57 protein-coding genes and 1 pseudogene are annotated in these 57671 nt (G+C 42.5%); 24 read left to right on the top strand and 34 right to left on the bottom strand.

Annotation, left to right across the window (positions count from 1 at the left end; genetic code table 11):
• The first annotated feature begins 722 nt into the window (after positions 1-722).
• Entirely contained in the window at positions 723-3335 is a 2613-nt protein-coding gene (gene priA, locus V7K97_RS28160; RefSeq protein ID WP_334804261.1) for a primosomal protein N', read from the top strand.
• A 19-nt stretch (positions 3336-3354) separates the two neighbouring features.
• On the opposite strand, the gene V7K97_RS28155 is transcribed toward priA, so the two are convergent.
• Together V7K97_RS28155 and V7K97_RS28150 are read right to left on the bottom strand one after the other, a co-directional pair.
• Entirely contained in the window at positions 3355-4911 is a 1557-nt protein-coding gene (locus V7K97_RS28155) for an ATP-binding protein (RefSeq protein WP_334804260.1), read from the bottom strand.
• Positions 4908-5612: a response regulator transcription factor gene (locus V7K97_RS28150; protein ID WP_334804269.1), complete on the bottom strand. Its 705-nt coding sequence runs from the start codon at positions 5610-5612 to the stop codon at positions 4908-4910. Before V7K97_RS28150 ends, V7K97_RS28155 begins: the two co-directional genes overlap by 4 nt.
• A 149-nt stretch (positions 5613-5761) precedes the next feature.
• On the opposite strand from V7K97_RS28150, the gene V7K97_RS28145 reads away from it, so the two are divergent.
• Both V7K97_RS28145 and V7K97_RS28140 read left to right on the top strand, forming a co-directional pair.
• Positions 5762-6382 (top strand): hypothetical protein, encoded by a 621-nt coding sequence (locus tag V7K97_RS28145; protein ID WP_334804259.1) that lies wholly within the window; start codon positions 5762-5764, stop codon positions 6380-6382.
• 336 nt (positions 6383-6718) lie between these two features.
• Positions 6719-7069, top strand: a complete 351-nt coding sequence (locus V7K97_RS28140) for a histidine triad nucleotide-binding protein (RefSeq protein WP_334804258.1) — start codon at positions 6719-6721, stop codon at positions 7067-7069.
• Between the two features lie 87 nt (positions 7070-7156).
• On the opposite strand, the gene V7K97_RS28135 is transcribed toward V7K97_RS28140, so the two are convergent.
• Positions 7157-7837: a RibD family protein gene (locus V7K97_RS28135; protein ID WP_334804257.1), complete on the bottom strand. Its 681-nt coding sequence runs from the start codon at positions 7835-7837 to the stop codon at positions 7157-7159.
• Between the two features lie 124 nt (positions 7838-7961).
• On the opposite strand from V7K97_RS28135, the gene V7K97_RS28130 reads away from it, so the two are divergent.
• Positions 7962-8234, top strand: a complete 273-nt coding sequence (locus V7K97_RS28130) for a hypothetical protein (protein WP_334804256.1) — start codon at positions 7962-7964, stop codon at positions 8232-8234.
• On the opposite strand, the gene V7K97_RS28125 is transcribed toward V7K97_RS28130, so the two are convergent.
• The 5 genes from V7K97_RS28125 to V7K97_RS28105 form a co-directional block, all read right to left on the bottom strand.
• Positions 8221-10410 (bottom strand): GumC family protein, encoded by a 2190-nt coding sequence (locus V7K97_RS28125; protein WP_334804255.1) that lies wholly within the window; start codon positions 10408-10410, stop codon positions 8221-8223. The genes V7K97_RS28130 and V7K97_RS28125 overlap by 14 nt on opposite strands.
• A 228-nt stretch (positions 10411-10638) precedes the next feature.
• Positions 10639-11991 carry a polysaccharide biosynthesis/export family protein gene (locus V7K97_RS28120; protein ID WP_334804254.1) on the bottom strand — a complete coding sequence of 451 codons (1353 nt, stop codon included), beginning with the start codon at positions 11989-11991 and terminating at the stop codon, positions 10639-10641.
• Positions 11992-12207: 216 nt separating this feature from the next.
• A complete protein-coding gene (locus tag V7K97_RS28115; RefSeq protein WP_334804253.1) occupies positions 12208-12930 on the bottom strand; it encodes a cyanoexosortase B system-associated protein in 723 nt (240 codons plus the stop codon).
• A gap of 413 nt (positions 12931-13343) precedes the next feature.
• Entirely contained in the window at positions 13344-14237 is an 894-nt protein-coding gene (gene crtB / locus V7K97_RS28110; protein WP_334804268.1) for a cyanoexosortase B, read from the bottom strand.
• 136 nt (positions 14238-14373) lie between these two features.
• Positions 14374-15567, bottom strand: a complete 1194-nt coding sequence (locus V7K97_RS28105) for a DegT/DnrJ/EryC1/StrS family aminotransferase (protein WP_334804252.1) — start codon at positions 15565-15567, stop codon at positions 14374-14376.
• 754 nt (positions 15568-16321) lie between these two features.
• Here V7K97_RS28105 and V7K97_RS28100 point away from each other — a divergent pair.
• A complete protein-coding gene (locus tag V7K97_RS28100; protein WP_334804251.1) occupies positions 16322-17881 on the top strand; it encodes a GAF domain-containing sensor histidine kinase in 1560 nt (519 codons plus the stop codon).
• A gap of 340 nt (positions 17882-18221) precedes the next feature.
• Positions 18222-19640: an IctB family putative bicarbonate transporter gene (locus V7K97_RS28095; protein WP_334804250.1), complete on the top strand. Its 1419-nt coding sequence runs from the start codon at positions 18222-18224 to the stop codon at positions 19638-19640.
• 297 nt (positions 19641-19937) lie between these two features.
• On the opposite strand, the gene smpB is transcribed toward V7K97_RS28095, so the two are convergent.
• Positions 19938-20405 carry an SsrA-binding protein SmpB gene (gene smpB, locus V7K97_RS28090; RefSeq protein ID WP_094349892.1) on the bottom strand — a complete coding sequence of 156 codons (468 nt, stop codon included), beginning with the start codon at positions 20403-20405 and terminating at the stop codon, positions 19938-19940.
• A gap of 748 nt (positions 20406-21153) precedes the next feature.
• On the opposite strand from smpB, the gene V7K97_RS28085 reads away from it, so the two are divergent.
• Positions 21154-21837 carry a response regulator transcription factor gene (locus V7K97_RS28085; protein ID WP_334804249.1) on the top strand — a complete coding sequence of 228 codons (684 nt, stop codon included), beginning with the start codon at positions 21154-21156 and terminating at the stop codon, positions 21835-21837.
• Positions 21838-21910: 73 nt separating this feature from the next.
• Here the strand turns inward: V7K97_RS28085 and V7K97_RS28080 are convergent, their stop codons facing one another.
• From V7K97_RS28080 to murC, 4 genes are all read right to left on the bottom strand, one after another.
• Positions 21911-22390, bottom strand: coding sequence for a low molecular weight protein-tyrosine-phosphatase (locus tag V7K97_RS28080; protein WP_334804267.1), 480 nt, complete (start codon positions 22388-22390; stop codon positions 21911-21913).
• Positions 22391-22473: 83 nt separating this feature from the next.
• Positions 22474-22821, bottom strand: coding sequence for a YbaB/EbfC family nucleoid-associated protein (locus V7K97_RS28075; protein WP_292762183.1), 348 nt, complete (start codon positions 22819-22821; stop codon positions 22474-22476).
• Between the two features lie 202 nt (positions 22822-23023).
• The gene (gene murB / locus V7K97_RS28070) at positions 23024-24025 is read right to left on the bottom strand and encodes a UDP-N-acetylmuramate dehydrogenase (protein WP_334804248.1); all 1002 of its coding nucleotides are present in this window, start codon (positions 24023-24025) and stop codon (positions 23024-23026) included.
• Between the two features lie 124 nt (positions 24026-24149).
• Positions 24150-25613: a UDP-N-acetylmuramate--L-alanine ligase gene (gene murC, locus V7K97_RS28065; protein ID WP_334804247.1), complete on the bottom strand. Its 1464-nt coding sequence runs from the start codon at positions 25611-25613 to the stop codon at positions 24150-24152.
• A gap of 403 nt (positions 25614-26016) precedes the next feature.
• Here murC and nadD point away from each other — a divergent pair, with 403 nt between their 5' ends.
• Both nadD and V7K97_RS28055 read left to right on the top strand, forming a co-directional pair.
• Positions 26017-26643, top strand: a complete 627-nt coding sequence (gene nadD / locus V7K97_RS28060; RefSeq protein ID WP_334804246.1) for a nicotinate (nicotinamide) nucleotide adenylyltransferase — start codon at positions 26017-26019, stop codon at positions 26641-26643.
• A gap of 116 nt (positions 26644-26759) precedes the next feature.
• Positions 26760-27773 carry a type I glyceraldehyde-3-phosphate dehydrogenase gene (locus V7K97_RS28055; RefSeq protein WP_334804245.1) on the top strand — a complete coding sequence of 338 codons (1014 nt, stop codon included), beginning with the start codon at positions 26760-26762 and terminating at the stop codon, positions 27771-27773.
• 85 nt (positions 27774-27858) lie between these two features.
• Here the strand turns inward: V7K97_RS28055 and thiL are convergent, their stop codons facing one another.
• Entirely contained in the window at positions 27859-28923 is a 1065-nt protein-coding gene (gene thiL, locus V7K97_RS28050) for a thiamine-phosphate kinase (RefSeq protein ID WP_334804244.1), read from the bottom strand.
• A gap of 89 nt (positions 28924-29012) precedes the next feature.
• On the opposite strand from thiL, the gene V7K97_RS28045 reads away from it, so the two are divergent.
• Positions 29013-29600: a Uma2 family endonuclease gene (locus V7K97_RS28045; RefSeq protein ID WP_334804243.1), complete on the top strand. Its 588-nt coding sequence runs from the start codon at positions 29013-29015 to the stop codon at positions 29598-29600.
• A 48-nt stretch (positions 29601-29648) separates the two neighbouring features.
• Here V7K97_RS28045 and V7K97_RS28040 read toward each other — a convergent pair whose 3' ends face one another.
• On the bottom strand, positions 29649-30755 hold the full coding sequence (locus V7K97_RS28040; protein ID WP_334804242.1) for a peptidylprolyl isomerase: 1107 nt from the start codon (positions 30753-30755) through the stop codon (positions 29649-29651).
• 285 nt (positions 30756-31040) lie between these two features.
• Between V7K97_RS28040 and efp the strand changes: the two genes are divergently transcribed.
• From efp to V7K97_RS28025, 3 genes are all read left to right on the top strand, one after another.
• Positions 31041-31598 (top strand): elongation factor P, encoded by a 558-nt coding sequence (efp, locus tag V7K97_RS28035; RefSeq protein WP_334804241.1) that lies wholly within the window; start codon positions 31041-31043, stop codon positions 31596-31598.
• A gap of 105 nt (positions 31599-31703) precedes the next feature.
• Positions 31704-32261, top strand: coding sequence for an acetyl-CoA carboxylase biotin carboxyl carrier protein (gene accB / locus V7K97_RS28030; RefSeq protein ID WP_334804240.1), 558 nt, complete (start codon positions 31704-31706; stop codon positions 32259-32261).
• Positions 32262-32320: 59 nt separating this feature from the next.
• Positions 32321-32668: an ArsR/SmtB family transcription factor gene (locus V7K97_RS28025; protein ID WP_334804239.1), complete on the top strand. Its 348-nt coding sequence runs from the start codon at positions 32321-32323 to the stop codon at positions 32666-32668.
• A 111-nt stretch (positions 32669-32779) separates the two neighbouring features.
• On the opposite strand, the gene V7K97_RS28020 is transcribed toward V7K97_RS28025, so the two are convergent.
• Both V7K97_RS28020 and V7K97_RS28015 read right to left on the bottom strand, forming a co-directional pair.
• The gene (locus tag V7K97_RS28020; RefSeq protein WP_334804238.1) at positions 32780-33394 is read right to left on the bottom strand and encodes a GerMN domain-containing protein; all 615 of its coding nucleotides are present in this window, start codon (positions 33392-33394) and stop codon (positions 32780-32782) included.
• A gap of 362 nt (positions 33395-33756) precedes the next feature.
• On the bottom strand, positions 33757-35574 hold the full coding sequence (locus tag V7K97_RS28015; RefSeq protein ID WP_334804237.1) for a proline--tRNA ligase: 1818 nt from the start codon (positions 35572-35574) through the stop codon (positions 33757-33759).
• A gap of 182 nt (positions 35575-35756) precedes the next feature.
• Between V7K97_RS28015 and V7K97_RS28010 the strand changes: the two genes are divergently transcribed.
• The 8 genes and pseudogenes from V7K97_RS28010 to V7K97_RS27975 all read left to right on the top strand — a co-directional run bounded on the left by V7K97_RS28010 (position 35757) and on the right by V7K97_RS27975 (position 39842).
• Positions 35757-36326 carry a Uma2 family endonuclease gene (locus V7K97_RS28010; RefSeq protein ID WP_334804236.1) on the top strand — a complete coding sequence of 190 codons (570 nt, stop codon included), beginning with the start codon at positions 35757-35759 and terminating at the stop codon, positions 36324-36326.
• A 392-nt stretch (positions 36327-36718) separates the two neighbouring features.
• A complete protein-coding gene (locus tag V7K97_RS28005) occupies positions 36719-38101 on the top strand; it encodes a 1-acyl-sn-glycerol-3-phosphate acyltransferase (protein WP_334804266.1) in 1383 nt (460 codons plus the stop codon).
• 249 nt (positions 38102-38350) lie between these two features.
• Positions 38351-38578 carry a type II toxin-antitoxin system Phd/YefM family antitoxin gene (locus V7K97_RS28000; protein WP_334804235.1) on the top strand — a complete coding sequence of 76 codons (228 nt, stop codon included), beginning with the start codon at positions 38351-38353 and terminating at the stop codon, positions 38576-38578.
• Positions 38578-38964, top strand: a complete 387-nt coding sequence (locus V7K97_RS27995; RefSeq protein WP_334804234.1) for a type II toxin-antitoxin system VapC family toxin — start codon at positions 38578-38580, stop codon at positions 38962-38964. The genes V7K97_RS28000 and V7K97_RS27995 overlap by 1 nt, the downstream gene beginning before the upstream one ends.
• An 18-nt stretch (positions 38965-38982) precedes the next feature.
• The gene (locus V7K97_RS27990) at positions 38983-39231 is read left to right on the top strand and encodes a FitA-like ribbon-helix-helix domain-containing protein (RefSeq protein ID WP_334804233.1); all 249 of its coding nucleotides are present in this window, start codon (positions 38983-38985) and stop codon (positions 39229-39231) included.
• Positions 39228-39353 (top strand): annotated as a pseudogene (locus tag V7K97_RS27985) (VapC toxin family PIN domain ribonuclease); the annotation flags it as partial. The gene V7K97_RS27990 and the pseudogene V7K97_RS27985, both read left to right, overlap by 4 nt.
• Positions 39354-39388: 35 nt before the next feature.
• Entirely contained in the window at positions 39389-39592 is a 204-nt protein-coding gene (locus V7K97_RS27980) for a hypothetical protein (protein ID WP_334804232.1), read from the top strand.
• An 82-nt stretch (positions 39593-39674) separates the two neighbouring features.
• Positions 39675-39842: a type II toxin-antitoxin system RelE family toxin gene (locus V7K97_RS27975; protein WP_442936834.1), complete on the top strand. Its 168-nt coding sequence runs from the start codon at positions 39675-39677 to the stop codon at positions 39840-39842.
• Positions 39843-39958: 116 nt separating this feature from the next.
• Here the strand turns inward: V7K97_RS27975 and V7K97_RS27970 are convergent, their stop codons facing one another.
• From V7K97_RS27970 to cysE, 9 genes are all read right to left on the bottom strand, one after another.
• Positions 39959-40534, bottom strand: coding sequence for a Uma2 family endonuclease (locus V7K97_RS27970; protein WP_334804231.1), 576 nt, complete (start codon positions 40532-40534; stop codon positions 39959-39961).
• A 51-nt stretch (positions 40535-40585) separates the two neighbouring features.
• Entirely contained in the window at positions 40586-41767 is a 1182-nt protein-coding gene (locus V7K97_RS27965; protein ID WP_334804230.1) for a PD-(D/E)XK nuclease family protein, read from the bottom strand.
• A gap of 355 nt (positions 41768-42122) precedes the next feature.
• Positions 42123-42665: a (2Fe-2S) ferredoxin domain-containing protein gene (locus V7K97_RS27960; RefSeq protein WP_334804229.1), complete on the bottom strand. Its 543-nt coding sequence runs from the start codon at positions 42663-42665 to the stop codon at positions 42123-42125.
• Positions 42666-42859: 194 nt separating this feature from the next.
• Entirely contained in the window at positions 42860-43063 is a 204-nt protein-coding gene (gene nifT, locus V7K97_RS27955; RefSeq protein ID WP_104909027.1) for a putative nitrogen fixation protein NifT, read from the bottom strand.
• Positions 43038-43325, bottom strand: coding sequence for a nitrogen fixation protein NifZ (locus V7K97_RS27950; RefSeq protein ID WP_094327372.1), 288 nt, complete (start codon positions 43323-43325; stop codon positions 43038-43040). Before V7K97_RS27950 ends, nifT begins: the two co-directional genes overlap by 26 nt.
• On the bottom strand, positions 43312-44445 hold the full coding sequence (gene nifV, locus V7K97_RS27945; RefSeq protein WP_334804228.1) for a homocitrate synthase: 1134 nt from the start codon (positions 44443-44445) through the stop codon (positions 43312-43314). The genes V7K97_RS27950 and nifV overlap by 14 nt, the downstream gene beginning before the upstream one ends.
• A gap of 515 nt (positions 44446-44960) precedes the next feature.
• Positions 44961-45158, bottom strand: a complete 198-nt coding sequence (locus V7K97_RS27940; protein WP_094340663.1) for a DUF2949 domain-containing protein — start codon at positions 45156-45158, stop codon at positions 44961-44963.
• A gap of 310 nt (positions 45159-45468) precedes the next feature.
• Positions 45469-45696 carry an Asr1405/Asl0597 family protein gene (locus V7K97_RS27935; RefSeq protein ID WP_334804227.1) on the bottom strand — a complete coding sequence of 76 codons (228 nt, stop codon included), beginning with the start codon at positions 45694-45696 and terminating at the stop codon, positions 45469-45471.
• Between the two features lie 66 nt (positions 45697-45762).
• Positions 45763-46503, bottom strand: a complete 741-nt coding sequence (cysE, locus tag V7K97_RS27930; RefSeq protein WP_334804226.1) for a serine O-acetyltransferase — start codon at positions 46501-46503, stop codon at positions 45763-45765.
• Positions 46504-47408: 905 nt separating this feature from the next.
• On the opposite strand from cysE, the gene V7K97_RS27925 reads away from it, so the two are divergent.
• Positions 47409-48755, top strand: coding sequence for an NAD(P)/FAD-dependent oxidoreductase (locus V7K97_RS27925; RefSeq protein WP_334804225.1), 1347 nt, complete (start codon positions 47409-47411; stop codon positions 48753-48755).
• 1260 nt (positions 48756-50015) lie between these two features.
• On the opposite strand, the gene V7K97_RS27920 is transcribed toward V7K97_RS27925, so the two are convergent.
• From V7K97_RS27920 to V7K97_RS27910, 3 genes are all read right to left on the bottom strand, one after another.
• Entirely contained in the window at positions 50016-50492 is a 477-nt protein-coding gene (locus V7K97_RS27920) for a hypothetical protein (protein ID WP_334804224.1), read from the bottom strand.
• A gap of 90 nt (positions 50493-50582) precedes the next feature.
• On the bottom strand, positions 50583-51026 hold the full coding sequence (locus V7K97_RS27915) for an HNH endonuclease (protein WP_334804223.1): 444 nt from the start codon (positions 51024-51026) through the stop codon (positions 50583-50585).
• Between the two features lie 9 nt (positions 51027-51035).
• Entirely contained in the window at positions 51036-51290 is a 255-nt protein-coding gene (locus tag V7K97_RS27910) for a hypothetical protein (RefSeq protein WP_334804222.1), read from the bottom strand.
• A gap of 84 nt (positions 51291-51374) precedes the next feature.
• On the opposite strand from V7K97_RS27910, the gene V7K97_RS27905 reads away from it, so the two are divergent.
• Both V7K97_RS27905 and V7K97_RS27900 read left to right on the top strand, forming a co-directional pair.
• Positions 51375-51605, top strand: a complete 231-nt coding sequence (locus tag V7K97_RS27905; RefSeq protein ID WP_334804221.1) for an addiction module protein — start codon at positions 51375-51377, stop codon at positions 51603-51605.
• A gap of 61 nt (positions 51606-51666) precedes the next feature.
• Positions 51667-51879, top strand: coding sequence for a type II toxin-antitoxin system RelE/ParE family toxin (locus tag V7K97_RS27900; RefSeq protein WP_334804220.1), 213 nt, complete (start codon positions 51667-51669; stop codon positions 51877-51879).
• Between the two features lie 246 nt (positions 51880-52125).
• Here the strand turns inward: V7K97_RS27900 and V7K97_RS27895 are convergent, their stop codons facing one another.
• The 5 genes from V7K97_RS27895 to V7K97_RS27875 form a co-directional block, all read right to left on the bottom strand.
• Positions 52126-52371: a DUF6887 family protein gene (locus tag V7K97_RS27895; protein WP_334804219.1), complete on the bottom strand. Its 246-nt coding sequence runs from the start codon at positions 52369-52371 to the stop codon at positions 52126-52128.
• Complete coding sequence (locus tag V7K97_RS27890) at positions 52355-52531, bottom strand: DUF6888 family protein (RefSeq protein WP_334804218.1); 177 nt, start codon at positions 52529-52531, stop codon at positions 52355-52357. Before V7K97_RS27890 ends, V7K97_RS27895 begins: the two co-directional genes overlap by 17 nt.
• Positions 52532-52833: 302 nt before the next feature.
• On the bottom strand, positions 52834-53058 hold the full coding sequence (locus tag V7K97_RS27885) for a type II toxin-antitoxin system HicB family antitoxin (protein WP_334804217.1): 225 nt from the start codon (positions 53056-53058) through the stop codon (positions 52834-52836).
• Complete coding sequence (locus V7K97_RS27880; protein WP_334804216.1) at positions 53055-53282, bottom strand: type II toxin-antitoxin system HicA family toxin; 228 nt, start codon at positions 53280-53282, stop codon at positions 53055-53057. The genes V7K97_RS27885 and V7K97_RS27880 overlap by 4 nt, the downstream gene beginning before the upstream one ends.
• A 15-nt stretch (positions 53283-53297) precedes the next feature.
• Positions 53298-57329: a HEAT repeat domain-containing protein gene (locus V7K97_RS27875; RefSeq protein WP_334804265.1), complete on the bottom strand. Its 4032-nt coding sequence runs from the start codon at positions 57327-57329 to the stop codon at positions 53298-53300.
• Positions 57330-57671: the final 342 nt, after the last annotated feature.

Here is a 57671-nt window from a genome sequence, read left to right as displayed (position 1 = left end):
GCTGATGCTAATTTATCTACAGAAATAAATTGACCTCTACCTAGCTGATGCAGGTTACGGTTATATACAACCTATAACGGAATCGACCTTAGCACCTCAGAGAACTTTCTTCTTAGACTTCCAACAGATATATTCTTCATTTTTTTCCGAATTATCGAATATGTCAAACCCCCTCAAACTTTCTCAACCTTAACAAATATAGAAATCTCAGTTAAATATCCAAATTCCTTAAATTTTCATATATTTTTCTCAACATTTTTAATGTCTTTGGCGTTGTAAGTCACTGGATAAAAATAAAACCTGTTACTGCGGTTATATATTCCCGATTTGATTTAAAGTTACCGACATGATACAAGTTACAAGAGTAGCAGCTTACTTTCGGGATGTTCTTACTTTGTATAAAAGCATCTCATAAGCAGAAAGGCTTGAATATCTATCGATAGGCGGAAAAAGGCTACTCCCTATTTAGTAGAGAAAGTAACTGTTGCAGCAAGAGCCGACATGGTTTTATTTGTATAGTGGGTACCAAATATTTATTGCACGTATAGTTGATACGAATTTGTCTAGTAGATTACATAAGAGGAAACTTATCAAGTATTATGAATAATAACAGTATTGAGAATTACCATTTAAGTCTAAAAAAGCCCAAAATTAGAGTTTAGTTAGCTAGGTTAATTTTAACCAGCTAGTGAGGTAAATATCTAACTATAAAGTCAGTAACTATGTATATTAATGACGTAAAATTATCTTCTTTAGTGGTGGCACAAGCTGGTGAATCATACCAGTCAGGTGCAACTGTTAATCGGTGGGTTGAAGTACTGGTAGACTGTCCAGGAAGTACGGGACTATTTACTTATCGATTACCAGCCCAGTTGGAAATCAAACCAGGGGATATTTTAAGCGTGCCATTTGGGGCACAACAATTAGGAGCGATCGCTATTCGGTTACTGGCACAACCAAATGTTGATTTACCACCAGAAAAAATCCGGGAAGTAGAAGATATAGTCAGCGTTGGGTTTTTCCCAAGTGCTTATTGGGAATTACTCAATCGAGTTGCTGCATATTACTATACGCCCCTGATTCAAGTAATCCGGGTTGCACTGCCGCCAGGGTTGCTGGGGCGATCGCAGCGTCGTATCCGCCTGCTTGGAGGCAGAGGAGCAGGGAGCAGGGGGCTCTTAGCAGGGGGAAGTAGTTATTTATTGGCATCTCCTAATCCTTCAGCTTTTCTGACTCCGACTGCGCGGCAAGTTTGGGAACTTTTGCAAGGGCAGCCGGCAGGGGATTATAGTTTCGCCTACATCCAACAAAAAGTCAAATCTGCTTATCGGGGAATTCGGGAGTTGTTGCGATTTGGTTTAGTAGAAAGCTACTTAGAACCGCCACGACTAACTCGACCAAAGTTGCAAAAAGCAGTGACGCTCACAGGTACAATCGACGATGACTTAACCACTCGTCAACGAGAGATTTTAGAAGTGCTGCGGCGACAGGGTGGGGAGTTGTGGCAAAACGAATTGTTGCAAATTTGCAATGCTAGTTCCTCTATTCTCAAGACGTTGGCACAAAAGGGTTACATCGTTGTTGAAGAACGAGAAGTATTGCGAACAGAACAAGGCCCAGCAATAGTAGGCGATGGCGCTAAATTCTTAACTACTGCTCAAGCTAGTGCCTTAGCGACAATCCAGACATTAGATGGATTTGCTCAAGTTTTATTGCATGGGGTGACAGGTTCAGGAAAAACCGAAGTATATTTGCAAGCGATCGCACCTCTCCTCAACCAAGGCAAATCCGCCCTCGTCTTAGTCCCAGAAATTGGACTCACACCCCAGCTAACCGATCGTTTTCGCGCCCGTTTTGGCAATAAAGTCAGCGTTTATCACAGCGCCCTCTCCGACGGCGAACGTTACGACACTTGGCGGCAAATGCTCACAGGAGAACCCCAAGTTGTTATTGGTACCCGCAGCGCCGTTTTCGCCCCTTTGCCCAACTTGGGTTTAATAGTTTTAGATGAAGAACACGACAGCAGCTTTAAACAAGATTCCCCCATACCCACCTACCACGCCCGCACCGTTGCCCAGTGGCGAGCCGAATTAGAAAATTGCCCCTTGGTGTTAGGTTCCGCTACGCCTTCGTTGGAAAGTTGGGTAAGCGTCGGAACCTCACCCCCTAGCCCCCTCTCCGCAAGCAGAGAGGGGGGACAAGAAGGAAATCTTAACTCTTCACTCCTAAATCAGAAGTCGGGAGGCAGGAGTTATTATTTAAGTTTGCCTGAACGTGTCAACTCCCGCCCTTTACCGCCAGTGGAAATAGTCGATATGCGGCAAGAGTTGCAGCAGGGAAATCGTTCGATATTTAGTAGATCGTTGCAAACAGCTTTACAAGAGTTGCAAGAAAGAAAACAACAGGGAATTTTATTTATCCATCGCCGGGGACATAGTACTTTTGTATCTTGCCGCAGTTGTGGATATGTGCTAGAATGCCCCTACTGTGATGTTTCGCTGGCGTATCACCACACCGAAGAAAAAGCGCCGGAATTATTGCGGTGTCATTACTGTAACTATGGGCGATCGCACCCCAAATTTTGCCCTGATTGTAGTTCCCCTTACCTGAAATTTTTCGGTAGCGGTACTCAACGAGTAACGCAGGAATTAGCGCGACAGTTTCCAGAGTTGCGGTTGATTCGTTTTGATAGCGATACCACCCGCAACAAAGGCTCACACCGAACTCTACTCACCCAGTTTGCCAACGGCGAAGCAGATTTATTAGTTGGTACGCAAATGCTCACCAAAGGTTTGGATTTACCACAGGTGACACTTGTGGGTGTAGTCGCCGCCGATGGATTGCTAAATTTATCAGATTATCGCGCCAGTGAACGGGCATTTCAAACCTTGACTCAAGTCGCCGGACGTGCTGGTAGAGGTGATGATCCGGGTAGGGTAATTGTGCAGACTTATACTACAGAGCATCAGGTAATTGCAGCCGTGCGATCGCACGATTATCAGTCTTTCTCTCAAGCCGAATTAGAACAACGCCAAGCACTCAATTATCCTCCTTATGGGCGGTTAATTTTGTTGCGCTTAAGTAGTCTCGACCCCATTCAAGTGCAAAACACGGCACAAATTATTGCTACAACCTTGAGTACAGAAGAAGAATTGGAGATATTAGGCCCAGCACCAGCGAGTATTTTACGGGTAGCTAATCGTTATCGTTGGCAGATATTGATTAAATTTGCCCCCGATGCATTACCACAGTTGCCAGATTGGGAAGAAGTGCGATCGCTTTGTCCTTCGTCTGTGAGTTTAACTATTGATGTAGACCCGATTAATATTATGTAATATTATTTCAAGCGATCGCTCAATTATGTAACTTCATCGGTAAAGTGAGACTGAATGCTGTTTCACCAAAGGATGTTGATTCAAGGGTGAGATCGCCACCATGTGCCCTCGCAATTTCACGGGATAAGCTCAGTCCTAAACCAATTCCATCTACTTTGCGGGTGCGTGAAGGATCGCCGCGATAAAAGCGGTCAAAAATGCGTAGGCGATCGCTCAGTGGGATATCTTGGGATGCATTGGCAATGGTAACATGGAGAGTTGTGGAAGTTTGATCAGCGCGAATCTGTATCCAGCCGTTGGCAAGATTGTATTTGATGGCATTACTGAACAGATTTTGCAAAACTTGAATCAGAAGATCGCGATCGCCCATTACCCGTAGCCCATCGGTGAAGTCAGTTTGCACAGTCAACTGGGGAGCGAGCATTTCTAAATCTTCTAGCATCTCCATCAGCAACTCAGACATATCAACCTCAACCAGATATAAGCTCATTTTTCCCGCATCTGCTAGAGATAGCAGTAAGAGTTTCCGCATAATTCCACTGAGGCGGCGCACCTCATCTAACAAGTTGCTTAAGCGCTGTTGTACTTCACTTCCGGGATCAACCTGTTGCAGCGTTCGTTCCAGTTCGCCTTGCAAAATAGTCAGTGGGGTTTTCAGTTCATGAGCTGCATCACCACTAAAGCGGGAAGCTTGGGTAAAACTGCGTTCCAAGCGTTCCAGCATTAGATTAAACACCTGAATCAGTTCAACAAATTCAACATCAGTTGTCCCAATGGGAATTCGTTGATCTAGCCCTTTGACAGTCACCTGTTGAATCACACCCGTTAATTGATGGATGGGACGCAAAGCACCACCAGAAACCAACCATGCTCCCACCGCAACCAGCAGGAGCGCTCCCGGAATTGAAACCAGAAAAATATTACGAATAGTAGCCATCTCTTGATTGACGGCTTCCAGACTAACGGCAATGGCAACCTGAACATTGGGAAATTTAGCTGCTCCAATCCGCCAAGCTGTTATTTCCGTTTCCTCAGTGACAAATTGAGGGGGACGGGGACTAATCAGAGGTGGCCGATTTCTCACATCACTGGGAAAATCTAACGCGAAACCGCGTCGGGGAGGTGGAGAATTCAAAGCCTCTCTCTTTTTAGGAGAGAAGTTTTCCAAATCTCGTGAAAAGTCAGGTAAAGGTGGAGGTTCTCTAGGAGGAGGCGGTGGTAAAGGTGTTAACTGAAGACGTTGAACCAGCAGACGATTTACATTGACATCGGCAGGTAGAGAGTTAGATTCATAAAGTGTGTTCCCGTTGGCATCAAGCACCAGCAGAGCAATGGGGGTTTTTATATTTGTTCCGCCGCCGAAGGCATAAGGTAATGAGTCTGGGTAAAGCTGCCATCCTTCGCCATCGGGTGAAGGAGTTGGCCGCATTAGGTGATTTAATAGTTCTGCATCGAGGCGGCTAATCTTAGCATTGTAAATCTGAAACCAGGAAACTGCACCAAATCCGACTAATGTGCTTCCAGCCAGAGCCGCAGACAACAGGGCGATGCGGAGTCGAAACGAAGGGAGTTTCATGAAGAAACTTCTGGCTTGCGAAACCGATATCCAACCCCTCGAATACTTTCAATCCAGACTGCTTCATCAATGGGGTCAATCTTTTTGCGAATTCGCTGGATACAAACATCCACAACGTTAGTGTTGGGGTTAAAGTCATAGCCCCAAACGTGTTCTAGAATTTGGGTGCGAGTAAAAACCCGTCCGGGAGAGCGCATGAGATACTCCAGAAGATTAAACTCGCGGTTGGTGAGTTCTATCACCTGCTGATTGCAAGTGACTTCCCTGGTGATGCGATCGAGCTTGATAGTCCCAACACAAAGCAGATTTTGGCGTAGGTGTAGCCCGTCGTAGACATCGCTAACACTTCGGCGCACAACAGCATGAATTCGAGCTGCTAACTCTTCCACAAAAAACGGTTTAGCGATATAGTCATCCGCTCCCAAATTTAGCCCTTCCAAGCGATCGTCTAATTCATTCCGAGCCGTCAACAAAATCACCGGAGCATTTCGACCTTGCCGCCGCAACAGTTTTAGAATCGATAGTCCATCCTTTCCCGGCACCATAATGTCGAGTACAATCACATCATATTCGTTGGCTAATGCCCGCAGATATCCTTCATCACCGTTATCGCAGTAGTCTACAACAAATCCTTGCTCTTTGAGTCCAGCCCGGACAAAGTTAGCAATTTTCGCTTCATCTTCGACAAACAGAACGTTCACAAGCATTTATTAATTCACATATTGTTCCATTTTAAATTCATTATTTTTGGTTCAAATTACAAAACTGTAATTTAGAAAATAGGCAAGCTGTAATTTTGAGATGGCTCAATTAGAAATATGAACACCCTACTTTTTGAAGGTTGATTTTTATGAATATTCGTCGAGTCTTAGGCGTAGCAGCAATTCCTTTAGTAATTGGCGCATTTGGTTTTATTTCACTCAATCAAGCAAATGCCGCTAATCAATTCGCTCAAATTGCCCAAGCGCCACCACAGCCCAACCAACCATCGAACGAACAGCCGCGTCCACCCCATCCTGATTTTAAAGCAGCTGCGACCAAGTTAGGAGTAACAGAAGCACAATTAAAAGCTGCCTTGGGAGTCCCTGCAAATCCTCCAAATCCAGGCGATAATCAGCGTCCACCCCGACCTGATTTTAAAGCAGCCGCGACCAAGTTAGGAGTAACAGAAGCACAATTAAAGGCTGCCTTGGGAGTCCCTGCAAATCCTCCAAATCCAGGCGATAATCAGCGTCCACCCCGACCTGATTTTAAAGCTGCTGCGACCAAGTTAGGAGTAACAGAAGCACAGTTAAAAGCTGCCTTGGGAGTCCCTGCAAATCCTCCAAATCCAGGCAATAATCAGCGTCCACCCCGACCTGATTTTAAAGCAGCTGCGGCAAAGCTGGGTGTCACTGAACAACAGTTGATCGATGCACTAGGTGTTCCACCTCATCCTCCTGGCGCTGATCGCCCTAATGCACCAAAATAGCTGAACATTATCTCAACCACATCTAGTTTGCATATCTAAAATTTATAGGACTTACGCATTGACAGAGAGAGCCAACTGTGAATGACCATTGCCTCTGCGGTTTAAGAGTAATTAATCTAACCTTATTAGGCGCAGAGAACACAGAGTCAAGAGGGATTCTTTGACCAAAATTTTTACCCGCATTGAAAGGGCTTTTTTTTGTAATTCGACAGACTGGTTGTGATTGATAACTTATTTGTACACCGTAGGTCTAAAGCCGAGGGGATTCTAGTTTCACACACAAGTGATTAGCCAGACTTAATATAAAATCTCTAGCAGATGATTAGGTAAATTGGCATGAGTGAAACTACAGAAACGATTTTCAGCAAAATCATTAGTCGGGAAATTCCGGCTGATATTGTTTATGAGGATGATTTAGCCCTGGCATTCAAAGACATCCATCCCCAAGCGCCCGTTCACATCCTGGTAATTCCCAAAAAACCCATTGCTACACTAGCTGATGCTGAATCTGAAGATCATGCTCTGTTGGGGCATCTTTTGCTAACCGTCAAACGTGTTGCCGAAGATGCTGGACTGAAAAATGGTTATCGAGTTGTCATGAACACTGGTGATGACGGCGGTCAAACAGTCCATCATTTACATTTGCATATTTTGGGAGGACGGCAGTTAGCCTGGCCTCCTGGTTGATAAAACCAGATGAATTGCGTTTCTAGATGCGGTTCGGAAGTAGGGGCAATTCATGAATTGCCCCTACTTCATTCTGGCAGCGCATTTTCACTTGAGGGTGCGGTAGTGTAAAAACAACTCACTTCCAATCTGACGAGTTTCCACGAGTTGGAGATGAGGAATAGCATTGGCAACAAAACCCTCTCCTTCGACTGGGCTAGAGGCATGCTTTCCTCCATAAATGACAGGCCAAATCGTCAACCACCAATCGTCAATTCGTCCTGCCTGCGCTAGAGAAGCTGTTAAAGAGCCGCCTCCCAAAGCAACGATCTTGTGAATACCCCGCTCTGCCATCAAGGTGTAAGCCCGCTCCCAATCCAGGTCTGTATCTCCCAAATCAATTAATTCAGCCAGTTTTTGCAAGGCTGTTGCATCAGAATTGCGCTCTAAACCAGTGTGTGTCGTAAATATCCATCGCTCAATGTCTTGGGTTAAAAAAGGCAAGTCCAGCGATAGGTCGAGGGAACCTGAGACAACGCAGGTAATGGGCTGGGGAGGCTGACCCCGAACCTCACGGGCTGCCAACAGTTCGGGATTGCGAATTGTAAAAGTTACCCCCTCAGTCCGAATCGTCCCTGCTCCTACCAAGACTAGATCAGCAAGGGAGAATTGATACTCCAGATGTGCCTGATCGTCTGCATCAGAATAACCGGGTACATTAGGATCTACAGAGCTAATCTTTCCATCGGCCGTCATGGCAAGAACCACAGTTGTTTGGATAGCTGACATGATTATGTTTTAACGATTCTTTATAATTTTACCTTTTTGAATTCTTGGCGATGAATAGTTGTTGCATTGTGTTTTAAATCACCTTGTAAACTATAGATCGAGGTGCTAAAACAATTGTTGTTGGATGATTGTCTCTACACAAGAGTCTAACAAGAGTGAATTTTTTTACACCGAAGAGACTGTCATGCCCAAACATATATCTGCGATCGCACTTGTCTTAATTTTAATTTTGGGGTTTACATCTCTAGTTAAAGCTGCAACTCCCCGTTCAACTTGGGTGCAAAATGAAATTTACCAATACAATCATCCCTTTGCTTCTCAATTGCCTCAAGAACTGGCAACAAAGATGCAAAAGATGACAACTTTTCCCTATTTAGAAACTATTAGTTTTTGCTAGCACTTACCGAAACTTCTTCAGATTCTTCTACAATTTTCGGTTTTACCTCAGATGTAAATGTTGATGATTGTGAAACTTGTTCAGGTACAGAAACAATGATATCAGCACCATTGATAATTGCTCCTAATAACCCTAGTTCAGATTCAACTAATTGATCAATAGCTTCACCTAGCATATTTTCTTGTGTATAGTGTGGTCGTGCCACTATTACAATCCCATCGCTGTAGGGTTGGACTAATAAGGGATCGTTGGATATGCTGAGTGGACTAGTATCTAAAATAACTAAATCAAAACGTTCTCGGACATCCTCAATCAGCCGTCGCATTTCGCTAGATTCAAGAATAGCAGCAGATTGCCGCACAGGGCCAGGGCTGGGAACAATATATAAATTTTCTACATCAGGAACTAAACGAATACATTCACTCAAATTAGCGTAATAACGTAGGGGTTCAATAGTGGCCTCAGGGTCAGGAATTACTTTCAGGGATGTACAACGGGAAGGCGATCGCAAATCTGTTTCGATAATCAAGGTTCTTTTACCAGCACGGGCAGATGCTACACCCAAGTTATATGCACTTGCGGTCTTACCCTCTAGGCTGCTGGTGCTAGTAATCAACACTACCTTTAAGGTTTTACCACCAATCCGGCGCAGATTACTACGGAATTTCTCATAAAATTCTAAATAAGGAGAATCGGCGGAAAGTACTACCGGCACAGCTTCAAGATCCAAATCATCAACAGGCATTAAAGGCAATTCTCCCAACAGTACCACTTCCCGTTGCTTGAGGCTCTCGCGGATATCCTCCCTGGTTTTGAAAGTCCCTTCCATTGCTCCCAACAAAAATATCACCCCGCCACCAATCACCACACCTAAGAAACCACCCACAGCAAGGGTAATAGGTACACTTTTAGGGGGTTTGATGTCAGGAATAACTGTGGGGCGTCTGGCAATGCTGAGGCTGCTGGTAGTTTCTGCCTCAGCTGTTTTCGCATCGGTTAGCTTCACCTGCATTTGGTCATAGATGGCTTTTTTGAGTGCAACTTCCTGTTCTAAACGCGATCGCTCTAATTGCTTATTGGGTATCAGAGAATACTCTTGCCGTAGTCGCGCTTCTTGTTGGATTTCTTGAGTTAGTTGTTGTTGCAGTGTCTCCCGTTGGGTTTGCAAAGACACCATTTGGTTTGCCAATTGCTGACGGGCTGGATCTAAACTACTTTGGGTGCGAATACCTGCAACGTTACCCTGAAGTGGAGCCGCCGTCCCATCACCACCTAACACCTCAGCAGCACGTTGTTGTAGCAATTCCTCAGCAGCTTGTTTCTGACGTAGCAACTGAACCATCGTTGGGTGTTCTGGTCGCAAATCTTTTCTGAGTACGGCGATTTGCGACTCACTTTGATAAATTTGCGCTCGCAAGTTACCAATAATTGGATCGGCACTCAAAGCAGAAGAAATATAAGCCTGTCCGACTGTTAAGCCTAACTTATTTTGGATACTGCGAACTTGACCATCAACCCCAGAAATAGTTAATTGAATTTGCCGTTGGAGGTTTTGGCTGGCTGTAATGGCGGTTAACAAGCTGCCATTCTCTGCGGCTAATATTGCCGTTCGCTCTACGCGATCGTACTGTTCCAACTTGGTTTCAGCAATTTGCAATTCTCGTTTAGCTTGTGGTGTGCGATCGTTAATCTTTTGAATAATTGCTTGTAATCGCCCAGTATTAATATCACTGCTCAACTTGACCATTGCTTGCATTAATTCCGCCAAGACCTCTATCCCTCGCTTGGCATCAGTATCTACATATTTTAATTCCAAGATATTAGATTCTAATTCTCCACTCCTAACATTTTTTTTAGGTAAAGAAAGGACGACACTGGCACCAAGCTTTGCCGGTTTGACACCGACTTTCTCTGCCACCGCCGCAATTATCTGATTGGATAGTAAAACTTCTTCATTTAGTTCCTTTCCTTGCTGCTGGATTTGATTACCAGTTGTCGAGAAAGAAACTGGTGGTCCACTATAAGTAAGTGCGGCAGATGCTATGTAGCTAGCAGGTGGATCTGGTTGCATAGCCACCACAGTTGACCCTGCTATGACTAAAACAAAACTAGCTAGTCCAATCCACTTGTATTTATCAAAAGCAATAAGATAGCGCTTAACAATTGGTGGGGTCATGGTCGCTTCGCTCCAATTAAAAAATAAAAACTACAAGCTAAAAATTAGGAAGCACCAAATTAAAGATAGTGGCTTTGATCTAAGGATACTATCAACTTACAACTCTATATATCGGTTGATATCTTTAATATTATTTCTATTAATGAATTCAAGAAAAGTTGGGGATGTGGCTTCCTCCACTCCCAACTACGTCCAGCTTGTATCCTTCTTTTATAGTCACTAATTTGGTTAATTGCCACCGAAGTTTTTAAAGAATTGGAGAAACGACTGGACATTGAAGAAAGGTTGGGTAATGGTAGTCAGTAAATTAGTAATTTTACCAATGAGGTTCCGACCAACAACAATAACATCATTATCTTGAAGCGCCACATTTTGAGATGCATCACCGCCTAAAGCTTTTTTAGCATCAAGTTTTTGGGTAACAGCCTTGCCTCGTTCAGGATCAAAGCGAACCAAAGCGATATCCCGGAGGTTAGACGCGTCGAGATTAACTCCTCCTAAAGCATCTACAAATGTACTGCCATTAGGCAAAGCTTGAGTGGAAAGACCTCCCGCAGCATAGTTTAAAACCCGAACTCTAATCTGTGGTGTGGCCAAGGATGAACGTGCTACCAAATTGCGGTCATAACCGTCATCATTACCGACTTCACGACGGGGTACGAGTATTGCATCTCCGTCTTGTAAGCGTAAATTAGGGATTGAACCGCCATTTTGCAGTGCTGCATATAAGTCAATACTTTGTGAAATCACCGAACCATCCGTTAACTTCCGACGTATTTGCACTTGTCGCAGGTCTGCATTGAATGTTGAGCCACCAGATGTTAGCAAGGCATCAGCAACGCGGGGTGTTGGTGAATTAATCGGATAAATTCCTGGTCGAAATATTTCCCCGCTAATGGTAACTTGAACTGGTCGCGTCCCTGCTAAGGATACTACTACAATTGGATCTGGTAAAATGCGACTCAAACTTAAGCGAATTTTTTCTTGAGCTTCTTCCAAGGTTAAACCTTGTAATGACACCGTTCCTACTTGCGGTACTATAATGTTGCCTTCTGGACTAATTACAGCTTGAAAACTGAGGTCTTGACGCTGCGTTGCTAAGGCTAAAACTATTACTGGATCAACCACATAACGATTTAAGCCCAAGCGAATTTTTTCTTGAGCTTGTTGCAAAGTTAAACCTTGTAATGACAGCGTTCCCAATAACGGCACTACAATATTACCTTCTGGGTTGATTAAAGCTTGAAAGCTCAAATCTGGAAAGCGCTGAACCGAAACGCTAATTCCATCTCCTATTCCTAAGCGGTATGGGCCAGGAGGACGCTGAAACACAACGCCAATTGTATCTCCTGGCCCCAAGAGGTAGCGGCTGAATTGGGGCGAAATTTCGTTATTCACACCTAGAGGTGCAACCTCAGTACCTAGCAAAGGCGAGGGGGGCTGCCTTGGTGATTGTCCTTGAAATGGAAAGGGCTGGGCAACAACAAGTTGGATAGGTGTTATTAAGAAAACTCCCACTTGAAGACTGACAAAAGACAGGGCGCTGAATCCACGCATATAATAACTGGGATCTATGAACATCGGTGGAGATAATACTGATAGAGAAATGAGTGGCGCCGAGTGGTTATTTTACTCTAAGAATGTCCTAGATGTCTCTTTTATCTGCAAGTATTTACTAAGAAAATTGCTAAATTTAATTTTTAACTTTGTTAACATCTTTTAGTTGAGTTTCAGTCTGAACGCAATTTATAGAGATCCTATTGATGAATCTCTGCACAAAGGAATCTTTAACAGACTCTACAAAGGGCCTGCCATCAATACAGTTTGCACTGTTTCCCCTATAGACTGAGCTAAAGACCAAGATGTTTCTACCTGCCCTAAAGGTTCCATTGGAATTAGAATGCTCACGGCCACCCAAGGAGTGCGTTGCTTACGCCACTGTGCCAATTGATCCGCCAAGAACCAGTGTAAAGGTGATGGATTTCCCCCGTCTGCCATAGCGTACCATTGCAAAACTGCGAAGGTTTGCTGTGGTGTGGAGGCGCGAAAGAACCTAGCTTCTACTTTGGTTTCGATATTAGATGTCAACTTTGCAGACGGTTTCACAGTAAATTCCGCAGAGCGAAATTGAGCTACATCCCACTTTCCCCAGCGTGACCTTCCCCAGCCGTTAACCTCTGTCCACTCTACCTCTGGTTGATCCCTAGGTCCATTCTGCGGCAGCAACAGCAGGATTGCTTGGGATTCGGAACCTTCTTTTTTAATTACCTGCAAAGACCATTGATGTTCGCCAATTTGCTGTTCTGCTTGTTCAATGGTTTGCCAACCAGGAATGGCTAACCCAGTCTTGCGGATGTGTCTTAACTCGTTGAGGGTAGTAACAGGTGGCAGTTGTTTCCATTGCCAATGTCCTGTCAGGTATCCGGGAACCCCTGCCATTGCCAGCAGTAGTAGCAATAACAAAAGTGCTGCTACTTGACTCAATTGGTTTTCTTTGAAAAACTTGGAGAAGGAAGTCATCAGTAAAATTTGCAATACTTAGGCAGAATTTTACTTTATAAAATAACACCGTGAGTTCAGTAATATTTAGGAGTTACGCATCAGGGAGGAAAAATTAAGGGAGTTTGGAGTTTGGAGAGACGCGATAAATCGCGTCTGTACAAGAGAGACGCGATAAATCGCGTCTGTACAAGAGAGACGCGATAAATCGCGTCTGTACAAGAGAGACGCGATAAATCGCGTCTGTACAGGAGAGACGCGATAAATCGCGTCTGTACAGGAGAGACGTGATAAATCGCGTCTGTACAAGAGAGACGCGATAAATCGCGTCTGTACAAGAGAGACGTGATAAATCGCGTCTGTACAAGAGTTTGGAGTTTTTTATTGGGAAGAATTCAGTCCCAATCCCCAGTTCCCAATCCCCAATCCCCAGTTCAACCTTCTCCTTCTTGCTGAGTTTCTAGAGATGCCGAGAAATAGTTATTAATCCAATTCAGTAAGGGCACTAATGACACCAACATACAAGCAGAGTAGAGATCACCACCCCAACCCTCATGCAGCCATTTAAAAGCTGCTTCTTGACCTGTGCCATGAAAGAAAGTCAGTAAAGTATTACGAATGATATTGGCGGTAGTACTAACGATCGCAGCAATACATAAAAACGATATAGTTGTGCGGCGTGAAGACAATGCATCTGTCCAATAAAGCAGCATCAAGCCGACGTAGAGAGTCGTGAACAACATCTTCAGCCCTGCACAATAGGGGGCAACTTCTACAATCCGTCCTCCCACGTAGAGATTCATTTCAGACACGGTTACTTCCATACCAAATTGATTCAGGATGAAGCCGGCTGTGCCAGCAATGAAGTTTTGGAGAGGGGAGGTATAGGGAGAAATGAGATAGGGTACTGCTGTTGGGGTTGCCAGAAATACTAGTAGCAGAGGAAATCCTTGCGATCGCAAACCTGCTATTCCCTTAAACCACAAGCACAATCCTGCTAGTATAAGGGGCAAGGAAAGGTTAACCCATTCTGTAACACCGCTAAGATAAAAAACTGCCCCTAATAACAAGAAAACAGCGCCTAAAGGATGGCTAGTATCTGGCAAACGTCTCCACTTTTTCCGGTTTAACCAGGCTATGTAAGCAGCAAATGGTAGACCAATAATTCCGTGGCTGAAATATTCGTGTTCTGTACTGATATTTTTGTGCAGCCAACCATCCACCCAATGTAGCAATATCGGAGCATAAAGCAGCAGTAAAACGCCTGAAATGGCTAGATTTAACCAGCCCGATGCGTTTATATTTTTAACCTGTTGTCGGAGTACCATAATTTTAAGTAATTCAAAAACTTTGCTCATTAGTCATTAGTGATTTGTCCTTTGTCATTAGCAATGAATAAAGAACAAATGACAGTCTGAACGAAAAAATGTCTAATTTTAGAGGCACATTAGGAGTGAATTCATTTCAGGCTACTACGCTGCCAAGGTCAGCAGGAGATAGATTATCTACCTGATAATTGGTTGAGACTGCATTAGCGATCGCAGCTACAACTTCTTTGACTTTGCTACTGCTCAAACCAGGATACATCGGTAATGATAATATTTGCTGTGACAACTTTTCTGCTTGGGGAAAATCTCCCGGCTGATAGCCTAAGTTGGTGAATGCCGGCTGGAGATGACAAGGAATTGGGTAGTGAATGCCAGTTTGAATTCCCGCTACTGTCAATTTTTCCTGGAGTTGCTGGCGTTCTATTGAGCAAGAATCATCAACTTTAATCACATAAAGATGATAAACGTGTCCTGTATCACTTTGGTTTTCTATAGGGATAATGCCAGCACTTGCTAAGGGTGCTAGTTCTATATTATACTCCTGAGCAATAGTCAAGCGATCGCGATTCCACTGTGGTAAATATGGTAGTTTCTTGTGCAAGATGGCTGCTTGTAAAGTATCCAAGCGGCTGTTTGTACCCGGTTCGGTATGAAAATACTTTTGCGATGCACCATAATTTCGCAAACGTATCATCTTCTGGGCTACATCTGAATCTTGTGTCAGCAGCATTCCCCCATCCCCAAATGCTCCTAAATTTTTACTGGGATAGAAACTAAAAGCTGCTGCTATTCCTACTGAACCAGCGTGATATCCATCTCTTTGGGCAAGGTGGGCTTGGGCTGCATCTTCAAAAATTAGTAGTTTGTAGGTATCGGCAAAGTTCAATAACTGATGTGGTGATACCATCTGCCCATAGAGATGTACAGGGATAATTGCTTTGGTATGAGGTGTAATTGCCTTGGCTGCGGCATCTAAGTCAATTAACGCTGTTTGGCGATCGCAATCTACTAGAATTGGCTTGGCACCAGCGCGTACCACCCCAATCAGGGTTGCTACAAAAGTATTTGCTGGTAAAATCACTTCATCGCCAGCACCAATATTACACGCTTGCAAGCCGAGAGCGATCGCATCTGTTCCTGATGCAACACCAACTCCATAAGCTGCCCCAGACACTGCCGCAAATGCGGCTTCAAAATCTGAGACTGCTTGCCCCAAAATAAAATCTCCCTTTTCCAATACAGATTGGATTGCATCTTCCAATTGCATTTGAATTGGTTCGTGTTGTAACTTCAAGTCTACAAAAGGAACTCTAATAGTCATTTTATTCATTACCAGTTGTCCTCAAAAAGATTTCCTCGTATGGAAAAAATAGAAAAGCCTGCACAATTTTCGGCGTGAAATTTTAATAGATTTAATCTATTGCATAGAGATTTATCACAACTATCTAGTAAGCTATGGGTAATTCAAAATCACATCCTATAGCAGTTCTCAATTGCATGGAATACAGACCTAACAAGAACAGCCCCTTCCCTTCTAGCGTTGGGGAGTAAGATTCAAAGCCTCTCTCCTTTTAGGAGAGAGGAATGGAAGTGAGGTCAAAATGTATTGCATACAAACGAGAACCGCTATATTCAGTTGATTGCCCGAAGTTGCGATCAGACTTCCGAGACTGTTATCAGTAAAAGTGGCTAGAGATAATTACACTAACATAAGAGTTATTTTAAGTAAATTTACTTTGAATATGCCAGTAGAAGTTTTCCCTTCTATATATAAAGAATGACAGCCACTTTGTATTGTCTCCTTAGCCTTAAGTTACCCTGATTGAATCAAAATCTAACGCAGTCTGATTGCAAAATCTCAAGCAATAAAGACTACACCCGTGGTCAATAAAGAACATTCAGCACCAGTAACTAGTAACTAGGGGGTATCACATCCCCGGCTTAATGGAAGGGATAAAAAAATTCTGCCCTAAATTTGTTTGTCAGAGGCAAAATTAGGGAATGCTTAAAAATAGCAATTGATAACCCAGAAATAGGGCTTATCTCAATTACAGTATCGAGAAATTATTAAGGTAGCAGTGGCAATGATAGAGCCTGAAAACAAATTATTTGCCCTAAGGGATGGTTGGGATTCTCCTGAAACAAGAGAACTACAACGCCTCAAAGCTTTGTCAGATTTAGGTTTGCGGCAACCAGAAACGATTCCAGTTTTTGAAGAAGCCACACAGACTGCTGCCCACTTTCTGGAAGCACCAATTTCCATACTGGGGTTTGTGGATCAAGAACGCCACTGGTTCAAGTCGGCGGTGGGCTTATCTAGGCTGGGACTAATGAATCATTTGGCACAAAGCCGCCAACTTTCACGCCGGGAATCCTTTTGCACTCAGGTAGTACAGAACCTTCAAGTTTTTGTAGTTAATGATACGCACAAACTGGCAGATCCAGTACTTGCTAGCAGCAAATTGGTGCAAGATTATGGTATCCGTGCTTACTTAGGAGCGCCACTGATTGATGCTGAGGGGCATTGTTTAGGTGCATTGGCGGTGATGGATTTAGTACCGCGCAATTTTACAACCCGAGACATTGAGTTTTTACAAATCATCGCTCGTTGGAGTATGAGTGAATTTGAGCGTAATCGACTCCTGCAAGGGAAACTCGAATCAAGCAATCCGGCGATCGCTCCGATATTTTCACTCAATAACGAACGTAACGCTGAGATTAAAATCACCCCAGCGACTACAGATAGCGACTCTGTTTCTACCAAGCAACTGAAACTGGAACTTTTGGCTCAACTAACTCAGGAGTTACGCACGCCCTTAACATCTGTACTCGGTATGGCTAGTGTTTTAGGACGTGAGATTTATGGGCCTTTGACGACTAAGCAGAGAGAATATTTGGAAATTATCCAACACAGTGGTCGGTACTTACTTTCTCTAGTAAACGAAATTACCGAACTAGGAGCGATGGATGAAAATTCAACTGTGCTAAATCTGGCTCCTGTGGATATCGAAATGCTATGCCAACAAGCTATCAATACCCTCGAAGAAGTGGCTAATCGCCGCGAGCAAGATATTCGCCTGTCTATAGAACCGGGACGCAATCGCATTTGCCCTTTAGATAAAGACAAGGTGCGGCAAATGCTGTATCACCTGGTTTTCAGTGTGATTCAACTTTCCGCTACAGGTAGCATTGTTCGCATTCATGTTTCTTACAAGGAAGATACCCTCAATATTACTATTTGGGTTTCTCATCCTTGGTTAGGGGACGGCATAACTGAGGTTGATCCTTACTTCCGTCTCAATTCTTTGTCGCTGCTGGAACTAACAGGTGAGGTAGCAACTTACAATACTAATGCAGAAGGACAGGAGCAACTAGAATTAGATACTTCATCAGCAGCAGTGGACAATTCCAAAAACTTGAGTGATTCCCACTCAAATTTCCTTGCTACTAGTTCAGGTATAAATTTAGCTAAATCAAATGGAAGTCTTTCTCGTGAAAGCTTGGGTCTATTACTAAGTTGTCAACTGGCAGAATTGCATGGGGGACAAATTTTGATTCAAGGTTCACCAGAATCAGGATATCGTTATGTGCTTTCTTTACCACTGCAACTGGCGACTAGCTCACAAGCAATTAGCGATGTCTAATGCTATGGGGATTGGGGATTGGGGATTGGAGATTGGGAAAGACGTATTTTCTATCTATATTTCATTAATTCGTAGCGAATTCTCCGCGTACCTCTGCGCCCCTACCCTACGGGAAGGCAAAGCGCATCTGCGTTTAAATTTCAACCCTCAATTCGCTACGATTTTACCTAAAGCTGTACTCAGTACATGAAAGACTATCTTAACTTCCTATTGGCTGATGGCTAGGAATAAGAGAGCCATTACGCGATGTGCAATCTCCGTTATTACCTTTTTATAGGGGTATGCATTATGATCAATTCCAAGTTCTGCGTCGGCAGGCTAATTGATCGCAATGTTTTTTATGAATTTAGTCTGGCAACGATTTACTTTATCATCTTTACCGCTCAAAGAATATTTTGCTAGCAGTTACGTACACCGCTCTCTGGTGGGACTGTTAAGTTCTTGGCGGCAAACTAGCGTCTTGCTCCAGTGGGGAGATGCGACAGCAGCTGCTTTACTCAGCTCAATATATGCCCTTGCACCTTTTGCTTCAAGCACGTTAATAGGTTTGTTGCTGGGGGCTTGTGTAGCATTTTGGCTGTTGTTGACTTTATCTGATGAAGCAACACCAGCAAATGTTTCCTCAGTCACTCCCATTCACTTACTGGTATTGCTATACTGGGGCGTTGCCGCAATCGCAACAGCATTATCACCGGTGAAAAAGGCGGCACTTAACGACTTGGGAACGTTGACCTTGTATTTGCTACTATTTACCCTTTGTGCCAGGGTATTAAGGTCTCCTCGTCTCCGGTCGTGGATTATCATCCTTTATCTACACGTATCGTTAATTGTTAGTGTATATGGGTTGCGGCAATGGTTTTTTGGAGCTACAGCACTAGCGACTTGGGTTGATCCAGAATCTCCTCTGTCTAAGACTACAAGGGTCTACAGTTATTTAGGCAATCCCAACTTATTGGCTGGATACCTCTTACCGGCAGTAATTTTTAGCTTAGTGGCAATTTTTGCATGGCAAAGCTGGCCTAAAAAGGCACTAGCATTAACAATGTTAATTGTCAATACTTCCTGTCTGATTCTAACTTTTAGTCGTGGCGGTTGGATTGGACTAGTGGTGGCAATTTTAGCTGTGATGGCATTGCTAGTTTATTGGAAAAGCGTAGAAATGCCTCGTTTTTGGCGTACTTGGTCACTACCGATTGTCTTGGGAGGTTTGATTGGCGTATTACTGCTAGCAGTGATATTTGTAGAGCCAGTGCAGATCCGGGTGTTGAGTATTTTTGCTGACCGTAAAGATAGCAGTAATAATTTTCGCCGAAATGTCTGGGATGCTGTTTTTCAGATGATTCGCGATCGCCCGATTTTCGGCATTGGCCCTGGTCACGGCTCTTTTAATAAAGTTTATCCCCTCTACCAACACCCTCGTTACACTGCTTTGAGTGCCTATTCGATTTTGTTTGAAGTAACTGTAGAAACTGGCTTTGTTGGTTTAGCCTGCTTTCTCTGGCTAATAATTGTCACATTTAATACGGCATTTTTGCAAGTGCGACGATTGCGACAATTTAGAAGTGTAGAGGGATTTTGGTTAATTGGAGCGATCGCCACTTTACTAGGTATGCTAGCTCACGGCACCGTAGATACTGTCTGGTATCGTCCTGAAGTCAATACCCTCTGGTGGCTGATCGTTGCCTTAATTGCCAGCTATTGGACACCTTTAGCTCAAAACCAGACAAATTCATCTAACTCAGAACCAGCACTAAATTAACATCAGTAGGTTGTCAGTTGTTTTTCTACTGAACGACTGACAACTTTTGAATTTTGAATTGTCTAGTCTCTATAGGTAGTGACATCTGGCGCTTTAGCATCGGGGTCAATCTCAAAGGATGTTTGAAAAGTATTGGTGGAAATCGCTACTAAACAAACAAAGTCCACCTCCGTGGAGTAATGCAAAATCAAGGATTTTTAACCTGCGGAGGCAGGTTTTGTCTGTGTAGCCGCGATTTATAATCGCTTTAAAACAACCTCTAAAATCCAAAATCCAAAATCCAAAATTCTTTGACCCTCAATAGCTTTTCATTGCCCGTTGAATATCACGCTGGTCTTGGCGTCGTTTCAGGTCTTCTCGCTTATCGTGAAGCTTTTTACCTTTGCCAAGGGCTATACTCACTTTTAGCCAACCTCGTTTGAGATACATTTTCAAAGGGATTAAAGTTAAACCCTGCTGTTCTACTTTGCCAATTAGCTTACGGAGTTCTTGGCGATGCAATAGTAGCTTACGTGTACGCCGTGGTTCATGATTAAAATATTGTCCACTAGCGTTGTAAGGCGAGATATGGACATTGATCAACCACGCTTCGCCATTGCGGAGTAAAGCATAGCCATCTTGGAGATTGACTTTACCCGCACGAATTGACTTCACCTCTGTTCCTGTCAATTCAATTCCAGCTTCGTAAGTTTCTAGAATTTCATACAAATAACGGGCTTGACGGTTGTCGCAAATAACTTTGTAACCTTCGTTCTTGTCGCTCATTGATAATTTTGTGTGCTTTAAATGTACCTAAAAAATTATTTGGATTGGCTTGTGAATTATAGGGTGTATCTTAGAGCCGCTATAAATTTTGAACTGTATATCACTAATTTAGCTTTTCTAAGTTCACAATTAAGGTTTTCTGGCAACTTTAAGTTATTAAGTAGGGGCAATGCCCTGCCCATTGGTGTCAACTTAACTTAGAAGTCAGGTAAGAGAGAGCGTTCCAGAGTTGCCCTCATCCCCTAACCCGTTCTCCCATGTTGGGAGAAGGGGAACTAGAGAATTTGTTTGTTCCTCTCTCCCCAAAATGGGAGAGGGGCTGGGGTGAGGGCAAAACTCATACAGTCAGAAGATTTCAGCTTAAGTTGACACCAATCTACCCTGCCGGAAGCCGCTTTGCATCTACATGAATTGCCCTTACGAAAATCAAGGCTTTTACTGGCTTTTTGCCTAAATCCTGACAAAGAATTGGTATGAAGCCACTGAGCATTTACTCCCCGTTATTGATGAGTTGTTACAAATTACAAAGCTCTCTATACCTCCCAAGCAGAGGGAGTCAAAGGTAAGTTACACTTCGTAAACCCATCTAAAGATTTAAGATTTTCTTTATAAATAATCCCCGAAGGTAGTAATTAGCTGGTAATCCTGTCATAGTATGAAACATAAGAACACTATTATTATGTGTGTTCACTGATGGAGTACGTAGAAGCAAACTTCTGAGTAAAAAAATGCTAGGGGTGTATTATCCATGCCCTTGACGATCCTTGTAGTGGATGATGATTTGGGCACTCGTCTGTCTGTTAGTGACTATCTTGAACTGTCTGGCTACTCAGTGATTACGGCTAATGACGGTCAAGAGGCTTTGTTTATGGTGGATGAGTATCATCCTGATTTGATTGTCACGGATATCGTTATGCCACGGATGAATGGCTATGAACTGGTACGCCGGGTGCGTCAACAACCAGTATTTCGTTTATTGCCTGTAATTTTATTAACAGCCCGAACTAAGACCCAGGAAAGAATTTTGGGCTACCAGTCAGGGTGCGATTTATACTTACCCAAGCCTTTTGAAGTGGAAGAGTTAGCAGCAGCAATCCGCAATCTTTTGGAGCGATCGCAAATCATTCAATCGGAGTATCGCTTTTCTCATAAAGAAAGTTTGGGCATTTCCACCTCGACAAAAGCGGTGGATGCCCATAATTCTCTGTCCACTCAAGTTCAGAAATCCCATCTGCACTCATCCCTAACTGATAGAGAACAAGAAGTCTTAGAGTTATTAACTCATGGTCTTTCTAATGCCGAAATGGGTCTTCAGCTACACCTGAGTCCTCGAACAGTAGAAAAGTACGTTAGCAGTTTATTGAGAAAAACCTCAAGCAGCAACCGAGCGGAATTAGTGCGTTTTGCGATGAAGCATGGTTTGGTGGAATAAAAGTTAGGAGTTAAAAGTGAGGAGTGAGGAATTGCAACCCCTAACTTCTAACTCCTAACTCCTAACTCCTAACTTATAAATCTTCACTTTTAACTTTTGTCAGCAGACCTTCACAAGCATCGATCAGTAAATCAATCACCTGATTAAATCCCTCTTGACCTCCGTAATAGGGATCTGGGACTTCCTTCAGGCTGTGTCGAGAGCAAAACTCGCACATCAAATGTACTTTATGCTGATATTGTTCAGTTTGATCAAGAGTGAGGATGTTCTCATAATTCTCTTGATCCATCGCCAAAATCAAATCAAAGTCTTGAAAGTCCGACTTTTGAAACTGGCGTGCTTGACCACGCAGTTTAATTCCCAACTTTGTAGCAGCCGCAGCACTCATGCGTCTGTCAGGTGGGCTACCAATGTGATAACTAGATGTACCAGCAGAGTCACAGAGGATGCCATCGCTCAAGCCAGCCTGTTCAATTAGATGATTCATGATATTTTCTGCCGATGGCGATCGGCAGATATTACCTAAGCAGACAAACAGCAACTTGTAAGGCATAGATATTTTTTGTCCTTTGTCAATAGTCATTTGTCCTTTGTCCAACGACCAATGACCAATGACCAATGACTAGTGACCAATGACTAAAATCCAGGTAACTCCAACCCACTGGTTAATTCTTCCATGCGTTCCCGCATTGTTGCTGTAGACTTGTTGTAGGCTTCTTTCATTGCCACTGTCACAAGATCGGAAAGTACTTCTGCACCTTCCCCTAAAGCATCTGGAGAAATTTCCACTCGCTTGGGTTCTTGGTTCCCACTGACAATCACCTTCACCAAACCACCGCCAGATTCTCCTTGAATCTCCATTTGCTCCAATTCTTCTTGGAGTCGCTTTGCGCCTTCTTGAACTTGCTGCGCTTTCTTAAAAGCTTCGGCCAGTTCCTTCATTTTTCCTAAGCCAAAGCCAAATCCCTGTCCTTTTCCTGTCATAATTATTTGTACGCGTGTGCGCTGAATAACAAATCAAATTCAATTATAGATGCGGTAAGTAATTTGCCTGTTTTTTTACCAATAATTAATGCGTCATCAGAATTGGGAGTGGGGAGTAGGGAGTGGGGAGTAGGGAATTAGGAGTAGGGCATTGGTTATTAATTCTTCTTCCTCATCTCCCCCATTCCCCATTCCCCATTCTTTATCCACAAGCACCTTGAAACTCTCCGAGCATTTTGACTTCTGGCTCTAAATTAATAGACCAACGTTCTTGTACTCGATGTTGGATGTGGCGAATGAGACAGAAGATGTCACTAGCTTTTGCTCCACCACGGTTAACGATGAAATTAGCATGGAGTAGTGCTACTTGCGCCCCACCAATTTGGTAGCCTTTTAAACCAGTTTGTTCAATTAACCAGCCGGCGCTATAAGGTTTGGGATTGCGGAACACACTGCCACAACTGGGGAAGTTGTATGGTTGGGTGCTTAACCGATGCTTTTTGTGTTGTTTGGTGATTGCCACAACTTTTGCAGGGTCTGCACCTGGGGCGAGTTGTAAGGTGGCTTGGGTGACTATGCGATCGCCACCTTGCAATAATGAAGTTCGGTAGCTATAACCTAACTGTTCAGGGGTAATAGTTTCCAGCGTCCCATCGGGTGAAAGTACCTGGGCACTAACTAACATATCTGCGATACAGCTATTATGTGCCCCTGCATTCATCACCACGGCACCTCCTGCTGTTCCGGGGATACCAACAGCCCATTCCAATCCTTCCCATCCTAATTCTGCTGCTGCCCATGCCAAACTGGGAATTGATTCTCCGGCTGCAACGGTTAATTGACCTGTGTGGGGATCAAAGTTGCTGAAGCGGAGATGACGAGTCGCAATGACTAAGCCTGATATACCACCATCGCTGACCAGCAAGTTTGAACCTGCCCCCAGTGTTGTCACCTTTAAATCACGTTCTTTTGCGTATTTAAGACTTGCTTGCAGTGCTTCTAAGTTCCGAGGGGAAACGTACAAATCAGCAGCTCCGCCAACTCTATAGGAAGTAAACGCTGATAAGGAAGCCTGGGACTTGATCGCACAATCACTATTGGGTAAGTAAATTACCTCACTCTCCACCGAATTAGCTGTTTGCTGTTTCTTTGTATTCAAATCAGAAACTGTGCAGACGTTACCAGCTGCCTGGGAAATGGTCATCTTTACTTTTTTTTGGTAAAATTTTTACATTAATTTACCGCAAAGATACGGTAATAGAATTAACTTATGGAACCGTTGCTAGACGGGCGCTTTGCTCAGAAATAAAACTTCGCAAAGTCTCCACTTAGGATGTAGCTTTAGCAGGCTCACAAAGTGTTGTAATTAGTTCAGGAATCACCTGATTCAAGTTTCCAGCCCCCAAAAACAGCGCCAAGTCTCCTGGGCGTAGTGTTTGCAGCAAGTATTCATACACTGCGGGTAAAGTTGGCTGATAAACCACCTGCGAATGCTGTTTAGCAATTTCCGTCGCTAGATTTTCACCACTAATTTGCCCTAAATTTGGTTCGCCTGCACTGTAAATATCAGTTAGCACAACCAAATCAGCATAGGTAAAGGACTCGGCAAATTCTTCTAAAAAGGTCAGTGTCCGGCTATAGCGATGGGGTTGGAAGATGGCAACTACTCTTTGCCCTGGTCTTGCCTGTAAACGGGCTGCGGCGAGAGTAACGCGAATCTCGCTGGGATGATGGGCATAGTCATCGATGAAGGTAATACCATTGACTTCACCCCGGAACTCAAACCTGCGTCTTGCTCCTTCAAAGGTGGCGATGCCTTTGGCAATTGCTCCAAATTCTAAGCCCAAGGCGCGACCAACAGCCACTGCTGCTAAGGCATTGCTGAGATTGTGCCGACTGAGCAACCGCAACTTCAATACACCCAAAGCTTTGCCTCTTTCCCAAACTAAAGCCGTGGTGCCATCAGCACGATAATCAATATTAGTGACGGTGTAATCAGCGTCAGTATCTGAGTGTAAGCTGTAACTGATTGTGGGTTGTAAGCGATCGCGCACTGTCGCACAGTCAATGCTACCTATCAAAGTTTTACAACCCTTAGCAAATGTCTGGAAGATGTCAATAACTTCTTCTAATGTATCGTAATGGTCAGGATGATCGAGTTCAATATTGGTGATGATGCCAATTTCAGGAGCGTGTTTTACCAGAGAACCATCTGATTCATCTGCTTCGGCTACCAAATATTGGCTTTCTCCCAGTCGAGCATTACCTTCCCAAGCATTGACTTCGCCACCTACTAAAATCGTTGGGTCTAGACCTGCTTCCAAAAGCATATAGCCAATCATACTACTGGTTGTAGTTTTGCCGTGTGTTCCTGCCACTGCAATACTGTAGTAATCGGCAATTAAAGCTGCCAGTAGATCTGAACGATGTAGAATTGGACAACCTAAATCCAGCGCTGCTTTGTATTCTAAATTATTCGTGTTAATTGCTGTTGAACAAATGACTTGAGGCAATTTCGACTTAGTATCAGCAGGTAATTGTTCTTGTGAATTTAATACTACTGCATTAGCCAATACTTGAGGGTGAAAGAATTCGAGATTGCTTGCCTCTTGTTTTGCAAAAATATGAGCGCCGATAGATTCCAACTTGTGCGTAATGTGGTTGGGACGAAGATCCGAACCTGACACAGGAAATTCACGCTTGGCGAGAACGTATGCCAGAGCAGACATACCTATGCCACCGATGCCAATGAAATGAAATGGTCTACCACTAAAATCTACAGAATTAGTCATTTATTGCTCCTCTTACACCACACCACACCATAATCACAAATGACACGCGTATCATAACAGGAATTTGATTTTTACCGTAACTACTCCTGTATGATGTTTATGTTTGATGCCCAAATGATATTTCCGCTCTGGTTTTCCTTGTTCAGAATGATTTTACCTTGGTTGGAGGTTTTTGCTATTTCTGAACTGTTGTTAAGATTATTCTGAAAATTTTGGCCGCATCGGGAAAGAAATTCTTGTAATGTCAAATACATATTTTTGGCTGCCTTACTGTAATTGGCTACATAATACATTGTTTAGTGAAACTGATTTGAAATTGCATCAAGTCTAGTCGTGAATTGAGTAAAATAGTACATTGTTAATGAAACTATTTTCCAATTGCATAAAACCCAGGCATAACTGGATGCAGCAACTAGCAATTTTTGGTGGCACATTTGATCCAATTCATTGGGGACACCTACTCGTAGCCGAGACAGCTTTGCATCAAGTATCCCTTGAAAAGGTAATTTGGGTGCCATCCCTAAATCCTCCTCACAAAGAAGCAGCTTTGTTTGAGCATCGTGTAGAAATGCTGCAATTGGCCATAAAAGATCACCCAGCGTTTACTGTCTCACTAGTGGAGACAAATCGCTCTGGGACTTCTTATGCCATTAACACCCTGATTGACTTATCTGCTTCTTATCCAAATACTCACTGGTACTGGATTGTGGGCTTGGATACTTTCCAAACCTTACCCCGTTGGTATCGTGGACACGAACTAGCCCAAATGTGTGATTGGTTAATCGCACCCCGACTGCTAGGTGGTGAGACTATAACTCAAAGCAAATTAATCTGCAAGCAAGTGGAACAACAAATTAGGGAGCAGTCTTCTACTATTCACTGGCAACTCTTGAATACACCTTTAGTAGGAGTTTCGTCAAGTCTAATTCGCAAATTTTGCCGCGAACGTCAGTCAATTCGTTATTTAGCCCCGCAATCGGTCAGATCATATATCACTAACAACAATCTCTACTCTGACAAATCTGAATAAATTATGTGTTTTTTTATTGATCTAACAGTTTATGGTTAAAAGTAGCCCCCCCCTTTGCGATATGATTGGGGTCAACGATATCAACATATAAGCATAAATACAGAGGGCAAGACACTGTGATTAGAGTTGCAATCAACGGTTTCGGGCGGATTGGACGTAACTTTGCGCGTTGCTGGGTGGGTAGAGAGAATAGTCAAATCGATCTTGTCGCTATTAATGACACATCAGATCCTAGAACCAATGCTCACCTGCTGAAGTACGACTCAATGCTAGGGAAGATCAAGGGTGCTGAGATTAGTGCCGATGACAACTCTATTATCGTTAACGGTAAGACCATTAAGTGCGTATCCGATCGCAACCCAGAAAAGTTGCCCTGGAGAGATTGGGGAATTGACCTAATTATCGAAGCAACAGGGGTATTTACTAGCAAAGAAGGAGCGCTCAAGCACGTAAATGCTGGAGCCAAGAAAGTTCTGATTACCGCTCCTGGTAAAAACGAGGATGGCACTTTTGTGGTTGGTGTAAATCATCATGATTATGACCACAACATACACAACATTATCAGTAACGCTAGCTGTACTACCAACTGCTTGGCACCAATCGCCAAGGTGTTGAATGATAAGTTCGGCATCATCAAAGGTACGATGACCACGACCCACAGCTATACAGGTGACCAGCGTTTGCTAGACGCTTCTCACCGCGATTTGCGGCGGGCGAGGGCAGCAGCGATAAACATTGTACCCACCTCCACTGGTGCAGCGAAGGCAGTGGCGCTGGTTATCCCAGACCTCAAAGGCAAGCTAAATGGCGTTGCCTTGCGCGTACCAACCCCGAACGTCTCAATGGTAGATTTCGTAGTTCAGGTTGAGAAGCGTACTATTACTGAAGAAGTTAACCAAGCTCTCAAAGATGCTGCCGAAGGGCCACTTAAAGGTATTTTGGCCTACAGCGAACTAGAATTGGTATCGTCTGATTATCAAGGTCATGATGCTTCTTCCATTGTCGATGCTAACTTGACTTTGGTCTTAGGTAATGACCTCGTAAAAGTTATGGCGTGGTATGACAACGAGTGGGGTTACAGCCAACGAGTCTTGGATTTGGCAGAATTGGTAGCCGAGAAGTGGGTTTAATTAAAAAGTTAGGAGTTAAGAGTGAAGAGTTAGGAATTAGGAGTCGAGAGTGAACAGTGAAGAATTAAAACTCATAACTCCTAACTCATAACTTTTGACTCTTGAAGTGTTGAAATCCCTGGCTAAGACTCAGAACTTGGTCAGGAAATTTTTTTTGTTCGTCGTGCAATAGTACTGTTGATCCGGCTGTAATCTTGCCCACGATCGCAGCACCTTCACCAAGATGTTGTACTAAGGCTAATGCTGGTTCTTGTGGTAAGCACAGCACTAATTCAAAGTCTTCGCCACCGTATAGAGAATATTCTAGCGCTTGCTCTGCTGGCAACCAATGGTTAAAAGTTTTTGGTACGGGAATTTGTCTGCATTCTAAAACAGCGCTAACACCACTGGCACGGCAAATTTGAATAATCGCATCTGCCAAACCATCGCTGCTATCCATACCAGCAATGAGGGATCGAGAGTTAGAGACGCGATTAATCGCGTCTGTACAGGAGTTAGGAGTTAAGATTTTCCAGAGGATTGGTAAGATGTCTAATCGTGGCTGTGGGCGTTGGTGTGCGAGGATTAGAGCCTTGCGTTCTGCATCTTTGAGGTTTTGTCCTAATTCGGGATGTAAGAGCAGTTCTAAGCCAGCTCTTGAGGCTCCATGAACGCCTGTAACGACGATCGCATCTCCGACAACAGCAGCAGAACGGCGGATAATTTGACTAGGGTTAACTTGACCAAAAGCGGTAATTGCCAGAGTAGTTATAGGCGATCGCACAATATCACCCCCAACAATTGGTGTATTGTATTTTTGCAAGCATTCTGTCATTCCCTGGTATAGTCGCTCAACCCAACTCACCCTAAGTTCACCAGGGAGTCCCAACCCGACAGTGATTCCCAATGGGGAAGCGCCCATTGCTGCTAAATCTGATAAATTTGCAGCAGCAGCTCGCCAACCAGCATCTTCTGGGGAAGTGGTGAGGTTGCTAAAATGCACGCCATCAACTAGCACATCTGTAGTCACCACCAAAGATTGCCCTGGTGCAGTCTCAAGTACTGCTGCATCATCGCCGATAATTTCTGGAGGACAGAAGCGCTGTAATCTTTCTAAAAGACCTTGTTCGCCAATGTCTTTTACTTGTTGAGAAGATAAATCACTGTTCACAATCGGTTTTCCGTGTTGCAAAATTACGAAGAAAACTGATGATTGACTTTACTGTTTAAGATAAGGGTATCGTCTAGGAGTCAGTTGGCATGGTAACAACACCAGTAACCAGCATTACGTTTGAGGAGTATTTAACCTATGATGATGGTAGCGATTTTCATTATGAACTGGTGGATGGGAAGCTAGAGCTAATGAATCCACCGACTATTGAACATTTTCTGATTGTCGATTTTTTGGATACTGCCTTGAAAGCAGAAATCAAACGTTGTAACTCTACTTGGCTATGTTTTCGGGAAAGTGGGGTGAGAACGGGTAGAAATAAATCTAGGTTGACTGATTTATGTGTTGTGACACTGGAGCAAGCCAGAGAATTATTGAATGCCTCAGCAGTATTTGAGTCACCGCCGTTACTAGTTGTCGAGGTGGTTAGTCCAGAGTCGGTGAAACGGGACTATCGTTATAAGCGGTCTGAGTATGCGGCCTTAGAGGTTTCTGAATATTGGATTGTAGACCCACTACAAGCAAAAACTTCGGTGTTACTACTGGAAGATGGATTTTACGAAGAAACAGTTTTTACAGCCAACCAGCAAATTTTATCACGGACTTTTCCCGAATTAGCGATCGCAGTTGATCAAGTGTTCACCGCCGGGAATCTGAGTCAGGGGAGAGGCGATTAATCGCGTCTGTACAGGAATTATTCTCCCCTGGCTTCCCCTGCTCTCTTCTTATGCAGCTTGTGGCTCAACCAGATTTTCTATTCCCTGAACCACTTTTGCCGATTCAATTTTGTCACCAGCCTTCAGTTTATCCAAAACTTCTCTGCCTTCAGTGAGATAGCCAAAAACAGCATAACGACCATCCAATAGGTTGCGTCCGGCGGGAGTGAGTTCGGGGTCAAACAAAAAGAAGAAAAATTGTGATGAACCACCATTTACTTCACTTTCGGGACGAGCCATCACCACTGCACCAAAGGCAGAAAAAGGCAGAACTGGCATATCAAGGTAACGCCCAGCTTCTTCTAGAGTAATGCCATAAGTAGGTGCTTTATCGCCTTTAACTAAAACTTCTAAAGGAATAGCACGATATTTGCTCGTTGTTGGGTCAATGAAACCCACCTCCTTCCCATCCGGATCTCCAGTTTGGAGAAAGTAAGATTCTTCAGAACGGGAAAATTCTAAACCATTATAAAAACCCCTTTGTACCAAATCTACAAAATTACCAGCAGTTACAGGGGCGCTGTAACCATCTACAACGACGGTTAAATCGCCTTTGTTGCTTTTGAATTCTACAGTGGCACGACCTTTAAGTTGGGGCAGGTTACTATATTCGGTAGGCACTTCAAAGGGGAATTGTTTCACCATTGACTCTTCCAGCCCAGTAACGAGATTTAGCAGTTTACCTCTCTCTTGCAGAATTTGTTCTTTATCTTTGCTGTTCGCCAATTCTTGTAATTTACCCACCCCAGATTTTAACTCGGTAATCCAAGCTTCCGCTTGGGGTTGGCGTTCTGCGGGAACGCTTGTTAAGATTTGGGAAGGTTTATCGAGAATGCGGGATGCTTGGCTGATGTCTTTGGAAATAGCACCCCAACGTCGATTCGCCCGCAGTTGGGCAGAGATGTCCTCTAAACTGCCTTGTAGTTGCCGCACAGGTTTGTTATCTATCGGGAGTGCATACCGCAACAAAGCCTTTCCGTCGGTAATTGCATTGCCGGCTGGTAGTGCGGCGCTACTGGAGGGAGTCCACCCAGCTGTAGTTATGCCTAAAAATATTGTTACCAGCAGTATTGCCATTAGGCTGTTCTTCAGCCAGGATTTTAATAAGTTAAGCATGGGATAACTCAAATGCAGCAGTGAATTGTTGACTGGACGTAACCCATAAATAATCTTCCCACGTTAGGTGATGAGTGGAGCAGAGGGAGATGAGGGAGAATAATTAATACCCAATGCCCAATACTTCTCTTCTTAGGCTGCGCCAACGGCAACTCTTGGAAACGCTACGCGTAGCAAGATCCCCGGAGGGGTACGCTCAGTACAAGTGCCCAATGACTAAATAGCTAATTACTCCGCTAGAAGGGTACAATAAATGCCGATTGTCTTCCAAAATTTGAAAGTTTCATGATCTCCAGTAACGACTTTCGACCCGGTGTTTCAATTGTATTAGATGGGTCTGTATGGCGAGTGCTTGAATTCCTGCACGTCAAACCAGGCAAAGGTTCCGCCTTTGTAAGAACTAAGTTAAAAAATGTCCAGAGTGGGAGCGTGATGGAAAAAACGTTCCGAGCCGGAGAAACACTGCCGCAAGCCACCCTAGAAAAAAGCACGATGCAGCATACCTATAAAGAGGGCGATGAGTTCGTCTTTATGGATATGGAAACCTACGAAGAAGGCAGATTAACCAAGGCACAAATTGGCGATCGCGTCAAATACCTGAAGGAAGGTATGGAAGCTGAAGTTATTAAGTGGGGCGAACAGGTTCTAGGAGTAGAATTGCCTAAATCCGTGGTTCTGGAAATTATCCAAACAGATCCAGGTTTAAAAGGTGACACCGCCACAGGTGGCTCAAAACCGGCAACTCTGGAAACTGGTGCAGTTGTGATGGTTCCTTTGTTTATTTCCCAAGGAGAACGCATCAAAGTTGATACTCAGGAAGATAAATATATCAGCAGGGAATAACTTTCATCTCTACTGAGATGCTTCCGATTTAAATCCCTACATAGGGATTAATTCCCTGCCACACTTAAAATGCTCATTTACGGATAGGTCGAGGTAATAAAAACTGTGCCATTGGACTTTAATGAAATCCGCCAATTATTGGCAACGATCGCACAAACAGATATTGCAGAAGTCATACTCAAAAGCGATGACTTTGAGCTAACAGTTCGTAAGGCTGTGAGCGTTAGCAATCAGATGTTGTCGGTAAGTCAAGGGGCTTTAGGCGGTGTGGTAGGTTCTGGCTCGACATCGGGTTCATCTGGGGGAAACCAGGTGAACACAAGTCAGGTAACGGAGGTGTCCACATCTCGCGTGTTTGAGAATACTGGTACTAGCACACAATTGCAGCTGTCAGTAAGTCCTCCCTCAACCATTGACCAAAGATTAGTAGAAGTACCTTCCCCAATGGTCGGAACCTTTTATCGCGCTCCTGCGCCTGGGGAAGCGGCATTTGTGGAAGTAGGCGATCGCGTCCGCAAGGGTCAAACAGTCTGTATCATCGAAGCCATGAAGCTGATGAATGAAATCGAAGCTGAAGTTTCTGGCCAGGTGATGGAAATTCTTCTGCAAAATGGCGACGCTGTAGAATATGGTCAACCTTTGATGCGAATTAACCCCGATTAAGTATTAATGTATATATCAAGTGAGTAGTTAAAACTTTCAGTCTTTGCGGGTTAATCCTGATGAAACAAACGTTGCCTTTACCACCAGAAGTGGTGCAACAAGTAGCTGAATACTTCAGCCTTTTAAGTGAGCCAATGCGCCTGCGGCTGCTACACTTATTACGGGATGAAGAAAAATGCGTGCAAGAGTTGGTAGAGGCAACACACACTTCTCAGGCAAATGTGTCAAAACACCTGAAGGTAATGTGGCAAGCAGGCATCCTTAGCCGCCGTAGTGAAGGAACTTGCGCCTATTACCGGGTAGAAGATCAAATGATTTTTGATTTGTGTAATCGGGTTTGCGATCGCCTCGCCACAAGGTTAGAACAGCAAGCCCGTAATTTTCGTGTATTAAATAGCAAACGGTAAGTCTAAGAGAGTTATGAGTTATGAGTTATGAATTAAAACTCCTCACTCCTGCACAGACGCGATTAATCGCGTCTCTCTTGCACAGACGCGATTAATCGCGTCTCTACTTTTTTAAAGCGGATAATCTTTCTGAAACTGTTCACGAGTTAGTGGCTGTTGTAACTCTAAACCTTCACCACCTAAAACATCCAACGGTTTACCGTTCACGTCAATGTATACCTTAGCTTTGGGATTTAAAGTTGTCGCAGTATAAACAACTTGTCCCACGCGACCCATCATTGAAGTGCTACCACCACCACTGGTAAAATCTTCGGATAAATTAACGTGAACCTCATCATTTTTCGACTTCAGCCCCAATAATTTGGTTCCTTTGGGAATAGTTGTCGAATCTGTCCCTCCTGCTGGTGGGCCTGCTAACAAACTTTGGAAAGCTGCTTCTAAAGGCTGGTTGGGTAGTATAGAAGCTACTTTAACTGGCTGGGGAACCAAAACAACATTTTTGTCTTTTGGTCTTAGCCAATAAACGTTAGGCGTTTGCTCATTACCTGGCTGCTTAGTTGATGGCTGTACTGGTTGAGCGATTTGCCCAGAGGTGTTTGACGGTGTGGGAGTATTGCTGGAGTGTGAGGTAAACCAAGCCACACCGCCACCCACCGCTACAACCACTGCTGACACAGCTGCAATTACGCCTGAAGAAATCCGATTAGATCCTTGTTGGTCTTTCATGTTCAAAACCTTCCTAACTGAGGGCTGATATGGTAGTTATGTGAGGAGCAGCCTGGTTAACGACGATACTTACAAGTGGAGAGTTTCCCACAACCGAGAGGAGACTTTATGCCTCTTAATTCTGCAAGTCCCGGTTTCAATTCTAGAATTTTTACTTCTAATCCGTCACCTACCAAATTATGTAAATTTTGGGGAGTGGGGAATCTGACTTTTGTCGGTATCTGGAAAACCTCTCTTCTATTTCTCTCTCCTTTTAGGAGAGAGACTTTGAATTTTCCGCCTTACCATCGGGGGAAGGGGGTTAGGTTTTTCGTGGGACTTTCTAGAGGACGTGAAAAGTCAGGCGGGGAATGGGGAATTTTCTACTTCCTACTCCCCTCTATTGCTTCGGTAATCCACTGTTTGAGTATCGTTGTAACTTCATCAATGACAATTTCTTGCGATTTACGAGTTGCTCTTTCTACAACTTCAACTTTGCCATTAGCGATCGCCCGCCCAGTTACAATTCTATAAGGTATGCCTATCAAGTCAGCATCTTTAAATTTCACTCCCGCCCGTTCGTCGCGGTCATCTAGTAGGGTTTCAATTCCCGCTTGATTGAGTTCTGTGTAAAGTTTTTGAGCGATTTCGACTTGTTGAGCATCCTTTATGTTAGGAATTGTGACGATCGCCTGGTAGGGTGCGATCGCAACTGGCCAAATAATCCCATCTTTATCGTAAGATTGCTCTACGGCAGCTTGTGCCAATCGTGACACACCTACACCAAAACAACCCATAAATAGCGGCTTTTCTTCACCCTGTTCATTGGTATAAGTTGCACCCATCGCTTGGGAGTATTTAGTGCCTAATTGGAAGATGTGACCTGCTTCTATTCCACGGGCGCTGAAGAGAGTTTGTTCTGGGTTATGGATGGCGCGATCGCCAGGTTTTGCCTTACGTATATCTACTATGCTAATTGGTAACTTAAATTGCTCACCCCAATTAGCCCCAACTACGTGATAACCAGCTTCATTCGCGCCTGTAACAAAGTTTTTTAAATCAACGGCTGTTTGATCGACCAAGCGCAAAAACTTGGGATGAATCTGTTTATTGGCGGTAATATACTCATCTGCGATGTCTGGCGCAATGTAGCCTAAAGGTAGAGATTTGGCTGTCCATGCTTGTTGGGCTTCTACATTTGGTACATTCAAACTAATAATAGTTTTAGCACCGTATTCACGAGCTAGTTTGGTCAATTCGTTTTGCAACTTGACTTCATTAACTTCTTGATCGCCTCGGATACTCACCAGAACCAACACCGTTATCCCATTATCATAAACTGTCTGATAAAGTACATTTTTCACCAATTGAGTGGGAGAAGAGTTGAGGAGTTGACAGACTTTTTCGATAGTTTCTGTTCCAGGTGTATCGCGTTTCTCATAGCTTGTAAACCGTGAGGTTTCGGCGTCAATTGGTAAAGAAACAGCCTTTTCTACGTTAGCGGCGTATTTACCATCTTCAGTGTAGAGAACTTCGTCTTCACCAGCTTCGGCCAAAATCATAAATTCTGTGGAACCAGAACCACCAATTGCACCAGAATCGGCTTCCACTGCCCGAAAAGCTAAACCAGAACGCCTCAAGATATTGCTGTAGGCTTTATACATATCCTGGTAAGTTTCTTTGAGGCTGGCTTCATCGGCATGGAACGAGTAGCCGTCCTTCATGATAAATTCCCGTCCGCGCATTAAACCAAAGCGGGGACGAATTTCATCACGAAATTTGGTTTGAATTTGGTAGAGATGTAATGGTAGCTGGCGATAAGAGCGAATCATATCACGAGCGATCGCTGTGATTACTTCTTCATGAGTTGGACCTAATCCTAATTGTTGCTCACGGCGGTCAATTAGGGAAAACATAATCCCTTCAGCTTTAGTATAAGTGTCCCAGCGTCCCGATTCCTTCCATAAATCAGCAGGTTGTAATTGTGGTAAAAGACATTCTTGTGCGCCTGTAGCGTTCATTTCTTCCCGCACAATCTGGGAAACTTTTTGCAATACCCGCCACATCAAAGGTAAATAAGCATAAATACCGCTACCGATGCGACGAATGTAGCCTGCACGGAGTAATAATTTATGGCTAGGAATCTCAGCATCAGCCGGATCATCCCGCAGTGTAACAAATAACATTTGTGAAAGTCGCATCGTTTAATCCCTTTCCAGAATCTCTAATTTGTTTATAAACCAATACGGTTCAGTTAAGGTCTACTGGCAACAATTTTGGGTTTTCGAGACGCGATAAATCGCCGTCTCTACAAGTGTTTTGTTGCTCATTCTGAACTGGATTGTGATATAATCTTTGCACCTATTTAATCTAGGTCTAGGTTATGAGTCCTTTGACATTAAAACTAGACACCGTTCACCTGAGTGACGAACAATTTTATCACTTATGTCAAAATAACCGCGAATTGAAATTTGAACGCACTGCCAAGGGAGAATTAATCATCATGTCCCCCGTTGGAGGTGAAAGCGGCAATCGAGAAGCAGATTTAATTATTGATCTGGGAATCTGGAATCGGCAAACTGGCCTCGGTTACACTTTCAGTTCTTCTACTATATTCAAATTACCCAATGGTGCTGACCGTTCCCCAGATGCCGCTTGGATTCAAGGAGAACGTTGGCAAGCACTTACGCCTGAACAAAGACGCAAATTTCCCCCCATTGCACCAGATTTTGTCATTGAATTAAGGTCAGCAACAGATGATTTAGAAATATTGCGTTCCAAAATGCAGGAATATATAGATGCAGGGGTGCAATTGGCATGGTTAATTAACCCCCAACAGCAGCAAGTGGAAATTTATCGTCAAAAACAAGATTTGGAAGTGCGAAATCTACCCACACAATTATCGGGTGAAAATGTATTGCCAGGATTTCGCTTGAGTCTTTCTTGTTATTAAGATTTGCAAGTGCCGGTAAACTCCACTATCTGCCCATACTTTCCATCGCATCAGAAAATACTCTATAAGTCTGCGTAGATGCACTTCATCTGTCTATGCAGGTTTTGTCTGTGTAGGTGCGACTTCAGTCGCCAAAGCATCTTACAGCCGTTAAGATAACTTACAGCAGTTTTCATGTATTTAGACCACAATTATGAGACCTAACCCCCAGCCCCTTCCCTACAAAGGAAGGGGAGAAAATCAAAGCCTCTCTCCGCACTTCGTGCCGCTACGCGAACGTAGGAGAGAGGAATGGAAGTGAGGTCTATTTGTGGTTCATTTACCTGAAAATCGCTGTTAAAGAAATAACCACCGGGCGATTGGAAGTCGCGGCATCTTTAGGAGAAACTACCTTGGCAAATGTAATTTATCAAGCACAGGCACCCTTAGAATTTATTCCTCCGGCATTTAACCCCTTATTACTAAGAGTTGTGCATCTGTTGCTACCCAGTTGGATAAACTGGCAAACACCTATTACCCAAATTGAAGCAGACAACGTAGAGGTGCTGGTGGATCTCTATCGCCAGTTTCAGGAGGGTAAGATCCGTTTTCTGCTGGCATTTCGCCATCCGAAAACAGACGATCCGTTTTGTTTGACCTACTTGCTGTCTCAACTTGTACCAAAGGTAGCGCGATCGCAAGGTACAGCGCTACAACTTCCCATTCACGCTCATTTTATCTACGATCGCGGCATTCCTCTATGGGCGGGTGACTACGTTGGCTGGATTGCTTCTCATTTAGGTGGTACTCCGATTCAGCGCGGTAAAGCTGACTGGACGGGGTTACGTTCGGCGCGTGACTTGTTCGCCAATGGTAAATTCCCGATGGCGGCTGCACCAGAAGGTGCTACCAATGGTTTATCGGAGAATATTAGCCCCCTAGAACCCGGTATTGCCCAATTAGGCTTTTGGTGTGCTGAAGATTTGCACAAAGCTGGAAGCGACCAACAGGTTCTAATTATACCAGTTGGGATTAAATATAGTTACGTTGATGCTCCTTGGGGTGCGATCGCTAATCTTTTAAGTGAATTGGAAGCGGCTAGTGGTTTACCAGTGCATCCACCAGAAAATGCTTCTATAGAGTCGCTTTATCCCCGATTGTTGACTTTGGCAGAACATTTACTTTTGCTAATGGAAGAATTTTACACCCGGTTTTATCATCAAAAACTGGCAGATGCGAAGATTGTCAATGGGCAAATTCCAGATAGGAATGAAGCGTTAGCAGTGCGTTTACAAGCTTTGTTGAATGCAGCGCTGTTAATATCAGAACAGTATTTTGATTTACAGTCCAAAGGTAGTTTAAGTGACCGTTGTCGGCGAGTAGAACAAGCAGGTTGGAATTATATATTTAGAGAAGAATTTAAGGATGTAAAAGGAGTATCTGCTGTTGAAAGAGCTTTAGGCGATCGCGTTGCCGAAGAAGCGAATGCGCGGATGTGGCACATGCGTTTAGTAGAAAGTTTTGTGGCAGTTTCGGGTAATTATATTCGAGAAAATCCCACAGCAGAAAGATTTGCTGAGACGACTTTAATTTTATGGAAAATGATTGCTAAAATCAAAGGCGATAAAGGTTTACACCGTCCACAATTGGGTAAGCAAAAAGTCAAAATTACTGTGGGTGAACCTATATCTATTTCTGAACATTACCCTGCGTATAAGGAAAATCGTTTGGCTGCTAGACAAGCTGTTGCTGATGTGACAAATAATTTACAGCACGCGTTGGAAAGATTGATTTGAGTATTATAGTAAAGTAAGCGACTGAGGATTAAAAACTAAAGAAGATAAGTAAAAGGCTCATAAGCGACAAATAAGTAGGTCGGCGTAAATAATTATCGTTGGGATAAGGCAGGGAGCAGGGGGCAGGGAGCAGGGGGAAAAAGAGTTTGAGCCTTGTTTACTTTTCTTCACACAGTTTGGTTTTATTGTGCCCACTTACTTAACTCAAGCAAATTCATGCTTAAAATAGTTAATTAAATGGTGATAATCATGCAACAGATTACTATCGATGCAGCATCACAACACTTACACGAATTAATCGAAGCAGCAATTAATGGCGAAGAAATTATCATCACCAAAGATGAGCAACCAGTAATTAAGCTGACTCCGGTGATCTCAGAGAAAAAACGCTCTCCTCTATTTGGTAGTGCCAAAGGTTTGATTACTATAACAGATAACTTTGATGAGCCATTAGAAGAGTTTCAGGATTATATGTAATGCAGGTGTTATTAGATACTCACACTTTGATTTGGTTTTTTCAAGGATATGCGCGTTTTAGCGACAATATGAGACTATTAATTGAAGACCAGAATAATGAAAAACTAATCAGCATTGTTAGTGTGTGGGAAATGTCAATAAAGCAGAGCATTGGTAAACTAAGTTTTAGTTTACCAATTAAGACTTTTATCGAGCAACAGCTAGCATTAGATGACTTTAATTTACTCAATATCAATCTCGAACATATTGATGTAATTACTACCCTACCATTACAACATCGTGACCCATTTGATAGAATCTTGATTGCTCAAGCGATGGTAGAGAAAATACCAATTATTAGTGCAGATACAGCATTTGATGCTTATTCAATTACGCGATTTTGGTGAAAATACTATCAATAGATTATGAATAATATTACTATATCTAATCTTGATGATGATATTAAATCTCGTTTAAAAAAACGAGCCGAAAAACATGGTCGTTCTCTCGAAGAAGAAGCCAAAGGAATTCTTTGTATGGCTCTAATACAAAATCACGAACAGCCCTTAAACTTAGCTAATATGATTGAGCAGCGTTTTGCGAATTTGGGAGACTTTGAATTACCAGAAATTCCTAGAGAACCTATTCGCACCGTATCAACATTTGAAGAATGATTATTCTTGATACAAACGTATTGTCAGAATTAATGAAGCCTAAAAAGTCTGAACTAGTTCGGAGTTGGGCTGCTCAACAATCGTTAATGAGTCTGTTTACCACAACAATCACTCAATCGGAAAATAATTAAAAATTTCGCAGTTGCAGAGGTTAATTATGGAAACTACAACTAAAAGACAAGAGTTGTTAAAAGCAATTAATCAAAGACTAGAAAAAGCTTATGAAGACACTTTAGAAGATGTTCTAGAACTTTTAGATATTAGGAAAGCAGAAGACGAAGAAGATATTAAAGCCTTTGAAGAAGCTGAGAATGAACCTACTATTACTTGGGAACAGTATAAACAAGAATTAGAATCGTGATTTATCAAATATAAATTTCTAACAGGGCTGCAAAACAATTAAAAAAATTATCTGCTGATATTCGAGATAGAGTTTTTTAGAACTGGCTGAAAATCCCCGTCCTAGCGGCGTTGTCAAGCTAGAAACTACCGACAATAAATATCGTATTCGTGTTAGCAATTATCGGATTTTGTACGAAATCCTAGATGATGTGCTGATAGTTAAAGTTGTCAGAGTAGGGCATCGAAGAGATGTTTATCGAGATGAGTAGATTGTGAAATTCATAGTAAGTCGTCAATCTGCTTTTGCAGCGATTTTGAAATACGTCGGGTGCTATGAAATACTCATACTTTGATTTAATTGTGTCAAGAATACGCACCTAATACATCACCCAGGAAATACTTTAGATAAATCTAGAACTAAATCAGGAAAATATGGCAGATTAACTGATTCATTTGGCAGAAAAATTAACTTGCGGCGATAACCGAATTTACCTTGTAAATCTTTATAAGGTTCGCTGTAAGATTCTAGGTAGTTATCTACTAAATTAAATATCCAATAGTCGGAAATACCAGCTTCTGCATAGACAGATAACTTTACATCTTGGTCATATTTCAAAGTGGAATTAGAAATTTCAATTACCAGCAATACATCAGATGGGCTAGGATGAGCTTCTAAATAGTCATCAGGACGATTTCGTACAATGACTAGATCGGGTTCTGGTTCGCTGTCATCAGGTATAATAATTGGTTCTTGTCCTCGAAGAATCGCCTCTTCTAAAACCAGCTTGAATAATTCCCGATATAAGCGGGTGCTGCAAACAGAATGTGGTGTACCTTTTGCTGCCATCTGGATTATTTCACCCTTAATTAGCTCAACTGGGTCATTCTCCTCAAAGAAGCCGAGTTCAGCTAGACGGTGATATTCAGCTACAGTAAAGCGTTTAGCAGTGGTAAGGCTCATAACAGCTACGAGAATGCAGAGTTATTTTTATCTTAATATAGCTGTAGCTGATTAAACTTCTGGAATGGGAGATTGTGAGGTGTCGAGGTCTTCTTTATCTTCTTCTATAGCTAGTTCTATACTTACACCCTTCCAAGGAAAATCAAAATATTCTTCCTGAACCGTTTTTAATTCCTTTATTGACTCTTGGAAAAATAATTTAATAGCAGATAACTGGTCTTTTTCAGATAAAAAGTCTTGTAGGCTTTTTTGATAAAAAATAGCTGACCATGCTGGCAAAATTGTTAAATTAACAGGAGTCCATATATTCGGTTTATCGTTAATTACTTTCTGCATGGATTTAATAATTTTTGGTCGTTCTATAAAACCAGGAGAAACCTCTAAGCATATACCTAGATATGGATATTCGGCTAAATTGTCTGGATTTAAATTAAAATATCCAAGGCCACACCAAAAATTATCACCTGAAAACTTAGTATAGATAATATATCTACTGCGCCATCTCCATTGAGTCATACTTGCTGCACCTTTGATAACACCTCCAAAAGCTAGCTTGAATTTGTCTTGTACTTCTTCATTGAGAGTTGATTCCATCAGATTGAGGGTTTTGTTAAAATTGACCATTGTCAATAAGTCAACGGATGAAAATTGATTAGTGTGAGACATTCCATTTTTCCTCATAAAAATTAGTATTTCTTGAGCTAAGATATCAGACGCACGTTCTTTCAATAAGCTATAAAACTGATACCATCTCAGTTGGAAGAAGTTTATCTTGGGTGATAACTCAAGGCAATATTCTTTGATTGCTGGTTTTGGATCATCTTCTTTGAGTTTATCTTTTGGGTCATAATCACGGGTGATGTAAATTAAAATTCGATGTCTAACGTTTGGTAAATTACTCAAAATATCAGCATATTTTCTTAAAGCATTATTTCCATCCTTAGCGCCAATTTTTGATTCAATAAATATTACATCTGTATTTAAACCAGTTGAAAGTTCAACCGCAATATCAAGTCTGCTATCATCTGGATGGCTTTCAAGTCCTTTGTGTTCTTGCTGGGTTGAAATCTTGATGCTGGAATAATTATCATCACTAATGATTGAGTGATGTTTTAGCCAACCAAGTAAAATATCATTATTTAAAGACAAAAAATAAGCAACTATCTCAGTAAAAAAATCTTCACGCGGTTTGATTGCAGAATGTAGATTGAGTAAATTGGTAAACAAAGACATTGATTTTTAGGTATTTAAGGTAATTCTAAAAAAGTTATACACAATAACTAGGGGGCGCATCTCGCTTTTGCAAATATACCGGGCGATTAGAAATCCTGGCTACACAAACAAAGTCCACCTCCGTGGACTAAGAAAAAATCAACAGTTTTTAACCTGCGGAGGCAGGTTTTGTCTGTGTAGCTGTGACTTCTAGCTAGTAATAAATTAGACTTTTCAAACTAACGTTGCAGCAGTTATAACTTAGCCGATCGCAGTTTGACAAGGGTGCTATACAGATGATACTTACAAAAAATAGGGGTAAAATTTTTACCCCTACAAACTTGCGTATTATTTTAAGAATAGCTAGAGAAGATTATTACTCTGTTAAGTGACTTTCTAGCAAAGATGCGATCGCTTCAGGGTGAATATTCTTGTATTTCTTTTTACCAAGCTGTAAAACACAGTTGGGAGCGCTGCTACAGCATTTTTGGCAACTGGTATGTTCTATGGTAACTTTGTCTAACAAACCGCGATCGCACAAAGTTTTTTCTAATTCTGATAATAACCCTTTACCACCACGTTTCAGGCAACCGCCCTTTTGACATACCATAATCCTCGGTTTGGGTTGAGGTGGTAAATCTTGATTTAGACAAGTATTAATTGGTGTCACCCGATAGGCTTTAATTTTAATTTTACTTGTGCGCGAGTCTACCTTACTATGACCACAAACGCGAATTTGCTGACCAGGAATTAAGGATGAACTTAGTAAACGGCGCAACTCTTTAGGCAGTTTAATTTCCACATTTCCAGATGGAACTGCCAATTGCAAGTATTTATATTTTCCTGGTTCACCACCAACAAAACCTAGTAACTGTCCCTCAAGGTTCAATTCTGATAAAGTCAAATACTTGTCACCCATGATTGATAATAAGTGGGAAGTGGGGAGTGGGAAGTGGGGAGTGGGGAGTGGGGAGTGGGGAGTGGGGAGTAGGGAATTGGGTATTGGGTATTGGGTATTGGGTATTGGGTATTGAGAATTGCGAATTGGGTATTGATTATTCCCCTTGTCTCCCTTCTCCCCCTCATTTCCCTCACTCCATACTCCCCATTTTTTTAAGCGAGGCGTTTAGCTTCTACCGTTTGAGGTAAATTTGCTGCATCTGGCAAATCACGAAATTCCAATTCCCAACCATTTGCTAGGGTGAGAATCTTGCCATCAGTTCCATCGGTTTGTTTGACGACTTCTTCTTCTAGGTCTTTTTTAGCAACGTAGACTACTAAAGTACCGGCATCATTCATGCGTAGCATTACTTTCATGAGATTCCTCAACAGATTCTAGTTCTTTTTTCATACAACCGACGACGAACCCTGTTTCTAAGAAATGCACAGCATATATATAGGAAGTCTGCAAATATGTTCCTATACTCGCTATGTAGCCGATATCTCCCTTGTTTACCAAAACTTGGCCGACTTCCTTACCAGGAAAAGTACCATCGTTTTTGAGGAGTTTCCGAACTCTTACTTTTTCACCAATTTCAAAAGCAGGTGGCAAGTTTAGTTCTAATTCATCGCGTTGCATGAGAGTACCTCTGTTCTCTGACCAAATTTAATAGTTCTTCTGTCGTCAAACTGCGTTTTTTCTGTACCGATTGATGGCGCACTGCATCTAAAACAGATTGGGTTTCTTGGGAGTTCAAGAAAATTCCATGCTGTTCTAGCAAGTTAGCAACTAAATGCCGTCCAGAATGTTTTCCTACTACTAAACGCCGTTCCCAACCCACTTCTTCGGGTGCAAATGGTTCGTAGGTAATGGGGTTTTGCAATACTCCGTGTGCATGGATGCCGGATTCGTGAGCAAAGGTATTTTCGCCAACGATCGCTTTCCAGGGTGGTACACTAGCTCCTGATGCGGCTGCAACTAGTTGAGACAGTTCTAGCAAACTGGGAGTGTCGATGCCCAAATCAACGCCGTAGATGCGTTTGATTGCCATAACAACTTCTTCTAAAGCTGCATTTCCCGCCCTTTCACCCAATCCGTTGACTGTGGTATTCACTGATGAGGCTCCGGCTTTGATACCTGCAAGGGCGTTGGCAGTTGCCAGACCAAAATCATTATGCGTGTGGATTTCTAGGGGAATCGTCAACGCTGAAACCAGCCTTTGGACTTTGGTGTAGGTGGTGAAGGGGTCGAGAACTCCTACAGTGTCGCAGAAACGGAAGCGAGATGCACCCCACTCTTGGGCATAAAGTGCTACATCTAAGAGGAAGTTTTCATCAGCTCTAGAAGAATCTTCTCCGCCGACTGCTACCCAAAGACCTTGATCGAGGGCGAAGTTGATGGAGTCTTTGAGTTTTTGTAAACTTACTCGCCACTGACCATGAAATTTAGTGGCAATGTGGATACCAGAGACGGGAATGGCAATATGCACCCGGTTCAAACCGCAAGCGATGGAAGCTTTAATATCTGAGATGACGGCGCGGTTCCAGCCCAGGAGTTTTGCTTGTAAACCCAAGTCAGAAATTGCGGCGATCGCACGGGTTTCTTCGTCACCCATTGCCGGTATACCCACTTCTAATTCCGGGATACCAATGGCATCGAGAAATTTAGCGATCGCAACCTTTTCTTCTAGGGTAAATGCAACACCTGCTGCTTGTTCACCATCACGTAGTGTAGTGTCATTAATTATGATTTGATTCATTGCAAATATCCCTCTCTTGGAAGTATTCTTAATATCCTTTCTCTCTACAATCCCCAGCGATGGCAAATGCTAAAAATATCACAATTCATAATGTAGGATACATGATCCTTTATTATTGACCGATTAATAGCATCACATCTGTATGGCAGGGAACTAAAACAAAGTATAATTTACTAATCGTTTTTACCGATGTCAGTGGAAATCTCTTCGAGTAGTAACGAACTAATATAACTATTAGCAAATCCTGAACAAAGTAATACACAGAATCCAGCAATTAAGGATGTAATCATCTTCGTAACCTCATATTTTCTAGTGCATTTGGGTGTAATTTAAACCTCATCCATTTTGAAACCTGGAGTAGTGCGGTCCGAAAAGCCCGCTACTATCGGCAGGGAGCAAGACTTCGGCGTGAGCGCTCAGTCGAACGCTGCTCCCACTACTTTTAAAACTATGGTTCTCAAAATAGGTGTAATTTCGGCAGGTAATGGTACTCAAAGTTAAAGGTTAAAAATCAGCTAACTGTGTTCTGCTAGCCAATCAAAAATCTTTCCTAGCTGCTCCAAGTCAACTAAACCATACTGCCAGAGGAGCATCGGTAACGGGCCATTTTCTAATTCACGGTGTCGCAGAGCTACAGCAATATCAGCATTTGAAAGTTCAAGTTCGTTTTGCAAAAAATTGAGGAGTTTTATATCTCTGTTCCGAGTCGCCATAATTGATTGAACTTTCAATTTCTTAATTTGGGAAAATAATTAAAAATCAGAAATCCCAATTTTTATTTGAGAATTTCGCCTTTTTAATTGTTGCTATATGTCAGGGAAATTTCAGATTTAGCAGATTCAATAAAATCTAAAACCTATTTGTTCCATCTCAGTCTGCAACAAATTCTGCTAGCAGACAGTAGCTTCAAACTCTAAACCTATTTGAGCTTTGTGCATCTATGAACAAAAAGGATGAAATGCAGTGATTTCGTCATGAATTCAAGATTAATGTTGTCTTGAACAGACGCGATTAATCGCGTCTCTACCGATCGCTGTAATGCCAGCAACGCTCTAGCCACTCTAATAATTCGTGACGAGAAGCAAGAAGTTGCATAACTGTACTACGAATTAGAATTACTTCGAGTAAATTATTCACTTGCACTCGTAAAGAACCATCGGGGGGACAGTAGCTCTTAATTTTCAACTCTTGCAATCTGTGATAGATTCGCCAGCGATCGCTCAAAGGAATCTGCAAAACGTGATTTGTCATTTGTCCTTTGTCCTTTGTCAGTTGTCCTTTGTCTTTTGTCAGTTGTCATTTGTCCTTTGCTAATGACTAATGACTCTTAACGCCTAAAGTTTGCAGTTGTTTTTCAAGTTGCTCAATGCGTGAGAGCAAAGAACGAATCACGGTTGCTTCCATATCAGGTAGCTTTCCATGTTCTAAAGGAGAAAGGCTGGCGCTTTCGTTCCGAGAAATGATTCGGCCGGGAACTCCTACAACAGTGCGATCGCTAGGGACATTCTGCAAGACAACGGAACCTGCGCCAATACGGACGCGATCGCCAATTTGCAGATTACCCAAAACTTTCGCACCCGCCCCAATCACGGCATTTTTACCCACTGTGGGATGACGCTTACCAGTTTCTTTACCAGTTCCGCCAAGGGTAACGCCCTGATAAATCAGTGTATAGTCGCCCACGATCGCAGTTTCGCCAATGACAACTCCCATTCCGTGGTCGATAAACACGCCCTGACCAATCTCTGCGCCTGGGTGAATTTCAATACCTGTCAAAAATCGCCCCAAGTGAGAAATTAAGCGGGGGATAAAACTCACACCTCGACAATGTAACCAGTGAGCAAGACGATGCAAACAGAGTGCGTGCAATCCTGGATAGCAAAATACTACCTCTAGCCAATTACGTGCTGCGGGGTCGCGCTCAAAAATAATGCGAAAATCACTCAATAATGGCTCAAAAAAACCGCCAGAGAGGAAATTTTTCAGCATAGATGTATGGGCAAAATCCTGCGTTTTGGTTGTCTGGCCATCGCTAATACTGTCTAAAGACTGTTGCATCGGTAATGTCTATCTGGTAAAAGAGCCATCTGCTATTTTTATGCTTATATCAGATGACATCCAACTCGATATGAAATCCAATGCTGATTGGATTTATTGGATTGATTAAGGTTGTACTCAAACGCCAAAACCCCGACTCAAGATAAACTTAAAATTTGTCTTGGGTTAGGGGCGCTAGTATTTAATGATGGGGGTACTAGTATTTTTGGGGCAGGGTTTAAGAATTTCTGTACTCGCTACAAGAAACTTTACCCGTAAGCCTTTGCAAACATTTCATCAAGATATTTTGCAATATATTAAGCTGTACTCAGATACACTCAAACATGAGTTAGATGAGACTAGAAATCAATATTCTGTATCTCCTATTACTATTATTATCCTATTATTTGGTTAGGCGAAAGACAGGTTTCTTTATTTTCTCTTATGGTTTGCTGTCTGTATGTATCTATACGTTTCAAAATATAGTTATCGCTCATAGTGAATATCTTATTATATAGATGTGTTGAAGAAAAGCATTGCAATGAGTGTAAATATACCCGCTTGCAAAGTTGGGGGTAATGTCATGTCCGGTTGATCAAGCTGAATATAAAAATGTTCGTAGTAAGGACTTTAGTCCTGGCTTTGGGGACTGAAGTCCCCACTACAAACTGTTTATTATGGGTGATTTGGCGGACATCATTAGGACTTACGCAAAAGTACACGCTGTAGGGGCAATTCATGAATTGCCCCTACGGGAGAATAAGGGGTTCGGCTATTGTTTGCGTAAGTCCTGATCATATAAAAACTAACTTTGAATACTTTTGGTATTTTTTCAATTGTTCTAAATAAGCAGCAACCTCTATCATAATGCTGTTACATCTTTGTTAAGAATAGTTACAGCTTCTTAACACAAGGACATATTTACTATGCCAGTTGGACTTAATAAGAATGCACAACATCAGGTTGTAATCGTTGGTGGTGGCTTTGGTGGACTGTATGCAGCAAAGGGTCTGAATGCAGCGAATGTAAATGTTACTCTCATTGATAAACGTAACTTTCACCTATTTCAGCCGCTTTTATATCAAGTTGCCACAGGTACCCTATCACCTTCTGATATTTCTGCACCATTGCGATCTGTATTTAGCAAAAGCAAGAATACAAAGGTGTTGTTGGGAGAAGTAAATGAGATTGATCCAAAAGCCCAACAAGTTATTTTGGGTGATGAAGTAGTACCTTATGATACATTAATTGTTGCCACAGGTGCGAACCATTCCTATTTTGGTAAGGATCACTGGGAAGAAGTGGCTCCTGGTTTGAAGACTGTGGAAGATGCCATAGAAATGCGTCGTCGGATATTTGGCGCATTTGAAGCAGCAGAAAAAGAAACCGATCCGGAAAAACGCCGTGCTTGGTTGAGTTTTGTGATTGTCGGGGGTGGCCCGACTGGTGTAGAATTAGCAGGTGCGATCGCAGAGTTGGCATACAAAACTCTCAAAGAAGATTTCCGCAGCATCGACACTTCAGAAACGAGAATTTTACTATTACAAGGGGGACCTCGCATCCTCCCACACATGGTGCCAGAGTTATCGGCATCAGCAGCAGTATCTTTGCAAACGTTGGGTGTAGAACTCCACACTCACACCAGGGTGACAAATATTGAAGGTGATATCGTTACTTTCAAGCAAGGCAATGAATTTACAGAAATTGCCTCAAAAACTATCTTGTGGGCAGCAGGTGTCCAAGGTTCCCCAATGGGGAAAGTCTTAGCAGAAACTACAGGTGTAGAGCGCGATTACTCTGGGCGGGTAATTGTAGAACCTGACTTGTCTATCGAGGGTTATGACAACATTTTCGTAATTGGAGATTTAGCCAACTTCTCCCATCAAGATGCTAAACCTTTACCTGGTGTTGCACCCGTAGCTAAACAACAAGGAGAGTATGTAGGTAAACTAATTCAACGACGGCTTCAAGGTAAGACTTTGCCACAATTTCATTACAACGATGTGGGTAGTTTGGCGATGATTGGGCAAAATTTAGCTGTTGTAGATTTAAGCTTAATCAAACTCACAGGTTTCATTGCTTGGGCATTTTGGCTACTAGTTCACATCTACTTCTTAATCGAGTTTGACACTAAATTACTAGTAGTAATTCAGTGGGCGTGGAATTATATCACTCGTAATCGTCGCTCTAGATTGATTACAGGTCGGGAAGCTTTTGTAGAAACAAAAACTGTTAACAATAGCGTGCAACAGCCTTCTGCCACACCTCTGTAACTTCAGGTCACAGAGGCTATGGGAGTAATGAGTGCTATGTGGTGGCAAATCTTGGGCGGAGATTAGCTATTCCAGGAAAAGAATATGGGGATGAGATACCGCCCTAAGAGGATGTTTTAAAAGTCCTCTGGTTGGTAGCAAAACGTTTTAGATCCCCCTAAATCCACGCCGCTCATAGGGGAAACCCCCTTGGCGTTAGCCTCTCCCTTTGGGAGAAGACCGCAGTGGCTCCCCGATAAATTGGGGGACTTTGATTCCGGTTCCCCCCTTGGGGGGTTAGGGGGGATCAACAAGTGGCTACAATTACCGACAACCACTTTTAAAACATCCTCTAAGCAATTTTGGCAATTTGGCATTTCATGACTTCGAGTTGCAGTTTAAATGGAGATATCAACACAACGGGACAGCAAAGAAGTTGTACGGGGGATAAGGTAAAACTTTCCGCTTCTGGTGTCCCAGCTATGCCAGTTGTCAAATGAGTGCTGTAGAATATCTCTACATAATTGATACAGCGCTCAACAGAGTTCAGTTCCCGCTCTGCAACTGGCTAGATATCAACAAAACTAAATATAGCCGAGATAGCAAAACCCTTGTCATATCAAGTTCGGCAAATTACTTATGATATGTCATTGTGAATGCAATACGGTTCGGTTAAGCAAGAGACGCGATAAATCGCCGTCTCTACAAAGGACTGATTATTGTAAAGACGGCGATTTATCGCGTCTCTAGAATCTAGGGCGTCTCATCAAAAAACCTTATCCGAACTTGTATTAACTCTGATTATTCTTCTCTTGCTGAATTCTTCGATTTTCGAGACTCATTAACGGAGTTCAAAGGTGGATTCATCCAGTTCAAAGACTCGTTAACGGAGTTCAGAGGTGGATAAACAGAATAGGGGCGTACATTTGTCATTGGTGTCAACTTAACGTGAAAGTCAGTCTATAAACCGCTTTTAGAGATTGTCTCGTTCCCAGCCTCTGGCTGGGAACGAGGTTTTAAAAGGGTTTTGGCTTAAGTTGACACCAATGTACATTTGTACACCTCTACAGCCAATTTATTTATAGCGCTTCTGTGTTGAGTTCAATAGAGACCTAACCCCCAACCCCTTCCCTACTAGGGAAGGGGAGTAAGATTCAAAGCCTCTCTCCTTTTAGGAGAGAGGAATGGAAGTGAGGTCCAAGTGTATTGCTTCCATTCGAGAAGTCCTATATTGCAAAGATTTTTGAAAATGATATGAGACTGCCGATGAGTATTAAATTATCAAGAGACGGGAGTTTGAGCAGATTTGCCTCTACCAATAGCTTTAAAACGTTCGCCCAACTGTTCAGCGACAGTTTTTAAGCCTGGAGTCTTTTTTGATGCAGTCTTGACGTAATCATAAACAGTCAAACTGCTAGTCATAGCTTCACTACCGACAGCCATTAGGGTATCATCTACCTGTTCGGTGAGTTGCTGCATTGAAGTTAAAAGTTCGCTGAGTGCTGCGGCTAATTGATAATCTCGAACAAGTTCTTCAACCTCAAAAGTGGCTGGAAGAATTTCGCGGTTAGACTGAGCAGCAGTGACGCTATTGTTCACAAAAGCTAGGCTTTTACCGCCCATTTTTACCAGCTTACGCCGTTCTTCAGTACTGAGAGTAATCAGAAAGGGCATCTTTTTTTGGACAGTCTGTAGCGCGGCTTTAATTTCTTGGATATCTTGTGGCGAAAGGGTAGCTGCAATATTTTGATAGGCCATTATATATTTACCTTGGGAGTTCTAATGATGAAGTAGCAATAGTTGCTAAGTATATGATTCCCATTGGTAGATGCGATCGCACATCATAACCTATTTATTTATCTGTTTTAGCGCCGATGCGGAGGGATACTGCCCAGATGCAATCAAAGCTTGTCGTTCTATAATGCGATCGTCACTGTTAAAATCTAGGATACGTGCGGTAACTTCACCGATATCTGTTTGATGCTGAATTACAGCCTCATCTAGTCGAAAATGCTCACCCCAAAAGTCTCTGCGTGGGTTAAAAAACCGTACAAGTTCGCCAGTTTGCCAATTAATTGACCCTAAATCCGTGCCTTTTTGCAGGTTACAGAAGATACAGGCATAACAGAGATTATCTGCTGTTGTAGCGCCGCCGTGTTTGACACTGATTATATGGTCAACTTGACAACCCGATGATCTATCTACTTCAGAAACGAGACAATACTCGCAAATATGATCAGCGCGATCGGCAACTAAACGCCGCAATTCTGCATTAATATATGGACGAGACATTTTAAATACTTACTCCGCGCTGATGTATTGACGAGCTTTTACTTTTGCTAGTAGCATAATATGCTCTAGCGTGAGGAAATGATCTAACTCTCGCTCGTCACTTCCGGTAAGACCTTCAGTTTTTGCGCGGTAAACGAGATCCTCTAAACGGTCTTTGGCTGCATCCGAGAGTTTGAAATCGATAACGCTTTGGGGAGTAGTGCCAGCAGCAATAAACTCTATAATTTCGTCGTAGACTTTGGTAATATTTACAGATGTAGTCATGAGATTACCTATTTTTATTTAATTTTACTAATTTACAACGCCACTTTTATAATGAAAATAACCTGCTACTAAATCTGAAAAAGTATGGTTAACACCTATGATGAAATCTTCGATGCTGCATTGTCATTACCTCCAGGGTTAAGAGCAATACTTGCTGAACATTTGTTTAAAAGTCTGGATGCTGAAAATCAACTAGAAATTGATGCTCTGTGGACGGAGGAAGCAGAGAAAAGATTTCAAGCCGTTGAACAAGGTGAAGTTACTCTAATTTCTGGTGAACAGGTGTTGCGAGAACTGCGTTCCAGGAGAAAGTAATGGCTTATGATTTTCATCCTGATGCCAAGCTGTTGCTTACTATGACAATATTAGCCGCGAGATGGGGGACGCATTTCTTGCCGAAGTTGAACGCGCTATCAGTCGTATTGAACAGTTTTCAGAAGCATGGACTCAATTATCAAAGAATACAAGACGCTGCCGCGTAGCTAGTTTTCCTTATGGAATAATTTATGCCATCAGAGAGCAGCAAATTTTAATAGTTGCAGTCATGCACCTTCAGCGTCAACCAAATTACTGGACTAATAGAATCTAAACCTCATCTATGTTGAAACCTAGAGTTTTTTAAAAGATATATTTATGTAGGTTGGGTGGAGTGAAACGCAACCCAACATTACCACCAAATTTTATGTTGGGTTACGCTATCGCTGCACCCAACCTACAAAACTAACTAAAAAATCAGCAACCAGTTGTAGGCGTTCTGAAGATAATACATCTAGATATTGGTTGATTTGCTGACGAACTTCTGTGTTGTTCATAAGTTTTAGCCCATCTTTTATTCTTAACTTTGAGAATCTTGCTTGCTTTGATTTGCTTGCTCAATGCGTTGCCTAATTGCTTCTTCTGCAATGCGAATATTTTCTTCTATTGGTGTACCGTCTTCAGCTACCATTGGCCCGTACCATGTTGCTTCCGAATCAGGAGTGCGGCGGCCATACAAAACACGCAAAGGCTCTATATCTTCCCGATGTGCAAGTGCGTAAGCTATTAGTTCTTTGTTAGTCATTGCTTCAAAATTCGGTCGCATTTAAAAACCTCCAGTTTCCATTAGCGGGTACAATGATTTGGAGTTCTTCATTGACAAAAATAAATACAACTCCGGTTTGGTCATCAAAGCGAAATAGCTCAATACTCCGATAGGTGTTAGACAACATCTGACAGACACGTAGACAGGCTATAGGACTCATATTTGATTATTGAAATATACGTAGGGTGCGTTACGCCAAAGGCTAACGCACCACCTTCAACTTTTGGGTGCGTTAGGCTACGCCATAACACACCCTACATACTACTTAGATTTTTTCAGAAATCAAATCATATTCCTAATATAGCTTGTGCGTATGTTGGGTAAATCGTCTGTTCCTCAATTGTGACATAGATAATAGTAAGCCTTTCTTTTGCGGTTTCTGCTGTGAATAGTAAATTTTCTTGGGCATAGCCTCTGTTTACATTTTCACTCCCCTGATTTACCACTACTCTTTTTGCTTATCTATGCAACTTCCAAAGACTTTCCTAACGTTTTAGGCTCCGGTAGAGTTTCACCGTCAGCCAAAGATGATTCAATCAGCATTTCTAAAACTTCTTGAGCATTTTTAAGAGCGTCTTCGTAAGTCTCTCCGTGAGTGTGGCAAAATTCTCCCCATTCAGGAAGACTGACAACAAAACACTCATCTTCATGAGACCATTGAATAATTATTGTGTAGTGAGAATTCATTCTTTTTCTTCTTCTTGAGTATTTTTAATTTCTTCTAACCTTTGAAGTGCATTATTAACGTCTTTCTCTTGGTAAGCTTTAGCATCATTTTCGTCTTTACCTGATATAGTAACTCTCCCAGGTAGGAGAAGATGATACCAATTAGTGTGGCTACCTTTACCAGGACGGTAGGTAAACCCTGCTTGCAACAATAAGCTTTTGAGTTCTCTAATTTTCTTGGGCATATACTCAGCTTACATTTACCCTTCCAACTGCTTTAACTTCTTCTGAGCAAATTCCCGCACTTGCTCATCTGGGTCGTTCTCTGCGCGATCGCGCAACAGTGTTAAAGTCTGGGGATGCTGAGGAAATTGCTTGATAATTATCTCCAGTGCAATGTACCGAGGATTGGGGTTATAGCTTTTATGGCTACCCTCAAAGGGTTCATTAACAGCGCACTGCTGGTATATGTCAAACAACTCAAGCTGATATTTAAAGTGTTTAGCTAATTCTTGGACTGCTGCACGTCGCACATCGTTGTTATCATCCTGGGTAGCACGTTCTTTGAGAATGGATTTGGTATTGGGGTCATCTTTAAAGTTCTTCGCTAATTCTTGGACTGCTGAACATCGCACAAAGTTGTCATCATCCTGGGTAGCACGTTCTTTGAGAATGGATTTGGTATTGGGGTCATCTTTAAAGTTCTTCGCTAATTCTTCGACTGCTGCACGTCGCACATCCCAGTAATTATCCTGGGTAGCACGTTTTTTGAGAATGGATTTGGTATTGGGGTCATCTTTGAAGTTCTTTGCTAATTCTTCGACTGCTGCACGTCGCACATCCCAGTAATTATCCTGGGTAGCACGTTTTTTGAGAATGGATTTGGTGTCTGGGTCATCTTTGAAGTTCTTCGCTAATTCTTCGACTGCTGCACGTCGCACATCCCAGTAATTATCCTGGGTAGCGCGTTCTTTGAGAATGGATTTGGTGTCTGGGTCATCTTTGAAGTTCTTCGCTAATTCTTCGACTGCTGCACGTCGCACATCCCAGTAATTATCCTGGGTAGCGCGTTCTTTGAGAATGGATTTGGTGTCTGGGTCATCTTTGAAGTTCTTCGCTAATTCTTCGACTGCTGCACGTCGCACATAGTTGTCATCGTTCTGGGTAGCACGTTCTTTAAGAATGGATTTGGTGTCGGGGTCATCCTTGAAGTTCTTCACTAATTCTTGGATTGCTGCACGTCGCACATCTTCGTGATCATCCTTGGTAATGCGTTCTTTGAGAATTGATTTGGTGTCGGGATCATCTTTAAAGTTCTTCGCTAATTCTTCGACTGCTGCACGTCGCACATCTTCGTGATCATCCTTGGTAATGCGTTCTTTGAGAATTAATTTGGTGTCGGGATCATCTTTAAAGTTCTTCGCTAATTCTTGGATTGCTGCACGTCGCACATCTTCGTGACTATCCTGGGTAGTGCGTTCTTTGAGGATTGATTTGGTGTCTGGGTCATCTTTGAAGTTCTTCGCTAATTCTTCGACTGCGACACCTCGTACATAGTAGTCATCATCTTGGGTAACGCGTTCTTTGAGAATTGATTTGGTGTCTGGGTCATCTTTGAAGTTCTTCGCTAATTCTTCGACTGCTGCACCTCGTACATAGTAGTCATCATCTTGGGTAACGCGTTCTTTAAGGATTGATTTGGTATCGGGGTCATCTTTGAAGTTCTTCGCTAATTCTTCGACTGCTGCACGTCGCACGTAGTTGTCATCATCCTGGGTAGCGCGTTCTTTGAGAATTGATTTAGTGTCGGGGTCATCTTTAAAGTTCTTCGCTAATTCTTGGAATGCTGCACGTCGCACGTAGTTGTTATCATCCTGGGTAGCGCGTTCTTTGAGGATTGATTTGGTATCGTGGTCATCTTTGAAGTTCTTCGCTAATTCTTGAAATGCTGCACGTCGCACATCTTCGTAATCATCCTGGATAGTGCGTTCTTTGAGCCAGGTTTTGAGGTCGAGAGATTCTTGCCAGGTCATTGCAATTGCTGTGACTGCTTGAGTGCGAATTTCCTGAACTAGCTTAGTTTCTTCTTCATCGTGATAGAGGACGTAATAGTACCAGAGATCATATTTAGTTAAGTCTTTGAGCTTATTAAGTAATTTATTAGCCGTTAACGCGATCGCCGAGCGATTTCTCACCTCTACAATACACTTAGCCGCTAAAAAGAGATTGACAAACTTTTCCTCTTCTCCATCTTGCGCCATTAAATAATCAAGAATCTCACCAACAAATCTTGGCTCAATCATTCCCGCAATTAGCAGCAAAACTTCATGCCAACTTTCATCTTGCCAGTGTTTGCCAAAAACTTCATTCTTAAGTTCCTCAATAGTCAGCGTTTGCGTTTCTTTAAACTGCCAGACAAACTCCCAAGCACAGAAATATTCTAAAAATGTCCGATGCACAAAAGCATAATAATCCGCACCCAGGAAACATAACATAAAGTTGCGAGTCCGCAATTGATTAATTATCACCCGCGCCACTTCTCTGGGTTTATCAAATTCTATGGTTTTGAGATAATCAGTCAACATTTTAACTAAATCATTTTCATTAATCAAATTACCTGCCAAACCTTTCTCACCAGTTTGCATAAGATAAGCAACCTGACGCAGCATCGCTTGCTTATCTTTATAATCAATAGTCTTGGGATCTAACCTCTTATCTTCTGTCAAAGCGCGTTCCACATCCCATTGATGCAGCAACACCCGCGATGCTTGATCGTAAAGTGTAGCTCTATCTCTTGGTAGCTCTTGATTACGATTAAGAATTGCCATCATCGTCAACAGCAGAGGATTTCCCGCCAATTCTGCAATAGATTTGGAAGCTTCAATGCCTCTTTGTAGCCGTTCCCGTTTTCTCACCTTATCTACTGCATCGGTAAAAGTTAACTCATGCCAACGGTAGATAAAATCCTGAATTTGTTCTGAGTCTAAATCTTGTAATATAAAGTGGCTAAACTCAGCATTAAGCAATCGTTGCGGTTTATAGCCAATAATCCGAGATGTGACAATTACCTGCACATCAGGATAGTCATTAGTAAAGCGATGAATATCAGTAATTACATCCTCTCGCTTACCAGGGTCAAATACCTCATCCAAACCATCAAACATCACTAAGGCATTACCAGCTTTTAATTTTTTATCTAGTTCAAGCTGATTGAGATGATGAACAGCACCACTACATTGATGAAAAAATTCTAGAAAATTATTGCACTCTTTATCTTCCCGTCGCCGCATATAAGTGCGTAATTCAATTAGCAACGGAATTGGTAATGAGATCACATTATCCAGTGGTGACTCAGCCCAATTCAAAGCCAGAAATTGCAACAATGTAGACTTACCTGAACCAGGATCGCCCAAAATCACAAGATATTTATAATCTTGCTTTTTATTGACAACATCTAAAACTGAACGGATCGGCTGTTCAAAATAAACCCGTTTGTGGCGTTCTAATTCTTCTAATTCTACTTCTGCTTCTATTTGGTCACTTTCTCGCAGCCGTCTAAGATGTTCTTTAGGCAGTTCGTGAACTTGTGGTAAAACTTGATGAGTTTCCCGGACATTTTGAGCAGTAAAAATTTGCCATAATTTCAGTTCGTTATAGGCATAGCCGCTAGTATCTAAGCTATCTAACTTAAGATTGCCATAACGCTCGCGGATTCCTTCTTGATATTTAACTAAATTAAAATCTACAATAACACCAGCAATTTCTTTGGTATTTATTTCAATATCAGATAACTTTTGTAATTCTAGGATATGGTGTAATTCTTTTGAATCTAAAAGAAGTTCTTGGACTTGTGTTAAATACTGTTCTGTAAGTGATTGCCAGTTAAACTTAGATGGCAGAGGTTTTAATTGCAGCCTGTTCCAACTATCTTCTAGGATTTTAGCGTCTAGAGATTCACAATTAATATCAAAAGCCTGACCAAGAATTTCTGTAACCAACTTATCGCTGATAAATTTCTGGATGTCTGTGGTGTACTCTTTAATCTCAGCTTCAGCCAGTTTGCAACGAACCTTTAACTGCTGCTGCATGAGTTGCAAAAATTCCTTTAAGGCTTTACCAGCAGCAATTTCTATGTCTTCCTTCTTAAGTTTCTTTAAAATCTTGCCAGGGATGCCTTTTAATAAATCTTTAGCCCAATCTTTAGCAGCATCTTTGGCTAAGTCTTCCAGAATGGGTTTAAAAATCAACCCGGCGGCCTGAGTTACACCCCAAATAGCTAACAAGTCTGGCATAATACTCGCTTCTGTTGAGAGTTTGATTACGAGTATATCCACTAGCTGGAGTAATGTTTCCAGATTTCAGGGTGATTGCAGAAATATTACAGGTATTTAAAGAACCTCTCTCTAAATCTCTCTCCTAAAAGGAGAGAGATTTTGAATTTTCCCCCTTTCTGCGTCGGGAAGAGCGTTAGAGGTTGTTTTAAAAGTAGTTAGGTGTGATTTTAGGCACTCATTGATCCCCCCTAACCCCCCTTTTTAAGGCAGGGCTGTTTCATTCCCTAAAATAGGTAAAATAGCAAGTATTGAGGGGATAAAAGATCATGGGTGGGAATCTGATTGAGCAATTGCGGCAAG

The sequence above is a fragment of the Nostoc sp. genome, assembly GCF_036917815.1.
Classification (GTDB): Bacteria; Cyanobacteriota; Cyanobacteriia; order Cyanobacteriales; family Nostocaceae; genus Nostoc.
The sequence above is the reverse complement of the archived record's forward strand: the minus strand, read 5'-3'. Positions and strand labels throughout refer to the sequence as shown.

Bases quoted from the DNA above. Each gene is read 5' to 3' on its own strand.
- priA (WP_334804261.1), top strand. From the start codon at position 723: ATGTATATTAATGACGTAAAATTATCTTCTTTAGTGGTGGCACAAGCT.
- V7K97_RS28155 (WP_334804260.1), bottom strand. From the start codon at position 4,911: ATGAAACTCCCTTCGTTTCGACTCCGCATCGCCCTGTTGTCTGCGGCT.
- V7K97_RS28145 (WP_334804259.1), top strand. From the start codon at position 5,762: ATGAATATTCGTCGAGTCTTAGGCGTAGCAGCAATTCCTTTAGTAATT.
- V7K97_RS28140 (WP_334804258.1), top strand. From the start codon at position 6,719: ATGAGTGAAACTACAGAAACGATTTTCAGCAAAATCATTAGTCGGGAA.
- V7K97_RS28135 (WP_334804257.1), bottom strand. From the start codon at position 7,837: ATGTCAGCTATCCAAACAACTGTGGTTCTTGCCATGACGGCCGATGGA.
- V7K97_RS28130 (WP_334804256.1), top strand. From the start codon at position 7,962: ATGATTGTCTCTACACAAGAGTCTAACAAGAGTGAATTTTTTTACACC.
- V7K97_RS28125 (WP_334804255.1), bottom strand. From the start codon at position 10,410: ATGACCCCACCAATTGTTAAGCGCTATCTTATTGCTTTTGATAAATAC.
- V7K97_RS28120 (WP_334804254.1), bottom strand. From the start codon at position 11,991: ATGTTCATAGATCCCAGTTATTATATGCGTGGATTCAGCGCCCTGTCT.
- V7K97_RS28115 (WP_334804253.1), bottom strand. From the start codon at position 12,930: ATGACTTCCTTCTCCAAGTTTTTCAAAGAAAACCAATTGAGTCAAGTA.
- crtB (WP_334804268.1), bottom strand. From the start codon at position 14,237: ATGGTACTCCGACAACAGGTTAAAAATATAAACGCATCGGGCTGGTTA.
- V7K97_RS28105 (WP_334804252.1), bottom strand. From the start codon at position 15,567: ATGAATAAAATGACTATTAGAGTTCCTTTTGTAGACTTGAAGTTACAA.
- V7K97_RS28100 (WP_334804251.1), top strand. From the start codon at position 16,322: ATGATAGAGCCTGAAAACAAATTATTTGCCCTAAGGGATGGTTGGGAT.
- V7K97_RS28095 (WP_334804250.1), top strand. From the start codon at position 18,222: ATGAATTTAGTCTGGCAACGATTTACTTTATCATCTTTACCGCTCAAA.
- smpB (WP_094349892.1), bottom strand. From the start codon at position 20,405: ATGAGCGACAAGAACGAAGGTTACAAAGTTATTTGCGACAACCGTCAA.
- V7K97_RS28085 (WP_334804249.1), top strand. From the start codon at position 21,154: ATGCCCTTGACGATCCTTGTAGTGGATGATGATTTGGGCACTCGTCTG.
- V7K97_RS28080 (WP_334804267.1), bottom strand. From the start codon at position 22,390: ATGCCTTACAAGTTGCTGTTTGTCTGCTTAGGTAATATCTGCCGATCG.
- V7K97_RS28075 (WP_292762183.1), bottom strand. From the start codon at position 22,821: ATGACAGGAAAAGGACAGGGATTTGGCTTTGGCTTAGGAAAAATGAAG.
- murB (WP_334804248.1), bottom strand. From the start codon at position 24,025: ATGACCATTTCCCAGGCAGCTGGTAACGTCTGCACAGTTTCTGATTTG.
- murC (WP_334804247.1), bottom strand. From the start codon at position 25,613: ATGACTAATTCTGTAGATTTTAGTGGTAGACCATTTCATTTCATTGGC.
- nadD (WP_334804246.1), top strand. From the start codon at position 26,017: ATGCAGCAACTAGCAATTTTTGGTGGCACATTTGATCCAATTCATTGG.
- V7K97_RS28045 (WP_334804243.1), top strand. From the start codon at position 29,013: ATGGTAACAACACCAGTAACCAGCATTACGTTTGAGGAGTATTTAACC.
- V7K97_RS28040 (WP_334804242.1), bottom strand. From the start codon at position 30,755: ATGCTTAACTTATTAAAATCCTGGCTGAAGAACAGCCTAATGGCAATA.
- efp (WP_334804241.1), top strand. From the start codon at position 31,041: ATGATCTCCAGTAACGACTTTCGACCCGGTGTTTCAATTGTATTAGAT.
- V7K97_RS28025 (WP_334804239.1), top strand. From the start codon at position 32,321: ATGAAACAAACGTTGCCTTTACCACCAGAAGTGGTGCAACAAGTAGCT.
- V7K97_RS28020 (WP_334804238.1), bottom strand. From the start codon at position 33,394: ATGAAAGACCAACAAGGATCTAATCGGATTTCTTCAGGCGTAATTGCA.
- V7K97_RS28015 (WP_334804237.1), bottom strand. From the start codon at position 35,574: ATGCGACTTTCACAAATGTTATTTGTTACACTGCGGGATGATCCGGCT.
- V7K97_RS28010 (WP_334804236.1), top strand. From the start codon at position 35,757: ATGAGTCCTTTGACATTAAAACTAGACACCGTTCACCTGAGTGACGAA.
- V7K97_RS28000 (WP_334804235.1), top strand. From the start codon at position 38,351: ATGCAACAGATTACTATCGATGCAGCATCACAACACTTACACGAATTA.
- V7K97_RS27995 (WP_334804234.1), top strand. From the start codon at position 38,578: ATGCAGGTGTTATTAGATACTCACACTTTGATTTGGTTTTTTCAAGGA.
- V7K97_RS27990 (WP_334804233.1), top strand. From the start codon at position 38,983: ATGAATAATATTACTATATCTAATCTTGATGATGATATTAAATCTCGT.
- V7K97_RS27980 (WP_334804232.1), top strand. From the start codon at position 39,389: ATGGAAACTACAACTAAAAGACAAGAGTTGTTAAAAGCAATTAATCAA.
- V7K97_RS27970 (WP_334804231.1), bottom strand. From the start codon at position 40,534: ATGAGCCTTACCACTGCTAAACGCTTTACTGTAGCTGAATATCACCGT.
- V7K97_RS27965 (WP_334804230.1), bottom strand. From the start codon at position 41,767: ATGTCTTTGTTTACCAATTTACTCAATCTACATTCTGCAATCAAACCG.
- V7K97_RS27960 (WP_334804229.1), bottom strand. From the start codon at position 42,665: ATGGGTGACAAGTATTTGACTTTATCAGAATTGAACCTTGAGGGACAG.
- nifT (WP_104909027.1), bottom strand. From the start codon at position 43,063: ATGAAAGTAATGCTACGCATGAATGATGCCGGTACTTTAGTAGTCTAC.
- V7K97_RS27950 (WP_094327372.1), bottom strand. From the start codon at position 43,325: ATGCAACGCGATGAATTAGAACTAAACTTGCCACCTGCTTTTGAAATT.
- nifV (WP_334804228.1), bottom strand. From the start codon at position 44,445: ATGAATCAAATCATAATTAATGACACTACACTACGTGATGGTGAACAA.
- V7K97_RS27940 (WP_094340663.1), bottom strand. From the start codon at position 45,158: ATGGCGACTCGGAACAGAGATATAAAACTCCTCAATTTTTTGCAAAAC.
- V7K97_RS27935 (WP_334804227.1), bottom strand. From the start codon at position 45,696: ATGACAAATCACGTTTTGCAGATTCCTTTGAGCGATCGCTGGCGAATC.
- cysE (WP_334804226.1), bottom strand. From the start codon at position 46,503: ATGCAACAGTCTTTAGACAGTATTAGCGATGGCCAGACAACCAAAACG.
- V7K97_RS27925 (WP_334804225.1), top strand. From the start codon at position 47,409: ATGCCAGTTGGACTTAATAAGAATGCACAACATCAGGTTGTAATCGTT.
- V7K97_RS27920 (WP_334804224.1), bottom strand. From the start codon at position 50,492: ATGGCCTATCAAAATATTGCAGCTACCCTTTCGCCACAAGATATCCAA.
- V7K97_RS27915 (WP_334804223.1), bottom strand. From the start codon at position 51,026: ATGTCTCGTCCATATATTAATGCAGAATTGCGGCGTTTAGTTGCCGAT.
- V7K97_RS27910 (WP_334804222.1), bottom strand. From the start codon at position 51,290: ATGACTACATCTGTAAATATTACCAAAGTCTACGACGAAATTATAGAG.
- V7K97_RS27905 (WP_334804221.1), top strand. From the start codon at position 51,375: ATGGTTAACACCTATGATGAAATCTTCGATGCTGCATTGTCATTACCT.
- V7K97_RS27900 (WP_334804220.1), top strand. From the start codon at position 51,667: ATGGGGGACGCATTTCTTGCCGAAGTTGAACGCGCTATCAGTCGTATT.
- V7K97_RS27895 (WP_334804219.1), bottom strand. From the start codon at position 52,371: ATGCGACCGAATTTTGAAGCAATGACTAACAAAGAACTAATAGCTTAC.
- V7K97_RS27890 (WP_334804218.1), bottom strand. From the start codon at position 52,531: ATGAGTCCTATAGCCTGTCTACGTGTCTGTCAGATGTTGTCTAACACC.
- V7K97_RS27885 (WP_334804217.1), bottom strand. From the start codon at position 53,058: ATGAATTCTCACTACACAATAATTATTCAATGGTCTCATGAAGATGAG.
- V7K97_RS27880 (WP_334804216.1), bottom strand. From the start codon at position 53,282: ATGCCCAAGAAAATTAGAGAACTCAAAAGCTTATTGTTGCAAGCAGGG.
- V7K97_RS27875 (WP_334804265.1), bottom strand. From the start codon at position 57,329: ATGCCAGACTTGTTAGCTATTTGGGGTGTAACTCAGGCCGCCGGGTTG.